Here is a 54067-nt window from a genome sequence, read left to right on the forward strand (position 1 = left end):
AGCATATTCAATATCAAAACTTGTAGCTTCAGTATAAAATCCTCGCCACCATTCCTTTCCTGGCAAATTATATAGTCCTTTTGGAGCATTCCAATGCCATTGAAATTGTACTATCCCTCCCTCATTCCACCATCTTATTGCATTTTCCACCTCATAACTTTTAGCTCCAAATTCAACTCTTGATGGAGAATAGTCCATCATATCAAAACCACAAAGGGCAGGGAATTTACCAGTAGCATCAAATATCCAATAACAATCCATAATTCCAGCCTGCCCAGATAATACATACTTTCCAAATATACTTACAAGATATTCCATTAATTTAACAGCTTCAGGAGAAGGATTAGGAGTAACTAATTTTGGCTCTACTTTCAAAGTTGGAATTTCTCCTTTTCTTATTTCAAAATAATCCAAATAAATCCATCCCCAATTTTTTACTATACTTATAATATTTTTACCCCTTTTTAATGGAACAAATCCAGCAGACACCGTAGTAAAAGTTTTTGATGGATTAAATTTTACATTTGACTGAAAAACATTGTTTATATAAAGAGCATTTTCTTTATATCCAAATGGAGCAGAATACCCTATTATTATCTCATATATACCATCCTCTTCAATATTTACAGTGACGGTGCAAGAATCCCCATCTTTATCAAAGCCATCTACATAGCCTTTTCCTTTATAACCTGAAACCGCATTAGAGACAAAAGTCCCATTAAGAATGCCATCTTCTGCTTGATAAATATTAGAGGAGGAACCAAAGCCCACAGTGATTAAATAGGTAATTACAAGAAGTATTATTAAGTACTTCACTGTTTCAAAAACCTCCTAAATAAAAAAATCTTTTGTATCAGATTGTAGCATAGAAAAATAATATCACTTTATTAATGCTATAACAATATCATTCACATTAGTATGGGTAGGTCCTATTTTTATCAAATCATTAAGCTTCTCGAAGAAATGGTAGGAATCATTATTTAAAAGATAAGATATTGGGTCCATCCCAAAATTTTCTGCCCTTTTTACTGTATTTCCATCTGCAAAAGCTCCTGCAGAATCTGTGGGACCATCTCTTCCATCAGTAGCAAAAGATGCTAAAAGGAGCCCATCTATCCCCTGAATCTCTATAGCAAAGGAGAGTACGAGCTCTTGATTTCGTCCTCCCAAACCATTACCTCTCAAAGTAACAGTTGTTTCCCCACCCAAAATTAAGGCACAAGGTGGTGAAACAGGATTTTTGAAAAATTTTATCTCCTTAACAATCCCAGCAATAACTTTTGCAACTTCCCTTGCCTCTCCCTCTAAAAAACCTGTAAGAAGAAGAGTATTAAGTCCAAGATCTTTTGCTTTTTCCATTGCTTTTTCAAGACAAATTCTATTGGATAAGACTACCTTTGTGAAGTGTCTTTCACTAATAAATTTGGGTGTTTCAGGAATTTCCCCTAGAATTCCTTTATTTATAAGTTCTCTTACCTTTTCTGGAACTTTTTCCCATAAATCATATTTTTTTAAGATGGTAAAAACATCTTTATAAGTAGTAGAATCAGGAACTGTAGGACCAGAAGCAATGCTATCTAATTGATTCCCAAGAACATCAGAAACAACCAAGGTTATTATTGTTCCCTTACACTTTTCTGCAAGCTGACCCCCTTTAATTTTGCTTAAATGCTTCCTCACTGCATTTATTTCCTGAATCCTTGCAGAACAGGACAAAAGAAGTTTTGTTATTTCTATTTTGTCTTGCAGGGTAATCCCTTCCCTTGGAAGAGAAAGAAGAGCAGATCCTCCTCCTGAAAGTAGAAAAATTAATATATCATTTTCCTTTAAACTTTCTACAAAATTAAGGACAACTTGTGCTGATCTTTCACTATTTTCATCAGGTATGGGATGAGAAGAATGTAGTATCTCTATATTTCCCTCAAGCTTACCTTCATATCCATAAGGAACTACTAAATATCCCTTTTTTATCAAATCACCTAAGACTTCCAATGCTCCTTCTGTCATGGGAAAAGAAGCCTTTCCCACAGAAAGGAGGTATATATCTCCTTTTATCTCAAACTCTCTATCTTCTATTTTTACTTTTCTTTCATCTTTATCATAAAAAAGATAATTTTTTACTGCTAACTTAGGGTTAGCAGATTCCAGTGATGATTTAATTATCTCCCAAAGTATCTCTCTCATATTTTTTCAAATACTTTTCTTTTATTTTAGCATATATTTTCAGATATTGACCCTCCAAAAAATTTGTAATAAAATTATACAAAAAGAAAATGAAAAATAAAAACAAATAAATAAAAATGAAAATTAAATCTTGCAAATTGGGGGTGATAGAAAAGTATAAACCCAACATGCTTTCTACATGTTTCGAAAACAATTTTTAGGAGGTGTTTTTCATGAAAAAATTGTTAGTAATTCTTCTCTTAGTAGCACTATTAACCTTAAGTATGGAATCCTTTGCAGCTAAAAAAGGTTTTGTTATAGGTTTAGTATGTAAAACTGCAGGGAATCCATTCTTCGATGCTGTAAATAAAGGAGCTCAAGAGGCAGCTAAAGAATTGGGAGACACAGTAATTTACCAATCTCCAGCTGCATCAAGTGTACAAGGACAAATAGATATTATCAACTCTATGATTGCTCAAAAAGTTAATGCAATTTGCGTATCCGCCAATGATCCTGATGCATTAGTACCTGTATGTAGAAAAGCACAAATAAGGGGAATTCCTGTGGTTACTTTTGATTCTGCTGTAAAACCTGCAGGAAGAAAATTATTTGTCAATCAAGCGGATATGGAACAGATAGGTAGAATTCAAGTTCAACTATTAGCCAAAATGATAAATTATGAAGGAGAAATTGCCATATTAAGTGCAGCAGCAACTATGGCCAACCAAAATACCTGGATACAATGGATGAAAGAAGAATTAAAAGATCCAAAATATAGTAAAATGAAATTAGTCGCAATAGTTTATGGAGATGATTTAAGAGAAAAAAGTTATAACGAAGCCATGGGATTATTTAAGTCGTATCCAAATTTGAAAGGAATTATTGCTCCAACCACTGTAGGTATAGCAGCTGCAGCAAGAGCCATTGAAGATGCGGGACTTTCTGGCAAGGTCCAATTAACAGGTCTTGGACTTCCCAGTGAAATGGCAGAATACATTAAAAGAGGTACATGTAAAGCAATGGCTCTTTGGAATCCTATTGATTTAGGATACGCAACAATTTATGCTACTCATAGACTCCTGGCAAGAGAAATTAAAGGAAACGTCGGAGAGAAAGTAAATCTTGGTAGATTAGGTGATAGAACTATAGTCGATGAAGGAAATGGTGGGAAAATGATTATTCTTGGACCTCCATTTGTATTTGATGCATCTAATATTGATTACTGGTCAAAAGTATACTAAATCCAACATAAAAGGGGAGGAAATATCCTCCCCTTTTTTATTTTAAGGGGGTAGAAGATGGATAAATATATCTTAGAACTTCAACATATTTCAAAAAGTTTCACAGGAACAAAAGCTGTCTTAGATAGTGTAGACTTTAATTTAATTAAAGGAGAAATCCATGCTCTTGTTGGAGAAAATGGAGCTGGTAAGTCAACCTTAATTAAAATAATAAGTGGAATATTACAACCTGATACTGGCAGGATAATATTGGAGGGTAAAGAGGTTAAATTTAGAAATGCCTTAGAAGCTCAATTACATGGAATTGCAGCTGTTTACCAAGAACCAGCAGTATTTCCCAATTTAAGTATTGCGGAGAATTTATTTGCCGGACATTACAAAACCTTAACATTTTCTAAAAGCATAAATTGGAAAGAAATGTATAATTCAGCTCAAAGTTTACTTAATTCGTTAGGTTTAGAGGTAGACCCTAAAACTCTGGTAAAAAACCTAAGCATTGCGGAGAGACAAATTGTTGAAATAGCGAGAGTTCTTTCCATAAATCCTAAAGTTTTAATCTTGGATGAACCAACATCCGCTTTAACATTAGAAGAAACAAAAAGATTATTTAATATTCTCAAAAAGTTAAAAAATGAAGGAACTTCTATAATATTCATATCTCACCGTTTAGAAGAAGTTTTTGAAATTGCGGACAGAGTTACTGTTTTAAGAGATGGGAAATATATAGGAACAAGAGATGTAAGCAAAACAAATATGGATGAGCTTATACAAATGATGGTAGGAAGAACTTTGAAAGATATGTATCCAAAAGAAATAATTAAAAAAGGAGAGGTACTATTAAGAGTTGAAGGGCTAAGTAGAGAAGGAGAATTCTATGATGTATCTTTTGAGCTTCATAAAGGAGAGGTCCTTGGTATAGCTGGTTTGATTGGAGCTGGAAGAACAGAGCTTGCTCAAACAATTTTTGGGATTAGGAAAAAGGACAAAGGTAAAATATATTTAGATGGTAAAGAAGTAGAAATTAATAATCCTCAATCTGCTATTAAACATGGTATTGTTTATGTTCCAGAGGATAGACATCAATATGGATTGATACTCCCAATGGATATTGCCTGTAACATTACTTTACCAATATTGCGAGATTTAGTAAGTAAGGGCTTTATAGATAGAAAAAAAGAAGAGGAATTAGCTAAAAGGTATTATGAACTTTTGGATATAAGAGCTCAAGGCTTATGGCAAAAAGTAATGAATCTTTCTGGAGGTAATCAGCAAAAAGTTGTACTTGCAAAGTGGCTTTCCACATCTCCTAAGATTCTATTATTAGACGAACCAACAAGAGGAATTGATGTTGGAGCTAAAGTTGCCATATATCAATTTATCAATAGATTGGCTCGGGAAGGATATGGAATCATTCTGATATCATCAGAACTTTCTGAAGTTTTAGGCATGAGTGATACTATTTTAGTAATGCATGAGGGAAGAATAGTTGGGAAATTTAATAGAGAAGAAGCAACTCAGGAGAAAATCTTATCTTTAGCTCTTGGTAGGGGAGTTTTTATAAATAACTAAGATAAGAAAGGATGGCGAAAAATGGCTAAAAGTTCAGTATTAAACAAAAGTAAAAATGTTTACAGAGATATTGAGAAGATAAGAGAATGGGGAATATTAATACCTATAATACTTTTTGCCTTCATAGTAGCTTTAAGAAACCCATATTTCTTAACTGCTGAGAACATCCAATATATTTTCTTAGATGCCTCCATTTTAACTATAGTAGCAATTGGAGAAATGATGGTCATTCTTACTGGAGGGATTGATCTATCAGTAGGCTCCACTTTAGCCTTAATCGGCATGATTATTGCAATGTTTTACAAAAATAACTTTAATTTTCCTGCTATCTTAGCCCCCTTCATGGGAATAGGACTTGGTATTATTTGTGGTGCCATTAATGGGCTATTAGTGAGTAAAGGGAAATTTTTACCTATCATTGCTACTCTATCAACTATGTATATTTATAGAGGCTTAGTTTACATTATAAGTGGAGGTAAATGGGTAAATGCCCATGAAATGCCAGAAGGATTTAAATTATTAACCCGAACCAACATATTAGGTATTCCAAGTTTAATCATTTTTGCAGGTATAATATTTATAATATTTTATTACTTTTTAAATCATAGGACCACTGGAAGGGAAATATACGCTGTAGGAGATAATCCTAACTCTGCTATTTTTGTTGGTATCAATAAAGACAAAATTCTATTTTTGGTCTATGTTATTTCAGGAGCAATGGCTGGTTTAGGAGGAGTTTTGTATACTTCAAGATTTGCCTCAGCAGAAAGTAGTGCTGCTATGGGCTTTGAGCTTTCCGCAATTTCTGCAGTAGTCATTGGTGGAGTTAAAACAACTGGTGGATCAGGAAGAATAACAGGGGTTCTATTAGGAGCCTTCTTACTCACAATGATAATAAATGGGCTTAATGTTATGAAAATATCTCCTTTTTATAAACTCGCATTTCAGGGTGTCATGTTTTTAACTGCAGTTATAATTGATTCTCTTATTGCAGAAAGAACTCAAAAGGAGTATAGGAGGAAAAAAAGATGAAAATAAAATTTTCTTGGGAGATCCTACTTATAATATTAATACTCATTGTTTTTATAACAAGTAGCCTTGTATCACCTTACTTTTTAGATGTAGTAAATCTTTTAGATACAACCACTAATTTTATGGAAAAAGGGATAATTGCCCTTGCAATGACTTACATAATAATAAGTGGTAATATAGACATTTCTGTGGCATCTAATATGGGAATGGCTTCTGCTTTTATGGGAGTATTTTATAGAATGGGGATAAACATTTGGCTTAGTTCTTTCTTTGCATTAGTAATTGCTACATTAGGTGGCTTTTTTAATGGTTATTTAATTACAAGATTTAAATTACCTGCTATCGCAGTAACCTTAGGAACTTATGGTTTATATAGGGGTATAGCTTATGTATTACTAAAGGATACTGCAGTAGGGATAAATGAAGAAAGTTTCCTATATATAGGACAAGGTTATATTGGTAATACTCCAATTCCTTTCTCATTAGTTTTATTTCTCATACTTGCTCTAATATTTGGAATTATTTTGCATAAAACAAATTTTGGAAGATATATATATGCTATGGGAAATAATGAACAGACCTGTAGATTTTCAGGAATACCTGTGGATAGAATAAAGAAAATATTATTTACTATCTCTGGCTTTATGTCAGGACTTTCCGCAATTTTACTATCTTCAAGATTAAGTAGCATTAGACCTGATATTGGTGTAGGTTTAGAGCTTGAGGTAATCGCCACTGTAGTTTTAGGAGGAGTAAGTATATTGGGTGGTACAGGAAATATGATAGGAGTTATTCTTGCATTATTTTTAGTAGGATATGCTACTTTTAGTATGAATCTTGTAAACATACCAAGCCAGGTTATTACCATAATTATGGGACTTCTTCTCATAACCACTGTATTGTTAACTCAAATCTTTCAATTTAGAGAAAGAAAAACATGATTGAAAAAGGAGGGTTTAGAAATGATAGAAAAGGAAATTGGAGCAAATGTGTGGCTTATACCTGATGCATATCTTCCTTTAATTGGAGATCCAAATCTTCCAAGCCATGAGTCTACCTGCATACTAAATGTAAATAAAAAACCTGCAAAAGTAAAATTTACTTTCTATTTTGAAAACAAAGACCCTATAGAATCAAAGGAAATTATCGTTCCTCCTGAAAGAACCTGGCATGTTAGATTAGATAAATCTGAAGAAATATTAGGTGTAAGGTTAGAAAGAGACGTACCTTTTGCAATAAAAGTGGAGAGTGATGTAAAAATAGTAGTTCAACATTCAAGATTAGATACCAGACAACCGAATTTAGCATACATGAGTAGTATGGCATGGACTCAAATTGACCATTGACAAAAGGGAATTTCATGTTAATATTAATCTAAAAATGAAAATATAAAATGAATATAAATGAAAATAATTGAAAAAGAGGGGAGTTTTTGATATGCTTGCAGAAGAAAGAAGGACAAGAATCTTAGAGTTAATTGAAAAAGAAAGAGGTGTCAAAGTTTCTGAGCTTGTTAAATTATTCAATGTCACAGGAGCAACTATAAGAAGAGACTTAGAAGCCTTGGAAAAAGAGGGACTGTTAAAAAGAACCCATGGGGGTGCTGTGCTTCCACAAAGTTTCTCCTTTGAGCCTTTATATGCAACAAAAAAGAGACAGAATTTAAAAGAGAAAATGGCAATTGGTGCTAAAGCAGCAGAATTAATAAACGATGGAGAAACTGTTTTTATTGAAACAGGAAGCACAACCCTACAGATAGCAAAAAACATCAAAAATAGGCATGATTTAACAGTGATAACAAATTCTATAGATGTCGCAAGAGAGCTTCTTAATGCAAGAGGGGTAGAAGTAATATTAACAGGAGGGAATTTAAGAAAAGAGACAATTGCATTAGTTGGTCCATTGGCGGAGAGAGTATTAAGAGAATTTAGAGTAGATAAAGCCTTCTTAGGTATAAGTGGAATAGTTCCTGGAAAAGGAATGAGCACTGCCAGCATAGTAGAGGCAGAAATAAAAAGACTTATCATTGAAATGGCAAGAGAAGTAATTGGTGTGGCAGATTATAGCAAGTTTGGGAAAGAGTGCTTTGCCTTTGTAGCACCTACAAAAGTCTTACATAAAATAGTAGTCGATGATAAAGTTCCTCATAAATTTATTAATGAATTGAAAGAGGAGGGAATTGAGGTATTAATTGCTTCCCCAAATGATGTTAAATAAAGGAGGAGAAATAAATGCCAAAGGAAATAAGTATTTTTCCAGAGTTTGAACCTGGATTTATTGAGGTTGGGGGAAAAGTCCCAAAGTTTCAATATAATAAAAGTTTAAAAGAAGAGTTAAAAGAGGGGAATATTACAAAAGAAGAAAGTATTGATCTATTGAAATGTATGCTTCTTATTAGAAATTTTGAAGAAATGATTTATGAGCTAAGAATAAATAAAGGTAAATATGGTCCTATAAGATACCTTTATATTGGAGCCTCACATCTTTCAATTGGACAAGAGGCTGTTCCTACAGGAGGAATCTCAGTAATTACTAAGGATGATTTTATAACAAGTACCCATAGAGGACATGGAGATGCTTTAGCTAAAAGTTACTTTGGACTCAAGCAGATGAATAGTGAAGAATTAAAGGAGTTTATAAAAAACAATAAAGAAGTAGCTGATTTTTTAGGTTTTAACGTGGAAGGAAAAAGCAAAGAGGAACTTTTTGAGTATGCTTTAAATATTGCGCTTTTTAGGGCAATTGCAGAAATTTTTGGGAAAGAATGGGGATTTTGCAGAGGAAGAGGAGGCTCCATGCATATAGCAGACTTCAGTCTGGGACATTTAGGGGCAAATGCAATTGTTGGTGGAAGTATGGGAATTGCAGTGGGGTCTGCAATGGCTTCCAGGTTTATGGAGGATGGAAAGGTTACTTTATGTTTTGTGGGAGATGGGGCAATGAATACAGGTATTTCCCATGAGGCAATGAATATGGCTTCTATGGCACAATTCACTAATGGACTTATGAGCAAAAAATTTGGTGTACCAGTAATTTTTATGGTTATGAATAATCAATATGGAGAATCTGGTCAACAAAGAGGAGAAGTCACAGGTATTGATTATATAGCAGAAAGAGGATTTGCCTATAACAAAAAGGGAATGCACGCAGAAGTTGTAAACGGGATGAATGTTTTAGCGGTAAGAGATGCAGTAAAAAGAGCAGTTAATTTGGCAAGAAATGGGGAAGGACCAATTCTTTTAGAATTCTGGGGCTATAGATTTATGGGACATTCATTAAGTGATACTTTAGATAAACCTGATAATGCCACATATAGAAGCTATGATGAGCTTCAAGCCTGGAGAAAATTTGATCCTATTGAATTATATATTAAAGAATTAGTAGAGGCTGAAGTATTAAGTTTGGAAGAAATAGACAATCTAAAAAGGGAGTTTAGATTGAGAAATGAGAATATGGCTATTAAAGCAATAGAATCCCCAAACCCTGATCCCAAAGATATGACTCTATACGTTTTTAAAGAAAATGGTATAAGTAGCGATGTTCCTGAGAAATTTAGAAATGTTCAGGTAATTAAAGAGCCAGCTTTTAAAGATAGAGACGAAAATGTCGAAATTAATTATAGGGAAGCAATTATTGAAGCATTATATCAAGAAATGAAAAGAGACAAAAGAGTTATATTATGGGGAGAGGACATCGCTGATTATGGTGGATCTTTTGGAGAAACCAAGGGACTTCTTGAGATCTTTGGGAGAGATAGAATTTTTAATACCGCAATTTCTGAGGCTGCAATAGTTGGAGCAGGGATTGGGGCAGCCATGAGAGGTTTAAGACCAGTTGTAGAGATTATGTATATAGACTTTATACTAATTGCTATGGACCAAGTGGCAAATCAGGCAGCAAAGATGAGGTATATGTCTGGAGGACAAGCGGAAATTCCATTAACTATTATAACTACCATAGGTGGAGGAAAAGGATACGCAGGTCAACATTCCCAAAGCATAGAATCTATTCTTACCCATTTTCCTGGTTTAAAAGTTGTCGCACCTTCTGATGCTTACGATGCAAAAGGTCTTTTAATTTCAGCCATTAGAGATGATAATCCTGTAATTTATATAGAACATCAAAATTTATTGCAAGATCCTTTACTTTCATCCCTATCAAAAAGAAAAGTACCAAAAGAAGAATATTTAGTTCCTATTGGAAAGGCGGACATAAAAAGAAGAGCTAAAAACTATGATAAAAGTATAACTATTGTATCATGGTCCGCTATGCTGTATGCAGTCTTAAAAGCTGCTAGTGATCTTGAAAAAGAAGGAATAGAAGTAGAAGTAATAGATTTAAGAAGTCTATATCCTTTGGATGTAGAAACCATCATAAATTCTGTTAAAAAAACTGGAAAATTAGCTGTGGTAACCCAAGGAGTATCTTTTACATCCTTATCTTCTGAAATAGTAACACAAGTTGTGGAAAAAGCAGGAAGCTATTTGAAAAAACCCCCTCTCAGAATTTCAGCCCCTTATTGTCCACCACCAGCATCCCCTATATTAGAAAAAGCCTTCCTACCAAGTGACAAAACTATCATAGAAGAAGTAAAGAAATTGTTTTAAGGGGAGGTAACAATGGTTAAAAAGTTTGTTTTACCGAAAGTAAGTGAAGTGATGGAGGTTGGTACTATAACTTCTTGGTTGAAAAAAGAAGGAGATTATGTAAAAAGAGGTGAACCTCTTTTAGAGATAGAGGTAGAAAAAGCAGTTATAGAGTTAGAAAGTGAAGAAGAAGGATATTTAAAGAAAATACTTGTTAAGGAAGGAGAAACTGTACCTATAGGAACTGTTTTAGCCTACATAACAGATACTTTGGAAGAGGAAATCGAGTTAACAGAAGAGAAAAAGGAAGAAAAAGCAGAGGAAAAGAAAGAAACAAAATCTATTCCATTATCCACTATGAGAAAAACAATTGCTGAAAGACTCTCTAAGAGCAAACAAACTATTCCACATTTTTACGCCATTGTGGATGTAGATGTCACAGAACTTTATAATTTCAAATCCTCTTTAGAAAATATTAAATATGATGACCTAATAATTAAGGCGACAGCCTTGGCTTTAAAGGATTTTCCTCTTTTAAATTCCCGATGGAAGGAAAATGAGATAGAACTTTTGGATAATATAAATGTTGGTTTTGCAGTATCCTTAGGAGATGAAGGGCTTATCGTCCCTGTTATAAAAGATGCTGATAAGAAGTCCTTAAGTGAGATTGCAAAGGAAAGAAATTCATTAATTGAAAAGGCAAAATCTGGGAAACTAAGTCTTGAGGATATATCCAATGGTAGTATCACTATTAACAATGTAGGGGTTTTTGGAGTCTCTGCAATTCTTGCCATAATTAATCCTCCTGAAACTGCCATATTAACCTGCGGTACCATTCAAGATAAACCTGTAGTAATAAATGGAGAAATAAAGATTAGGAAAATAATGCAAGTTACCATCTCCGCAGACCATAGAGTTATAGATGGAGCCTATGGTTCAAGATTTCTTATGAAGGTAAAAGAAATTTTAGAAAACCCAGGTATTTTAAATTCATAGGAGGAAAAAATATATGTCTGTTGAGACTATTGCGTTAAGAATGTATGGGAAAATGGATTTAAGATTAGAAAAATTTGATCTCCCAGAAATTACTGATGAAGAGATATTAGCAGAAATAATTTCTGATACCAGTTGTCCCTCCACATACAAAGAGATAACTCAAGGACCTGAACATCCTCGTGTTCCTAAGGATATTGATAAGAATCCAGTAATAGTTGGACATGAGATGGCAGGAAGAATCCTCAAAGTAGGTAAAAAATGGAAAGATAAATATCAAGAGGGACAAATGTTTACCATTCAACCCGCTTTGCTATACGAAAAAGGACCTGTAGGCGTACTTAGTGCTCCAGGCTACTCTTATAAATTTTTAGGTGGACTTGCCACAAAGGTTATTCTTCCCAATGAAGTAATGGAACAAAACTGTCTATTAATTTATGAAGGAGATTCCTTCTTCAAAGGTTCCTTAGTAGAACCAATATCGTGCATTGTGGGAGCTGTTAATGCCCAATATCATACCCAAGAAAGAAACTATGAGCATATTATGGGGATAAAGAGGGGCGGGAAATTAGCCCTTCTTGGAGGGGCAGGACCAATGGGACTTGGGTTCTTAGATTACTTTATTAATGGACCTCAAAATCCAAGTTTACTTGTTATTACTGATATTGATGACTCTAAGTTAGAAAGGGCAAAAAGAGCTTATCCCGTAGAAAAAGCAAAGACTAAGGGTATCGATTTGAGATTTGTTAATCCTCTCAAAGATGATTCCTATAAAAACATCCAATACGACGATATTTTTGTTTTATACCCCAGTAGCAAATTGGTTGAAGAGGCAGATTCATTACTTGCCAGAGACGGCTGTCTAAACTTCTTTGCAGGTCCTACAGACCACAATTTTACTGCATGTATCAACTTTTTCAAAATTCACTATGAAAAACATCATATAGTGGCAACATCTGGAGGAAATGCTGATGATATGTGGTTTGCTTTAGATTTAGTTTCAAAAGGAGTTCTAAATCCGGCCCCTATGATTACCCATGTTGGCGGAATAAACTCTGCAAGAGATGTATTACTAAACTTTCCAAAGCTTCCTGGTGGGAAAAAATTAATCTATACACACCTTAATTTTCCTCTCTCTGATATTGACGATTTTGAAAGATTAAGCTATGAAGGTCCAGAACAATTAAGAGAGATATATAAAGATTTGCATGAGATTGTAAAGAGAAATGGAGGCTGGTGGTGTGCAGAGGCAGAAAAATACTTGTTAAGCCATAAAGAATTAGAGATCAAATTATGAAAATTGGATTACAATTTGGAGCAGGAAATATTGGTAGAGGATTTATTGGAGATCTTCTCCATAGATCAGGATATAAAATAGTTTTTGTAGATTCTAATAAAGAGTTAGTAAATATGCTAAGAGAAAGGGGAAATTATCCCTTAAAACTTTTTGATGTAGATGGGAGTTCAAAAGACTTAATTATTGATAATATATTATCATTTACCCTGGAAGATGAGGAAGAGATAAGTAATTACATATCAAAAGCAGATTTAATTTTTACGGCTGTAGGAGTAAAAAATTTGCCTGCCATTGCCCACTATATCTCTATGGGACTTAAAAAAAGATTTAAAGAAAATAGAGACTATTTAAACATATTCTTATGTGAAAATTTAAGTTCAGCTCCTGAAATACTTAAAAATAAGGTTTTGGAGTATCTAAATAACGATGAGAAGAAATACGTAGAAGATAAAGTAGGATTTGTAGGAACAACCATAGGAAGAATGGTAGCAGGCTCAGGTAAAAGATATGGATTTGAGGATCCTCTTCTTATTGTAGCAGAATCTTATGATGTAATTCCCTTCTCATTAAAGGACATAAAGGGAAAAATCCCTAATATTTATGGATTAAAACCATCAAAAGATTTTGACTTCGAAATAAAAAAGAAGTTATTTATTCATAACTTAGGACATGCAGTCATAGCCTACTTTGGCTACCTTAAAAATTATACTTATATCCATGAAGCAATAAAAGATGTAGATATCAAAAATATTTATGACCAGGCAATAAAAGAGGTAACATTAGCCATATTTAGTAAATATAAAGGTTTAGATAGAGAAGAGTTTGAAAATTACATAAGTAACTTAGAAGAGAGGTTCAAAAATCCCTTATTAATGGACCCTATATCCAGAGTAGGAAGAGATCCTATAAGAAAATTAGGTCCGGAAGATAGAATCATTGGTTCTGCTAAATTTTGCTTAAGCCAAGGAATATTCCCAGAAAATATTGCGTTAACTTGTTCTGCAGTTTTACTTTATGATTATCCTCAAGATGAAGAAGCTAATAATCTACAAAGGTTAATTAAGGAAAACGGAGTTGAATGGGTTTTGGTTAATATTTGCAAGCTTTCTTTAGATGAAGAATTTACGAAAAAGGTATTATATTATTACAAAAAAATTAAGAGGATATCTATATAGGAGGTTGAAAATATGGAATGCCAAGTTTTAAAAGATAGAGTAGCCATAGTTACTGGAGCTGCTCAAGGCTTAGGAGAGGCATTAGCTTATAGATTGGCAAAAGAAGGTTGTTCAGTTACTGTAGCAGATATAAAGATAGATAAGGCCAAAGAGGTTGCAGAAAGAATAACTAAAGAATATGGAAGACCTGCTATTGCTATAAAAACAGATGTTACAAATGAGGATGAAGTAAAAAACATGGTAGAAAAAACTGTAGAAAATTTTGGAAAGTTAGATATTATGATAGCAAATGCAGGTATATTAATTGCCCACGACATAACAGAGTTTCCCTTAGAAGACTGGAAAAAGGTTATTGATGTAAATCTAACAGGTTATTTCCTATGTGCTCGTGAGGCGGCAAAGGTAATGGTTAAACAAAGATCAGGTGTAATTATTCAGATTAATTCAAAATCAGGTAAAAAAGGAAGCTTTAGAAATTGTGCCTACTCTGCTTCTAAATTTGGTGGTATTGGTCTTACTCAAAGTATTGCATTAGATCTTGCCCCCTATGGAGTTAGAGTTGTAGCGGTATGCCCTGGAGACCTCTTAGATTCTCCCCTTTGGAGAGATAGCCTATACGATCAATATGCAAAAAGGTTAGGAATTAGCAAAGAAGAGGTTAGAGAAAGATACCTAAAACAGATTCCTTTAGGAAGACCGTGCACATACGACGATGTGGCCAACTTAGTAGTATTTTTAGCAAGTGATTATGCATCATATATTACAGGAGATGCAGTTAATGTAACGGGTGGAGTAGAAATGAGGTGAAGCCATGCCAAAAAGAAAACTAATATTAGATATTGGAATAAATGGCGCCTTTTTAACAAGAAGATGGGAAGAGCCTGAAAATTTTATGAGGCTAACCAAGGAATTAGGCTATGATTATCATGAATTTTGTAGTGATGTATTAGATCCTTTTTTTAGTGGCGATAAAGAATACCAAATAGAAACTGCAAACAAGATAAAAGAATACTCAGAAAAATACAAGGTTAATATATGGGATTATTATACTGGTATGGCAACTCATCGCTTTCATGGTCTATCCCATAGCGATGAGAGAGTAAGAAAAAGAATGAGAGAATGGATTATTAATGCTATGGATATTGCAAAAGCTATGGGTGCTAAGTATATTGGGGGACATTGGGATGCCATTTCAGTAGAGGTTTTAGAAGACAAAGAAAAAACTCAAAAGGCCATTGAAAATATCTACAAGGAGTTTAAAGAGCTTTCAAAAATAGTAAAAGAAAAGGGTTTATTAGGCATCTCTAACGAACAGATGTATATTCCCAGTGAAAAACCATGGACTATTAGAGAGGCGGAAGAATTTTTACAAGAAGTAAATAAGGATAAAATAGGAGCACCTGTTTACATTACAATAGATGTGGGACATCAGGCAGGAATGCACTATGGTCTTAATGGAGAAGATTTATACTACACAGAATGGTTAAAAAGATTTGCCCCCTTTTCCCCTATGATACACCTTCAACAAACCACAAAAGACTCAAGTAGTCATTGGCCATTTACAGAAAAATATAATAAAATAGGACATGTAAAAATAGAGGAGATACTTGAGAGTATAAAATGGGCTTATGAACATTTAAAAGAAAATAGTCTAACAAAGGTTCTTGAACCAGTAGATAAGATCATTCTAATGGTAGAAGTTATACCTTCTTCTATTAAAACCGAGAGAGAGCTTCTAAAAGAGCTTAAAGAAACGGCAGAATATTTAAGAAGATATATACCTACAGGAGGTTTAATATATGAATTTGAAGAGTAGAGATATAGCAAGAAAAGAGCTTGTTGAAATAGGGAAGAAAATAGCAGAAAAAGGATTAGTCGTTGGTCCAGGAGGAAATACAAGTGTTAGAATTGAAAATGTAGTTTACATGAAAGCAAGCGGAATTGCTTTTGAATCGGCGAAAGAAGAAGATTATATAGGTGTAGAATTAGAAACAGCAAAGGTTATAGATGGAAGCTTAAAACCAACTTCAGAAATGTGGCTACATTTAGAATGTTATAAGGTAAGAAACGACGTTTTTGCTGTAGTCCATACTCATCCTCCCTTTTCTATAGCATATGCCTTCCAAGGAGAACCCCTAAAACCCTTTACCCCAGATATGGTAGCATTGATTGGCTCTGAGATACCAGTAATTGAGTATGTAGTTCCTGGAAGTAAAGAATTTGCAGAAAAAGTCGGTGCAATAATTAAAAATCACAATGGAGTGTTAGTTAAAAATCACGGTTTAGTTACAGTAGGAAGTAATTTAACCGAGGCTTACTATAGAACTCTATTGATTGAAGAAAGTATAAAGGCTGTTATTTTTGCTAAATTATTAGGTAATATGAGATTCTTTACTGAGGAGCAGATAAAAGAGATAGATAATCTGGAAGTGGAAAAATATAGAAGAAAACTTTTGAAAGGAGAGATTTAATATGAAAAGAAGTGAATATGAAAGAGCGAAAAATAGGGCTATCGAGTATTTTCAAAGGGCAGGCATAGTAATCACAGAAGAGGAAAAAGAGAAAATTGAAGTTGCAGATTTTGGATTAGGTAGGTTGGAAGAATTCGGGCTTGAGCTCTTAGTATATGTGAATACTGATAGGGTTTGTGCAAAAGAATTGGTACTATTTCCAAGACAAATATGTCCTGAACATAGACATCCCCCAGTAGGAAAAGATTTAGGAAAAGAAGAAACCTTCAGATGTAGATGGGGAAAAGTTTACCTATATGTACCGGGAGAGCCTACCAAAAATCCAAAAGCTAAAGTCCCCGAAGACAAAAAGAAGTATTTTACTGTTTGGCATGAAATTGAACTAAATCCAGGAGAGCAATACACTCTTCCCCCTAATACTCTACATTGGTTTCAAGCAGGAGATGAGGGTGCAATTGTATCAGAATTTTCTACCCATAGCACCGATGAGTACGATATATTCACAGATCCTGAGATTAAAAGGATTCCTATAATAGAAGATTAGTCTGGAACAATACTACAATCTATGATATAATTCACTAAGCTATGGATTTATATCTTTATAATACTTTAACAAGAAAAAAGGAAATATTTAAGCCTATACATCCTGATAGGGTAGGAATGTATACTTGTGGTCCTACTGTATATAACTTTGCCCACATTGGCAACCTAAGGACATATATATTTGAAGATATTCTTAAAAGAGTGCTATTATACAATGGATATAAAGTTTTACATGTAATGAATATTACTGATGTAGGACATTTAACATCTGATGCAGACGAGGGTGAAGACAAAATAGAATTATCTGCTAAAAAAGAGAGAAAAAATGCCTGGCAAATTGCAGAATTTTATACAGAAGCCTTTAAAAGAGATATCAAAAAGCTTAACATTTTAGAGCCAGATATTTGGTGTAAAGCCACAGAACATATAGATGATTTTATAGCTTTAATTAAAATCTTAGAAGAAAAAGGATATACTTATAGAACTTCCGATGGTATTTATTTTGACACATCAAAACTTCCTGATTATGGTAAATTAGCTGGTCAAAACTTAGACGAAATACTTCCAGGTGCAAGAGTGGAAGTAAATCCTGAAAAGAAAAATCCTTGGGACTTTGCCCTCTGGAAGTTTTCCCCCAAAGATGTAAAAAGACAAATGGAGTGGGACTCACCTTGGGGTATTGGTTTTCCTGGTTGGCATATTGAATGTTCCGCCATGTCTACAAAATACTTAGGTCAGCCCTTCGATATTCATTGTGGCGGTGTAGATCATATTGCCATTCATCATACCAATGAAATAGCTCAATCAGAAGCGGCATACGGAAAGCCTATGGCAAATTATTGGTTACACGGAGAATTTCTAATAATGGGAGAAAAAAGAATGGGAAAATCTGAGGGGAACTTTATTACTTTATCTGATTTGGAAGAAAGGGGTTATAACCCATTAGCATACAGATACTTTTGTCTCACTGCCCATTACAGATCTCCTTTAAAATTTACATGGCAGGCAATAGATTCTGCCCAAAGAGCATTAAATAGGATGTATGAGAATATTAAGAAGTATCCAGCTACAAATGTGGAGTATCATAAAGAATATGAAGAAAGATTTCATATGGCTATAAATGATGATTTAGATATGCCGAAAGCATTAGCTATTGCCTGGGAATTAATAAGAGATGAATCGGTAGCTCCAGAAGTCAAAAGAGCCACTCTAATTCAGTTTGATAAGGTCTTTGGTCTATCCTTAGATAACCCTCCTGAGATTAAAATAGATGTGCCAGATGAGATTTGGAATTTACTCGAAGAAAGAGAGAAAGCAAGAAAAGAGAAAAATTACCAATTAGCTGACGAAATAAGAGATGAAATAAAAAGGAAAGGATATATTATTGAGGATACTCCTCAAGGTCCAAGAATCAAAAAAGCCCCTACCATCTAAAAATGAGCTCAAAAGTATTTGTTTTACCAATAGAAGAGTACGATAAGAGCCTTATTAAAGAGAAATTAAACGTAGCAATTGAAAGCTTTAACCTCAATTTCAAAAATAAAAAGGTCCTTCTTAAACCCAATTTATTGATGCCTGCTCCTCCAAATAGAGCTATTACAACACACCCAATTATAATAGAATCTATTGTAGAAACTCTAATTGATAAAGGGGCAAAAGAATTACTAATTGGGGATAGTCCGGGAAATAATAGATCTACAGTACAGGGACTTTATGAAATAACTGGAATGAAAAAGGTTGCAGAAAAAACTGGAGCAAGGCTTGTAAACTTTTCTACCGAAGGAGTTATTGAATTCACTACAAAGAACAATGTCAAAATTCCAGTAACTAAAATAGTGAAAGAAGTAGATTATATAATAAACTTACCTAAATTAAAAACCCACCAGTTAACATTAATGACATGCGCTATAAAGAATATATTTGGAACTATTCCTGGATTTAACAAAACCAAAATGCACACCACTTTTCCCAACGCAAAGGACTTTTCAGAACTTTTGGTAGACCTTTTCAACTTTGTAAAGCCTGCATTAAACATAGTGGATGCAATTATAGGAATGGAAGGCGATGGTCCCTCTGCAGGAGAACCTAAAAAATTTGGAAAAATTATAGTAGGAGATGATCCTGTAGCTGTTGATACTGTCGCAGGCTGGATTTTGGGCTATAAACCCCAAGATGTTAAGACCACAGTATTAGCAAAAGAAAAGGGATTGGGAAATTACGAGTTTGATAAAATAGAACTTATTGGAGCAACATGGGAAGAAATTTATGGAAGAAATGTAAAAAGGGGTAAAAATTACTATGGAATTACCTTAAAACTTCCTTCTTTTCCAACAAAACTCATTGCTCCTCTCATAGAAAAAATATTAAAAGTATCCCCTGTTATAAATGACGAGAAATGTATAAAGTGTAAAATATGTATGGAAAGTTGTCCCCAAAAAGCTATTTACTTGGAAAACGGCAAGATGAAAATAAATTATAAAGAATGTATATCCTGTTTTTGTTGCCATGAACTTTGTCCCCAACAAGCAATAGACTTAAAAAGACTTTTCCTATAATTAACTATTTGGAGGTGATTTTATGAAGAATGAATATATGGGTGAAATGGAGAAATCGTTTTACGGCTTTACAAAGGAAGGCATTCCAATAGATCAATATATTCTTGTAAACTCAAATGGTCTAATGATGAAAGTGATAACATATGGTGGGGCTATCACAGAGTTGTGGGTACCTGATAAAAATGGCAATTTTCAGGATATTGTTTTAGGCTTTGACACCTTAGGAGAATATGAAAGTCCTGATAATCCATTCTTTGGTTCTATAATTGGAAGATATGGAAATAGAATAGCTTATGGGAGTTTTTATATAGACGGTATAAAGTACCAACTTGCCATAAATGATAGAGGGAAACATCATCTTCATGGAGGAGTCAAGGGCTTCCATAGGGTAGTTTTTAAAGCAGTTCCTATAAAAACTCCTTATGGTCCATCCCTTAGACTAAGATATCTAAGTCATGATGGAGAAGAAGGATATCCTGGAAACTTGGAGGTTACAGTCACCTACACATTAACAAAAAGCAACGAACTAAGAATAGATTACCTTGCAACTACAGATAAACCCACTATCATTAACTTAACTAATCATTCCTACTTTAATCTGAGCGGGGATGCTACCAGAGATATTTTGGATCATGAGTTATGGATTGATGCAGATAATTTTACAGAAGTGGACGAATATTTAATCCCTACAGGAAAAATCTTACCTGTAAAAGATACCCCCTTAGACTTTACAAAACCCAAAAAGATAAGAGAAGGGCTACCTCAAGGATATGATCACAACTTTGTATTAAACAAGAAAAATGGAGAGATGAAGTTAGTAGCAACCTTAAAAGAAAAAACATCAGGACGAATTATGGAGGTATACACAACTGAACCAGGATTACAACTATATACGGGTAATTATTTAAATATAAGAGGAAAAGCAGGAAAATTTTACAGTAAACATTATGGTCTATGTTTAGAAACCCAACACTTTCCAGACTCTCCTAATCATGAAAACTTTCCATCTACCATACTAAGGCCAGGAGAAACCTACATATCCACTACTATTTATAAATTTTCCATAGAAGATTAACAAATTATGAGGAAGACTTCTGAGATTCTTGTTTTAAATGGGAAATTTCTTCCTCAAGCTCCTTAATCCTTTTTTGCTGTCGATTTATTAGGGATCTATTCTTAAAGTATGTAGGGATATAAGTTAATAAAGTTAGAAGAAAACCTAAGGAGAAAGAGATTAAAATAATTAGAGATACTGGAGCAGAATATTGCCAAGGTCCAAAGTATATAGTAATACTTTGATTATTTTGTATGGAAAATATAACAGCAAAAAGAACCCCAATCAAAAATACTACCAAAAACCTACTCATATCAAACCTCCTCCTTATATTTATTTGGAACAGACTGCTGTAGACTCTCTTATAATAAGCTTAGTAGGAAGCTTAATATGTTGAACAGGCATATCTGGATTTTTCAATCTCTCAATTAGAATTTCACAAGCCTTTACTCCCATTTCATAAAAAGGTTGTGCCACTGTAGTTAGAGGAGGATTAGTCAATTCTGCCAAAGTATTATCAAAGCCTATGATAGAAACATCATCAGGTATTTTGTATCCTCTTCTTAAAAGGGCTTTCATGGTTTGTATAGCCATAAAATCACTAAATGTGAAAATTGCAGTAGGAGGATCCTCTAAACTCATCAATTCTTCTACTGCTTGATCCTCATCAACCTTATCGAAGAAAATCTTAACTAATCTTTCATCAAACTTTATATTTGCCTCTTCCAAGGCTTTTTTATATCCTTCATATCTTTCTTTAACTATTATACTATTAGGGTTTATGGTAATGTGAGCAATTCTTTTATGCCCTAATTCAATCAAATATTTTACAGCATTGTAGCTTCCTTCAATATTATCTACATAAACCACATCATGGTCTGAAAGTCGTGGATGTTCCAATATTACTAATGGAAGTTTCTTCCTCTTTGCAACCTTACTTACCTCTTCATTAGAAAGAGCAGCAGTAATTATTCCATCCACTCTTCTTTCCAACATAATGTTAAGATATTTCATTTCCCTTAAAGACTTTCCATCAGTATTACATAAAATTAGAGCATAACCATTATGTCTTGCAACATCTTCTACCCCTCGGGCCATGAGAGGAAAAACAGGGTTTACAATATCTAATACAAAAAAGGCAATTACCTCAGTCTTCTGCTTTGCAAGACTTCTGGCAACGGCATTAGGTTGATAATCAAGAATTTTAACTGCTTCTAATACCCTTCTTCTCGTTTCCTCGCTTATTTTTATTCCAGGAGTATTATTCAAAACAAAGGAAACTGTAGAGCGAGAAACACCCGCTAATTTTGCTACATCCCAGCTTGTTGGAGTTTTCTTTTTTTTCAAAATACCTCCTCCTTCTTAAGACAAACCTAAGGTCCCCTGAGGGACCATCAGGGGACCTTTATTCTTTTACTGCTCCACGTGTAAGTCCCGAAACTATTAAATTTTGTAGAGCCAAAAATACAATTACTATGGGAAGCCCTCCAACTATAGATGCAGCTGCAAAATCTCCCCACCTTACATCATACATACCAGCAACAAAGTTTCTAAGACCAACTGCAAAGGTATATTTTGCAGGATCTTTTAAGAGAATGTTTGCTAAAATAAAATCTGAGTATGTTCCAATAAAAGTTGTTATAGCTACTACTGCCAATATGGGGCGTGCAAGAGGAAGAACTATTTTATAATAAGTTTGGAATCTTGTTGCACCATCAATTAATGCAGATTCCTCCAAAGAGTCAGGAATGGTATCAAAGTATCCCTTAATAAGCCAGATATTGTATGGGATTCCACCACCTAAATACACCATTACAAGTCCCGATAAGGTATTAAGCCCCAAAAAAGGTATATATTTTCCAACATGGTAAAGCAAAAGATATACTGCTACCATTCCCATTATTGCAGGAAACATCTGCAAAATCAGCAAAGTCATAAGACTATAATTCTTTCCCCAAAATCTAAATCTGGAAAAGGCGTAGGCTGCTAAAGAGACAAAAAACACATTCAGAATAGATGTGGACGTAGATACAATAACAGAATTTTTTATCCATGTAAAAAAGCCAATTTCTGTTAATCTCTGATAATGATAAAGAGTGGGTTGTTCAGGAATAAGTCTCTGCCCCACTAATCCTCCCCCTGCTCTAAAAGAGGCAGAAATAGTCCACGCCACAGGGAAAAAAGTAAAAACCAAGAATATCCAGATAATTATATGTTTTGGAAACTGTTTTATAAAACTTTGATTTTTCATTCAAATCTCACCTCTCGCTTTAACATACCGGAGATCCAAAAGTTAAACACGCTTATAGTAGCTATTATTAAGAATACGATGATTGATATAGTAGCTGCTAAGCCATAATCTTGCCCTCTTCCTCCTTCAAAGGCAAGCTTATAAGTATAAGATATAAGAATATCTGTAGTCCCTGCTACTGTAGAAACATCTGCCATGGGTGGTCTTCCTGCAGTTAAAAGGTATATTACATTAAAATTATTGAAGTTAAAGGAGAAAGAACCTACAAGCAGAGGACCAATAGCAGTTAACAATAGAGGAAGAGTTATATTCCAAAATTGCTGTCGAGGAGTTGCCCCATCAACTTTTGATGCCTCATAAAGCTCGTCAGGAATACTCTGTAATGCTCCAAGACATACAGTCATCATGTATGGAAATCCAAGCCAAAGATTAACAATAAACAAAGCTACCCTTGCCCAAAAAGTATCTAAAAACCAAGGAATTTTTACTCCAATTATACTATTTAATATTCTATTGACTACTCCTACTTCCTGATTTAGTAGACCTACCCATATTAAAAGGGAGATAAAAGCGGGAATAGCCCAAGGAACTATTAGAAGAGTTCTATAAAGGCTCTTGAATCTTAAATTTTTATCACTCATAAGTAAGGCAAGACCTAACCCTACAGCAAAATTAAGAAGAGTAGTTACTCCTGCCCAAATTACAGTCCAAGAAAATACTCTAAAGAAGGGTTTTGATACCCTTTCATCCTTAATAAGTCTTTTGAAGTTCTCCCATCCAACATCTTCTACAAATCCAGGAAGAAGTTCCTCACCATTTGATCTTACAAAAAATCCATTTTTAGCAACCAATTTCTCATTATTCATGTAATCATACAATGCATCTTCTTCAGGTATATATTTATACCTCTGTCGAAGGGTAGAAAAGTGTAAGAGATCACTCATCTTAAGAACTATACCATTTTCCAAATGATACTCTAATTTTTGGACTTCAGAGAGTTTGGAAAATTTCTTATCAGAAGGAATTTTAGTGAATCCATCAATCTCATTAGGGAAATTTTTAACTCCCAAAGAAATTAACTTATTATCCTTTACTATGTATACGTTTTCTTCTTCATCTTGGAATAGAAGTTTTATCTCTCCTTTTTTGTTTACATACACTTCATAAATATAATTTTTTGAATCTGCAGGGGTAAAAGTTTCTTTTTCCAACTGTTCTACTACTTGTTCTTTTGTCAGGATATGACCTGTTCCATAATTTGTAAAAGCAATTCTGATAGTATATATTATTGGATAAATCATGAATATAACCATTAACATGAAAGCAGGAACAATATATTTCCATGCATTGAATTTAGGATGAATAATTAGGAAAACAAAAAACAAAGTTATTAGAAATGTAACAAGTCCAAAGATAAAGCCAGCTATAGAAGAAAGGATATAGCTAAAAAATATTCCAACCCCTGCTATCAGAGAAGCATATAAAAAAACAAAAATATTTCTCCATAGATAACGCATAATTTACTCCTCCTGGTGAGAGAAGGGGGGATATAATCCCCCCTTTATATTTTTATTTCTTTGCTTTAGCAATAGCATCCTTTATTTGGGCTACTGCATCTTTAAGAGCCACATCTGGAGCCTTTTTCCCTGTAGTGATAAGAGTTAAAGCATCACCCATAAAGCTCCACACAGGTCCCATTTCTGGTATATTTGGCATGGGAATACCATCAGCAGCGCTGGCACCAAAGGCTTTAATATCTGGATTTGAGGAAACTACTTTATAAGCATCTTTTCTTGCTAATATTCTTGGGTCCTTTTCAAAAATCTTCAACTCTAACTCCTTTGTAGCCAAAACCTCTACTGCAAATGTCTTTACAATTGCAAGATTTGGAGTGCGGGCATTAATCATAAATCCCTGAACACCTACAAAAGGTCTCATAGGTTTTCCATCAATTTTTGGTAATTTTGCTACTCCGTAATTAATTTTAGCCCTCTTGATATTATCTATCTCCCATGGACCATTAATCATCATTCCTAATTTTCCTTCTGAGAACAAGCTTGTAGTAGTTTGATAATCTACTCCTTGCTTAAGAATCCCTTCTTTAAAGAGATTTACTAACTTCTCTACTCCCTTTATTGCTCCTTCATTTGCTAAACCAATATCTGTTGGATCCAAACCTGATGGTGTCTCTTTAAATACATACCCACCAAGAGCAGAGAAGAAAGGAAAACTGAAATAGAAATTGTTATAATCATATAAAAATCCATATTGATTTCCTTTAGTTAATCTTTTTGCAATACTTACCAATGCTTCGTAAGTAGTAGGTGGATTTGGAACTAAGTCTTTATTATAAATTAAAGCAACAGCTTCCATAGAATATGGAATTCCGTATAATTTCCCTTTATAAGACATTGCTTGAAGAGTAACTGGTGTGAACTGATCAAGAACATTTTTAGGTAAAAAGTCAATAGGTAGTAATAATCCATTAGCAACCAATTCTCCTACCCAGTCATGAGCTCCAACTATTATATCTGGTGCTTCCCCTGTAGGTGCTGCTGTAATAAACTTTGGTTTAATATCTCCAAAACCAACCTCACTTACTTCCACAGGAATGCCATACTTTTCTGTAAAACCTTTCACAAATTCTCTAATTTGATTTACTTGTGCCTCAGATGTCCAAATAGTAATTTTACCAGGAACCGCTGCAGGAGTTAATGAAAAAACAACTAATAAAGCAAACACTAACAAAACAAGAAATCTTTTCATTTTAAACCCTCCTTTAGATTTATTTTTCTCAAAAGGTTCAGGTTCATAAATATATTTTTAAAATTTCTCACCTCCATTTCCATTTAATTAACTCGCGTTAATTACACGATAAGTTTACCATTTTTCATTAATTAGTGTCAATAAAAATTTATTTTATCTAAATAAATTTCTTGAAATAGGCATCGGTAATATATCTTTTCATCATTCTATGGGTATTAAAATAGGATGCTATATTCCCTATGGAATTCTTCATTATCTGTATCCATTGGTCTGGATTTTTGTAATACATAGGTATTATAATGTACTCCAACTTGTTATATAAATCATCTATCTCTTCTTGAATGTGATTCTCAATACTTCTCTCTTCACTTGGAGATGGTCCTATTGACCATCCTGTTACCCCTTCTATGTGCCCCTCTATCCACCATCCATCAAGTACACTGAAGTTTATCACTCCATTGTGAGCTGCTTTCATTCCACTTGTCCCAGACGCCTCTAAGGGTCTTTGAGGGGTATTTAACCATACATCTACACCAGCTACTATCTTCTTAGCCATATCTAAATTGTAATCCTGCAAGTATACTATCTTTATTTCGTCTTTTAATTCTTTCATGTATCCATATATCTCTTTTATTAATCTCTTCCCCTCCTCATCCTTTGGATGAGCTTTCCCTGCATATACTATCTGTATCGGTCCTTTTCTCTTTACCTTCTTTAATCTATTTATGTCAGTAAATAATAAGTGTGGTCTTTTATAGGCTGTAGCTCTCCTTGCAAACCCTAATGTAAGTACATTCTCCTCAAACTTTACACCTGTCTGATCGTATATGTATGAGATTAAATCCCTCTTCGCCTGCATGTGCGCTTCCCATATCTTTTCATTTGGTATTACCTCTACCCTCGCTAATAACTCTGGCTCAGTTGCCCAACCTGGTATGTATTCGTCGTATAGCTTCCTAAATCCTGCTGAGGTCCATGTGAATGAGTGAACTCCGTTCGTTATGGCATGTATCACCCTACCTGGGAACATTTGGGAGGATACTTCTTGATGCCTCTTCGCTACCCCATTTACATATCCTGATAGGTTTAGGGCAAGTAGTGTCATATTTAATTCTTTCTCTCCTCCAAACTTTTGTAAAAGCTCAAAGGAGATATAGTCGCCTAATATTTTTTTGACTAATTCGTATGGAAATCTGTCATGCCCTGCCTCTACTGGTGTGTGAGTAGTGAATACACAAAGATCTTTTACCACCTCTACTCTCTCTTCCAAAGGTCTTCCGTTTGTCTTATTCAGTAGCTCCAATGTGAGTAGGGCTGAATGCCCTTCATTTATGTGATATTTTCTTATAGTTAATCCTAATGCCTCTAAAACTCTTACCCCTCCTATTCCTAATACTATCTCTTGTTTTAGTCTGTAACTTGCATCTCCCCCATATAGATAGTCGGTTATTGTCCTGTCTTCTAAACTATTTTCTTGTAGGTTCGTATCTAAAAAGATAACTGGAACAATTGAGCCTGTATACGACTTCCAATAATATACCCATGGTTTGATATATACATCTCTTCCTTCTATCTTCACTGATACCTGAATGGGCAAGGAAGTTAAATATTGCTCTGGATTCCATTCATATGGTAGTTCCTTTTGAGTGCCATCTTCCTCTATAATTTGTTTAAAGTATCCCTTCCTGCTTATCAATGTGACTGCTACAAAGGGTATATTTAGGTCCGCTGCAGTCCTTACTGTGTCTCCTGCAAGCACTCCTAATCCCCCACTGTATGTGGGTATCTCTGATATTAATGCTATCTCCATTGAAAAATATGCTATTACTTGTTCCTTCTTTAAAATCTCCCAAATATCCATATAAACCTCCTATGCACTAAAATATAAAAACTCCTTTAATAATATAGCAACTTTTTCCAAAATGCAAATTTGTATAATAAGCATGAGAAAAACAAATTACTTACTTCTCTTAATATTAACACATGTTAGTATCATTTGAAATTTTATAGCTATTATGATAAACTTATTATTTGATGTGATCAACGGCGACCAACATTCATTTTCCCAAGAAGATAGTGAATGTTGGTCTTTTTTATAACGGGTGGAAAGGAGAGAGGGAAAATGGTGAAGGAGGAGATAGAATATTTTATAGTACCAAAAGAAGTTGAGGAAATTCTGCATTCTTGTAAAAGTATCTTTATACCTGAAAAAAGGGAAGAGTTTTTTGATCTCGCTACTGGTTGGAAAGACAACCTTTATTATGAGGTTAAATATTTTGTTCCAGGTAAAGGAGAAGTAGTTGAAGCAACGGTTACCCGTTGTAAGAACGGTATAGTAGTAAACTATCCAGATGTTTATATGAGAAGAAGAGACCCTGATAGCATGGTTATAGGAGATGAGGGAGATACTGATAAGCCAACCTTTAAAGAGAGATTTGGGGAAGATTTTGATGTATTACGCCAGAAAACCTTTGACTGGTTAAAAGAACAGGACTTAATAGTAATGCCTTTTATGGCAGGAGGGGAAGATTTAGGCTATGAAGCACTCTTGATATCCCCATTAAATGCAGCATTTTTTGCTGGTGGACTTGCTGATATCCAAGGTTTTATACCAAGAAGTAAGCTAAGGCCAGGTTTTAAACCAATAGCTATAATTTACCTTGCACCCCCCTTTAGACATACCCATTTTGATGGTAAACAGATTGTTGTTCATAATAGAATAAACGGTCTCCATGAGATTTTCTCTTATAATTTATATCCAGGACCCAGTGCTAAAAAGGGTGTATATGGTTTTCTCATTACCATAGGAGAGATCGAAGGTTGGGTCAGTGCCCATGCTTCTACAGTAAAGATAATTACTCCTTACGATAATGTTCTTGTCATAATGCATGAAGGAGCAAGTGGTGGTGGAAAAAGTGAAATGACCCAACAAATGCACAGAGAAAAAGACAATAGAGTCCTATTAGGAACAAATATTGTTACAGGAGAAAAATATTATATTGAGATACAGGAATCTTGTGAAATCCACCCAGTAACAGATGATATTGCCCTTTGCCATCCTAAATTACAAACGGGAAGAGGTAAAATGGTAGTAAAGGATGCAGAACAAGGATGGTTCGTAAGATTGGATAATATAACACAATATGGAACAGACCCACAGTTAGAGAGGCTCTGTATTCATCCACCGGAGCCTTTGATCTTTCTAAATTTAGAGGCACATCCAGGCGCAACTGCATTGATATGGGAACACATCATGGACGAGCCTGGAAAACCATGTCCAAATCCAAGGGTCATCATTCCTCGTAGATTCATATCAAACATTGTAAACGAGCCTGTAGAAGTAGATGTAAGAAGCTTTGGATTAAGAACTCCGCCATGTACAAAAGAGAAACCTTCTTATGGAATAGTTGGGCTATTCCATGTTCTTCCTCCTGCCTTAGCTTGGCTATGGAGGCTTGTAAGTCCACGAGGTTATGCAAATCCCAGCATAACTGATACTGACGCTATGAGTAGTGAAGGGGTAGGCTCATACTGGCCCTTTGCTACAGGGAAAATGGTAAAACAAGCAAATTTACTACTTGAGCAAATATTAGAATATAGAAATACCCAATACATACTTGTTCCCAATCAACATATAGGTGCTTATAAGGTTGGATTCATGCCTCAATGGATAGTTAGGGAATATTTGGCAAAAAGAGGAAGTGCAAGACTTAGACCAGAACAGTTAAAGCCTGCTCGTTGTGCTCTTCTTGGCTTTGCCCTGGAAGTTGTAAAGGTTGAAGGACATTACATTCCAAAAGCCTTTTTACAAGTTGATCAACAACCTGAAGTAGGGATAGAAGCATATGACAAAGGGGCAGAGATACTAAAGAACTTCTTTAAAAACGAGCTTAAAAAATTCATCTCTTTGGATCTTGATCCTCTTGGTAAGCAAATAATCGAGTGTTGTTTAGATGATGGTACATTAGAAGATTACATAAATTTGATACCACCAAGAAGATGAGAGAAGAAATAAAGGTTATAGAAAAAATTGTTAAAGAAGCTGGAAAGATTCTTCTTAATTATTTCTACGAAGAAAAAGAGGTGAGATTCAAAAGTACATCTAATCCAGTAACAAAAATAGATAAACTATCGGAGGAAAAATTAATTGAAGGGTTAGAGAAATACTTTCCAGGATACACAATTTTAACAGAAGAATCAGGATTCATCGATAAAGGTTCTGATTATAAGTGGATTATAGATCCTTTAGATGGGACAATAAATTATATTCATAATTTCCCCTTTTTCTCTATAAGCATTGCCTTAATAAAGAAGGATGAAATAATTTTAGGTGTAGTATATGATCCTTTAAGAGATGAATTCTTTTCTGCTTATAGGAAAGAAGGAGCCCATCTAAATTTTGAAAAAATTTATGTGTCTTCAGTAGACAAAATAAGTAATGCTTTACTTGCTTTTGGACTTCCATATCACCTCACCTTAGATGACGAAAATTTTCAGCCATTTATAGATTTTTCAAAAAGATGCCAAAGTATAAGAAGAGCAGGATCTTCTGCCTTAGAACTTGCATATATAGCCTCTGGAAGGTTGGATGGATATTGGTGTAAAGAGCTAAATTTATGGGATATTGCAGGCGGAATAATTCTTGTAGAGGAAGCAGGGGGAAAAGTTACTGACTATCAAGGAAAGAAAATAATTCAGGAAAAGACAAGTATCATAGCAACAAATGGTTTAATACATGAGGAAGTTAGGAATATAATAAATAGGGTGCGCCTGTAGCTCAATGGACAGAGCATCAGCCTCCGGAGCTGAGGATAGAGGTTCAAATCCTCTCAGGCGCACCAAACCTTACAAAGATTAATAGACAGTAAATTTCACTCTTACAACAAACTTTTCATTGGGGCTTAGATAAACATTATACAAATGAATAAGAGAGCTTCCTTGGTATACCCTTTCAAAACCTTCCTCTGAAAGAGAAACCGTCTCCACTGGATATCTATACCAAAGGGTCTTTCTATCTAAACTACAGTCCAAATTTAATATGGGAGTCTTTATTTGCCAAAAATCTATTTCCTTTTCTCCTACCGTCCTCAACAAATACTTTTCTCCATCCACTTGGAAGTAGTAATCCTCATGTTCTCCTGCTAAAAAGTTTAATACTATCTCCCATGCAAATACAAATTCTCTACTCTGAGAAGCATTATTTTCTAAAGAATAAAATACTTCCAAGTCCTTTTTATTGTTATCAACTATAAAGCTCTTAACTAATTTTATTCCATCCTTTTCTCCACTAAAAGTTAAAACTGCATAATCTTTATTTTTATCAATATTCCATGTAAAAGGTACATCCAGGGATGTAAATAAAGGCTTCTCCTTCCCATGCCAAAAAGAAATAATAGAAGGTACAGTATCGAAAAAGTATTCTTTGAAGGAAATTCTCCTATGACTATCGTAAAAGAGTAGATTTTCTAAACCTTCTTCCTTCACTGCCCAACGCTCATGAATCGTCTTTCCTTTACCCTCTTCATCTTTTATATGGAATAACTTATCATGATATGCTTCTTTCCTTCTTGTAAGTGTATCGGTCAAATTAAAAGAGGCAGGTTTGTAATCCCACTCTAAAACCCCTCCCCCTAAATTAGGAGCAAAATACAAATTAAAATATTTTGATTCCAAAATTATCTCTTCCCTTCCATCACAATCAAAATCAATATTTTTAATAGAAATCTCATCAGAATCTATAAAACTTTCCGCTTTAATAATATGGGAGTAAATGGCAGATCTTAGATGAGGAAGATAAAGCCCACCAAAGATTCCATGCCAATAAGCATCATTAGCTTGAGCCATCAAAATTTCTTCTATTGCCAATTCTCTTTTCTCATTATCTTCTATATTCTTAATCTTATTTCTTACATATAACATCCTTTTATGCATGTGATTTGATTCATCATACTTTGATAAAAAGTTCCTGAAAAATCCTCCCCTGATAAAGGGAGAATACTTATCCCACTTGCCTTGCTCTTTAACCTCATTTGTTAGTTCTTCCAATACTTTTTGAGCTTCTGGGAATAAAACCCATTCCATCATCTCCCTGTAAGAGGCGGTAGGAAGATAAATCCTTCCAAGAGGGGGAAACTTATTTATATAATCTCCATAATGGACAAGACCTATTTCTTTTGAATTTTCCTTCAAAGCCTGCCAAAAATTATCCAGCCATCGATCCTCATAGACTGTTTTATATGTATCGGGCCAAAGCCCAAATTTCTCCCCATCATCAAAATAAATAGCCAATTTATCTTCACTTGTAGAGGTAGCGTTTTTTATATAATTTATAATCTCATCGGGATAGTGAAAGGGTATAAGATATCTGAGCTTCATATTAATGGGGAAAACTTTTAATGTGTATCCTTGCTCCTCCATTATATAATAACCAAACAAATTCTCAGGGAACAAACCTGTGGATAGAAAATGGGCATCATCCAATACTATATATTCTATTTCTGCCATAGACAAATATTTAACTAAATGAGGCTCCCATACCCTTTCCGCCATCCAAAGACCTCTCGGTTTTTGACCAAACTTATTCCAAATATATTTATTCATTTTATTTATTTGGAGAATCTTATCCTCATTGGGAATAATTGACAAAATGGGCTCATAAAAACCTCCAGATAAGAACTCAATCTGTCCCCTATTTGCAAGAGTTTTTAAAGAGGAAATATATTCTGGATGGTTCTTTTCAAGCCAAAGGAACAAATAACCTGAAAAATGCATACTGAAAATAAAATCGGGATTGTTAATAAAAAAGTCAATTAAGGGTTTATAACATAAGTTATAAGCTCGTTCCATTACAAAATCAAAATTTCCTACAGGTTGATGATTATGTAGTCCAATGGCAAAATAAGCCTTTTTACTCATTGATAACTTACTACCTCCTTCTAAAAATCCTGTAATCTATATAAGGGAATAAAGAATCTTTTTCCTCTAAACTTTTCAATATAGAAAATTCTTCGACTTTAGGCTCTTTAATTTTTAAAAGCCCTAAAAGCTTATTAAAATGATCAAGATGTTGATAGAATCTATTATATCCATAATCTCTTGCTTGTCCAGTAGTTATTAGAAAAGGCCAGTCACTACTTTCTAAGAGAAGTTTCTCTCTTGCCATCTGCTTTAAAACTTTCTCCTCCCATAAAGAATTTGCATCTATCATGGCTATTTCTTCCATTTTCTCCTCTACCTCATATATTTTTTCCCACAATCCTTCCGTATCTTTATTTAACCAAACCTCGTGCTTTCCTCCTCTACCCCAAGAAGATTCTGGTATATTTATCTTCTCCTTAGGAGAGTATAATTCTAAATATTTGCTTGGAGAAATACTTTTTACAATTTTGCTCTCGTTTATAAGCTCAAATACCTTCTCCAAGAAAATGATCCCTTCAAACCACCAATGCCCAAAAAGTTCCGTATCATACATTGCAGTTATTATACCTTCATTTTCCTTTCCTTCTTCCTCCAATAAACCAACAAAATGTTTTGCATGTTCTAAGGCTCTATTTCTTGCCACCTCGGGCTCGTAAAGCTCCTTTTTACCTAAATCTATACTCTTTGATACAATTCTCCAATACTGTATGCCTGACTTTTCTGCCTTCTTATGGAACTCTCTATAGACCCCATCCCCAGGATATCCCCATTCTGCAGACCAAACTTGCATACTTGTTCTTTCATGCCTACCAAACACTACCACATTACTATCTGCTACATAATATGGTTTTAGTATGGATCTTCCAATATCAACCTTCTTAAAGTCAGGATAGCTCAGTGCTTCTCCCCCTAAAATAGAGTGTGTATCTACGAAGAAATATTTCAAACCTAATTCCTCAAGGAACTTCTCTAATCCAGGTTTGTATGCACACTCTGGTAACCAAATACCTTTAGGTTCTGTCTTAAAATGTCTTTTGTAAGCTTCCTTTCCAGTAAAAATCTGTGCATAAATTGATGAAGGTCTTCTTAATAGTGGCAGATAAGCATGGGTGGCAGAACTTGTAATTATCTCTAAGTTGCCCTCTCTTTGTAAGTCTCCCCAAAATTTTAATAAATTCCTGGAGAATTTTTCCCTAAAGTTTTTTAATATGTTTTTATAAAATTCTATGTAGAATCTTGATAAATCCGCTTCTTTTCTTCCCTCTTTCTTAAAATTTTCATAATCTTCTTCTGCTAATAATATCCTCTCCTCAATATACTTTTCTGTTTCATATATCATGTAAGGATCATATAATTGCTCTGCAAGTACAGGCGTAACCCCCAATGTAATATGAAAATCAACTCCTTTGTTTTTAAGGTTATAAAATACCATTGAGAGAGGAATATAAGTCTCTAACATTGCTTCAAAAAACCATTCTTCTCCAAAGGGCCATCTTCCAGCTTTCTTAACATATGGCAGATGAGAGTGAAGAACTAAATTAAAATACATGTTTACCATTGGATTCCCTCCAAAAGAAATTTTTGATATATAAACAGAAGAAGGGGGCTTTTCTTCCCCCTTCTTCTAATTTGATTTTTCCTTAATCTTCTCATTCAATTTTAGATTATAGCCATCTGAGTTACTGGATCAAAGAGATGCATCTTTCTTAAATCAAACATTACTCTTACTCTTTCTCCCATCCTTGCTTTTGTTTCGGAGCCCACTCTTGCCACTACACTCACAGGTCCCTCTACAAGATAAAGGTAAACTTCTGTTCCCATTGGCTCCAAAACTTCTATTCTCATTTCTGCAACGTCCTCTAATATAATATCCTCAGTCTTTATAAGATTAACATCATAAATATGCTCGGGTCTAACCCCAAGAATTACTTTCTTTCCTAAATAACTCTTGGCTTTATCTGCCACAAAACTTTGCATATCTTGTGGAATTCCAAGCTTTATACTTCCTAAATTCAGGAATTTTGCATTGCTATCCAATTCTGCATCTATAAAATTCATAGGAGGACTACCAATAAAACCTGCTACAAATACATTGTTGGGCTTCTCATATACTGTTAGAGGATCGTCTACCTGTTGTACAACTCCATCCTTCATCACCACAATTCTATCTCCCATGGTCATTGCTTCGGTTTGGTCGTGGGTTACGTATATTGTGGTAACTCCAAGGCTTCTTTGTAATTTTTTCAATTCTGCCCTCATTTGCACTCTCAATTTTGCGTCTAAGTTAGAAAGAGGCTCATCCATTAAGAAGACTTTTGGCTCTCTTACAATAGCACGACCAAGAGCTACTCTTTGTCTCTGACCACCAGAGAGCTCTTTTGGCTTTCTCTTAAGAAGGTTTTCGATTCCTAACATCTCTGCTGCAGCTTTAACTCTTCTATCAATCTCGTCTTTTGGGAACTTTCTAAGCTTTAAGCCAAAAGCCATATTGTCGTAAACTGTCATATGGGGATAGAGAGCGTAATTTTGGAATACCATTGCAATATCGCGATCCTTTGGGGGGACATCATTGACCAATCTTCCGCCAATATAAATTTTACCTTCAGTAACCTCTTCTAAGCCTGCAATCATTCTAAGAGTTGTGGTCTTCCCACAACCAGATGGACCAACAAGAACAATAAACTCTTTATCTTGGATATCAAGATTTACATTATTGACTGCAACTACATCTCCAAACTTTTTAGTTACACCTTCAAGTTTTACATCCGCCATCTTTCAGACCTCCTTATTTTATCTGGACTTTTATAATAAAACAGAAAAGTAGTATAATGCGAGACACCAATTAGTTGGAACTTATCACCTCCAAGCATAGGTATATTGAAGCATGGGGTAAATGCGAGTATTCCGGAAATGGTGCGCCCGAAGGGACTCGAACCCCCGACACGCGGTTTAGGAAACCGCTGCTCTGTCCTACTGAGCTACGGGCGCTTAAGAAGTGAAAAACCTTTTTAAGATCTATGTGAATTATTTTTAGTTTCAAATTCTGTAATTATTACCCAAAATTTAATTTTCTTATTTATGGTGCGGACGGGTGGAATCGAACCACCGACGCAGGGATTTTCAGTCCCTCGCTCTACCGACTGAGCTACGTCCGCATCCTTTAAAAAAATTATAACAAATGAAAACTCTTATATCAAGTATTTTAATCTTTTTTTACTGGAATAATTAATTTTTGACCTACATAAAGCTTATTTGGGTCCTTCAAATTATTAATTCTTGCCAATTCTCTCCAATTAATAGAAAATTTTTGACCGATTCCTATAATTGTATCTCCAACTTTTACTTCATATACAATTTGTGTGTAAGTTTCAGATTCACTCTTTTGTTTTACTGTCTCCGTTTGTGTAATTTCCTGTTTCGGCTTTTCAGGAGGCGGACTAATTTCTGTTTTCTTTTCAGGAACTATACTTTCTTCTCTCTTCACAACTACATTAGGAACCTTTTCAATAGAAAAAAGCTGTGTTGCAAGGAAAAAAACAATTAAGAAACTAAAAATATAAATTATAAGTTCCCTAAAAAATCTTTTCATAAATTTTCTCTCCCAGATGTTTGATTAAAGGAATTATGGAGACAATTAAAATTAATATGAAATCATTAATACTAAGAGAACTAAGGTTAAAAAATTTTTTCCCAGCCTCAGTATAGAGGATTAACACTTGTAAGGCGAAGGAAAAAACAAAGGCGGAAACCAAATACATATTACTAAAAAGTCCTTTAATTGACTTTGCTCTCCTTATAGATAAAGCTAAAGCCTGGAACAATTGAGAAAAAACTAATGTGGAAAAGGCAACTGTTCTTGCAAAATTGATATCACCTGTCCTTAATCCCCAATAGAAGATAAGTAAAGAGCCAAATCCCATGATTAATCCATCAATTATAATTCTTCTCCATAGTCTTCCTGTAAGAATTCCCTCATTTATAGGACGAGGTTTTCTTTTCATTAAATCTTCTTCTGCAGGCTCCATTCCCAACGCTAATGCAGGGAAACCATCAGTAATAAGGTTTATCCATAAGAGTTCCAAAGGGGTTAGAGGTAAAGGAAATCTCAATAAGACACTTACCGCCACAACAAAAACCTCACTAATATTACAAGAAAATAAATAGTAAGTTACTTTCCTAATGTTGTCAAAGATCCTTCTACCTTCCTCAACTGCCTTTACGATTGTAGCAAAACTATCATCAAGCAAAACTAAATCTGATGCTTCTCTTGCTACCTCGGTTCCTCTATTTCCCATGCTTACTCCTATATCCGCAGTCTTTAAAGCTGGAGCATCATTTACCCCATCTCCAGTCATTGCCACAATTTCTCCTTTTTCCTTCAATCTTTTAACAATTTCCATTTTATGTTCAGGAAGTACTCGAGAAAATAATGCTACGTTATCCCAATCAATCCTATCAAATATATTCTTTTCTTTTAAATCCTCCCCTTGATATGCCTTCCTATTCTCTATATCTATACCTAAATCTTTAGCTATCTTCCTTGCAGTCCATAGATAATCTCCCGTAACGATTATAGGCTTAATTCCAGCTTGAGAACAAAGTTCAATTGCTTCTTTTACTTCTTCCCTTAATGGATCTAAGAAGGCAATAAACCCTAAGAATATTAAATCTTCTTCAATATTATTAACATCCAAAGTATCAAGAATCCTTTTTGCTACTGCTAAAACCCTAAGTCCATCTTTTGCTAAATTTATTTGAATCTCTGTCAATTTTTTTCGCAAATCTTCATCAATTGGCATTATTTCATTTCTTATTTTAATATACTTGCTCTTTTCTAATATACCCTCAGGAGCTCCTTTTAAAGCTACAATATACTTACTATCTTTGTTATCCTTATAAATTATGCATACTCTTTTTCTTTTAGAATCAAAGGGAATCTCCTGAATTCTTTCTTTACCATCTAAAGCTTGAGATAATATACCTAAGGACTCCGCAGTTCTATAAATTGCAATATCCAAAGGATCCCCTAAATATTCCTTCTCTTTCCTTCTTACACTACTACTAAGCACACTGATTTCTAAAATATCAAAGATATCATTAATGCTCTCTGAAAATTCCTTTTTATTATAGGATTTATCAATAGTACTTATCTTGACAAGCTCCATTTTATTTTCTGTCAAAGTACCTGTTTTATCAGTACATATAACAGTAGTAGCCCCAAGAGCCTCTACAGCAGAGAGCCTTCTAACTACAGCTTTTCTTCTTGCCATCTCCTGAACTCCTATGGCAAGAAGTATGGTAATAACAGTTGGTAATCCTTCTGGGATAGCAGCAACTGCCAAACTTACAGAGGTCATAAACATTTCAAGCAAATTTCTTCCTTGTACAATACCAATTATTAAAAGTATAAAAACTAAGGATAATATTAAAAGAGATATCTGTTTTCCCAACCTTTCCAGTTCTCGCTGAAGAGGAGTAGGTTCCTCTTTCATTTCTGATAAAAGCTTAGCTATCCTTCCAAGAGCTGTGTTTTCACCAGTCCCAACAACAATTCCTAATCCTTTTCCCGCTATTATATAAGTTCCTTTAAAGCCCATATTGTACTGTTCTCCTAAATCTAAATCTTCACTTCCCACAAAACTTGCATCTTTTCTCACTGCAATAGATTCTCCTGTAAGAATAGATTCATCTATTTGGATGTTATTTGTCTCTATAAATCTTATATCTGCAGGGATTTTCTCCCCTTCCTCCAAAATCACTATATCTCCTGGTACTAAATCTTCCAACAAGACTTCCTCTATCTTTCCCTCTCTAATTACTTTCACACTTGGATTAGTAAGAGCTTTAATGCTTGATAAGGTTTTTTCAGCCTTAAATTCTTGTATCGAACCTAATAAAGCATTGATTATAACTATGACAAAAATGGCTATAGCATCTTTAACTTCGCCTAATAGAAGAGAAATAAAAGTTGCAACAAGAAGAATTATTGTAAGGAATTCTTTAAACTGACTTAGAAAAACCTTTAAAAAAGTAGCAGGAGGCTTCTCAGGAAGAGTATTCTTCCCATATAAACTTTGTCTTCTTGCAACTTCTTCTTTGGAAAGTCCCTTTTCAATATCAGTATTTAACTCTTCTGCCACTTCCTCAATGGAAAGAGTATGCCAACTTTTCATATGAGTTCTATAACCCCCAATTTTTCTAAAGCATCGAGCAATTCAAATCGCATTTCCCTTTCTATTCTCCACCTTTCTCCAGCCTTCGTTTTTATAACTACTAAAACCTCATATTTTCCGCCACCGTATCCTGTAATACCTAAAACCTTTGGATCCTCGAGAATTTTATCATCTCTTTCTCTTAATTTTTGAGAAATTTCTTTAACTAATTCTAATCCTTTCTTTGGAGGAAGTTTTGCTGGTATTATCAACTTTATAACTGCATTATTATAATCCGCCCCATAGTTTCTAATGGTGTTTATTTGCCCATTAGGTATCACATATAAAGTTCCATCAAAAGATCTCAACTTAGTAGACCTTATACTTATATCCTCAACGGTCCCCTCTATCCCACCAATCTCTACAAAATCTCCAACATTAATAGCTCTTTCTAAGAGTAAGAAGAAGCCAGATACAAAATCTTTTATAAGATTTTGAGCCCCAAAGGCTACAGCAAAACTTGCAATCCCCAAGCTTGCTAAAATAGTCTTTGCATCAAGACCAAAAAAGTTAAGAATGATGAAAATAACAGAAATTATAAAAGAATATCTTAATAAGTTCTGTAAGAGTCTATAGAAGGTGAGAATGCTTCTTCTATGACTTTCTGGAAGATCTTTACTCAGTGCTAATTTTAAAGACCTATTTATTAAATAGTTAAGAAATTTAAATAATAAATAGGCAATAAAAATATAAAGTAATGAATACATAAACTTTGTAAACAAGCCATCAAAACTATGAATCCATGAAAAAATATTTACGCCACTCTTCATTTTCCTCTAACTCCAAATATTTCATTAATCTAAAATAGGGAATATACTTTGGAGGCTTAGGCTCCCTCAAAAGCTTCATTTTTGCCTCCTCCAAGGTTTTATCTCCTTTTTTCTTATTACATTCCTTACAAGCACAAACTAAATTCTCCCAAACCGATTTTCCGCCTAATCTTTTTGGTATAACATGATCAATAGTCATTTCCCCACCTTTTTTCCCACAATACTGACATGTATAATTATCCCTTATAAATATTCCCTTTCTTGATAGTTTCAATTCTAATCTTGGTCTTCTCACAAAATAAAGGAGCCTAATCACAGAAGGAATCACAAAATAAGTAGACGGAGAAACAATAATTCCACTATTTTGCTCCACAACCTCCGCTTTTTTCTGTATAATAAGGGATATAGCCCTCTTCACAGTACATACATCCAAGGGCTCATAATTGCTATTTAAAACCAAGACTTTGCTCTCTAAGGTCTTCATATTTTAAAATTATACCATACTAATAGGCTCCTCTTCCAAGAATCACCGCTGGAATTGTCTTAAGAATAATTTCTAAATCCAAAGCTAAAGACCAATTTTGGATATAGTATAAATCTAACTGCACCCTTCTTGCATAATCTAAATCGCTCCTTCCACTTACCTGCCAAAGTCCTGTAAGTCCTGGTTTAACTCTCAAAATCTCATCTGCAAAATTTCCATATTTCTCCAACTCTTTCCTCGTAACAGGTCTTGGTCCTACAACACTCAACTCTCCCTTAAGAATATTGAATAATTGTGGAATTTCATCCAAACTCCATTTTCTTAAAAATCTTCCTATTTTTGTTACCCTTGGATCGTTCTTCAGCTTGAAATTCTTCTCAAATTCCATCTTTAGTTGAGGATATTGCTCTAAAATCTTGTCTGCATCCTTATACATGGTTCTAAACTTCCAAATATATATATCTCTCCCATATCTTCCTACTCTCTTATGTTTGTAAATAATAGGTCCCTCAGAGTCTAACTTTATTAAAAGGGCAATAACAATCATAAGAGGAGAAAAGAGTACAAGACCCAGAGTAGCTATAAAAATATCCATAATCTCCTTAATATATCCTTGCCAACCCTCAAGCCGAGAAGTCTTTATTCTTACTATTGGTATTCCGCTAATTTCATCAAAAACAATGTTTGAGCCAAAAAGAAGGTAAAGCTCTGGAACTATTTTTATAATTATTCCCTTTTTACGAGATATATCCAAAAGCTCCAATATCTCCTCACTTTTTACCGATTGAGTTATAACTATCTCATCCAAATCAGGAGATTTATCCAAGTAATCCCTTAGTCCAGACAAATCTGGCAAAGCTTTTACTACCTTATAGCCTATCCACGAATTTTTATTCCAAAAATCTAAAAGAATATTTGATATTTCATTTTCTCCTATAACTGCAACCTTGTTTAAATTTTTATCAAGCTTAAAAATTCCCCATCTCAAGATAAATATAAAAATTCTATTTATAAAAAGGAGAAATAGAGAGGAAAAGCCAGTTAGAATAAATATGAGACGGGAAAAAGAAAAATCTCTATAAAAGAAGGAGAGAAAAGAAAGAATAAATATAGAAAAGGATGAAGAGATAAATACAGGCTTAAATGTAAGATAATGTTTATACTCGTAAGCTCTATTTACGAATAGTAGAAAAATGGTTAATAAAGCGAAGATAAAGGTTAGATAAAAATAATATGGAAAAAATTCTGGAAAATCTCTTTCTGGTAAATAGAGCTGGGGAATTTTTGTAAGAAAATTGAATCTAATATAATAGGCAAAAGGGACAGAAAGTAGTAGACTTATAAAGTCTAATATTATCAGGAGAAGTAGCCAAAATGTCTCTTTTCTTTCTCTTTCCATAATAAAAACTTGCTTTATTTTCTCTTTTGGATTATAAAAAGAAATAATGAATATGTCAAAACTTGGGAGGAGAGTATGAGGAGATTTTACTTCTTCTTATTAATTATAGGTTTTTTAGTGAGCGTAAGCTTTGCAAGTGAGTGGGGAATTTTAGAATTAAGTACAGAAGTCTATTCAGGCTTAAGTGAATCTTTACAGAAATATAGCTTTCTACTTGAAAGGTGGTGGGACGATTCCTTAGGTTTCAGCCTTTATTTAGGAAAAGACGAATATTTCAAGTATAGAATTGGGATTCAAACTCCATATCTTAGAGGAATCTATGGCTACTTTTATCCTAACTTGAATTTTTATACCAAAAATTTAGAATTTAAGGGAGGCTTTTTAGGACTTTATATTCAAAGTGATGAAATATATTTACTATCTGGAGAAGACTTGGAAAATTACGAAAAGATAACAACTTTGGGATGGCAAAGAGCTATAAGTCAGTATAATATAGGGAATTTTTCTATATCCTCCTATTCAGGGAACTATCTATTTGATATAAATCTCCTCCATAAAATCAATATTTTTGGAAATTTACCCTTAGGAACAACTTCTGTATCAGAAGAAATTTCCATCCTTATGAAAAGAAACCAGCTTTATTTAAGTGGAGCTTTAAAAGGAGAGTTAGGTGTAGGTAATCTGTACTTTATGGCTTACTTAGGCTCAAACCACAAGGAGAACTTAGATCTAACAGATATATATCCTGGAGAGTTTGGAGGGGAAGCATATATTAGGTTTCCATTAACCTTAGAAGCAAACACCAGTTTCTCCTTAGGATATTTCCATAATTTTGAGAATGGTATAGGAAGGATTAAAGCAGGAACCTCTTTAGAATGGAAACTCTCGGATTTTATAAACTTAGAAATTCTTTCTAATTTAGAATATTTCTTGTCTAAGAATTACAACTTTACTCAAAAAGTACAGATAAACTTTCCAACTCTTGAAGGAGCATTGGTAGGAAGTATTTATTGGCAATACTATACTAATAGAGAATTAACAGGAAACTTGTTGGATGAGAGCCAGACCATTGGCCTAAAAATTTCATATCAGTATTAATGGAGGTATAAGCCATGAGAAAAATTAGTTTAATTCTATTTATCCTTATCTTTTTAATTAGTCCCATCTTAGCCCAGGTATCTGGAGAGAATATATTAAAGGATATGCAAGCAAAATGGTCCTCTGCAAAGGACTTGCAAATGAAATTTTCTATAACCATTTATTCTTACTCCTCTAAGGGTGAGGCTATATCCCAAAAAATGACCATGGAAATGTACTATATTTCTTCTCCACAAGTAGTAAGAATAAACTTTCTTGAACCTGCTCTCTTTGCAGGACAGATCATACTAATAGATAATGAAAAGAAATTGGTTAGAATATATATGCCATCCACAAAACAAATATTAGAAAGTGATCTAACCCAAACAGGAACAATGACCTCTTCAATTTTAAACATACCTGGAGTAAGTGGGAAAGAAAGTGATTTTTCCTTTGATGTCTCCGAGGTGGTAGAAAAAAATCAGAAATTGTATAAAATTGTTGGGAAACCTAATACTCCTGAGTTAAAAACGCAAATGTCCTACTTTGAGCTTTATATTACAAAGGATGAAATGAAACCAGTAAGATTAAAGATTTATGATATTGAGCAAAAATTATATATGGAAATGGTTTGGCTGGATATTAAAATAAACCAAAACTTACAAGTAAGCAAATTAAGAACTCTACCTCAAGGAAAAGTTGTAAAACAAAAAGAACTTCAACAGGTAACTCCTATTCCTTTCTTTAGTCCAACAAAATAGGGAGGAACTCCTCCCTATTTTCCTATATTATCTAAGGCTACAGCAAGTGCCCCATAAAGTCCTATATCCTCTCCTAATTTTGATTTAACTATCTCCACTTTTTCTACTGGCACAAGCTTTACTCTATCTCTTACTACCCTTTTTACTACTTCTAAAACCTCTTCCCCCGCATTAGTTATACCCCCTCCTAATACTACTCTTTCAGGGCTTAAAATGGTTATTATATTAGCAACTCCTATTCCTAAATATTCCAAGGATGAGAACCAAATTCTTTCCGCAACTTTGTCCCCTTTAAGATATGCCTCTCTTACCAATTTTGCAGATATTTTCTCTCTTTTACTAAGCTCTTTTAGTATGGTATCCTCTCCAGCTAAAATAGCAGACTCCGCTCTTTTTGCAATGGCGGTACCTGATGCAAGAGCTTCTAAGCATCCCCTATTCCCACAATTACAAAGGGGACCATCAGGAAGAATCGTCTGATGCCCGACCTCCCCTGCACTATCCCTTTGTCCATGCAAAATCTTTCCATCAATAATTATTCCTCCTCCTATTCCTGTGCTTACAGTAATATAAACCATATTTCTTACACCTTTTCCAGCACCAAAATAATACTCTCCTAATCCTGCCGCATTTGCATCATTATCTAAGAATACTGGGAGATTAAGAGCATTCTCTAAATCTTTTTTTAAGGGCACAGCATCCCAACCTGGAAGGTTTGGTGGAGAATAAATAATTCCCTCCTTACTATCTAAGGGTCCTGCACATCCAACACCAATAGCAATAACTTTCTCCTCTTCAAGCATTTTTAAGCTACTAACAATTTCCTCAAGAATCTTTTTATATCCTCTTTCAGGCTGAGTACTAAACACTATTTTTCTCTCCAAAGTACCATCCTTACTAAATCTTCCAACCGCAATCTTAGTTCCCCCAATATCCAAAGCTAAGATCTTCTCCATTTCAAATCCTCCACCCTAACTCCTTCTAAATTAAGTAATTTCCTTTTAAAATCAATACCTAAGCTGAAGTCACCTAATTCCCCATTACTTTTTATTACCCGATGGCAGGGAACTACAATTAAAAAGGGGTTTTTAGCCATCGCCTGTCCAACCGCCCTTGCTTTCTTTATATCCCCCAATTTTTCTGCTAATCCCTTATAGGATATAACATTACCATAGGGTATTTCTCTTGCAACCTCGTAAACTTTTTTGTAGAAATAGGGAACTTGAGAATAATCCAATGGAATATTAGAAAAATCTACTCTTTCTCCTTCAAAATAGGATTTAAAAAGATTAAAATAGGGGAATTTTTCATAACCATCTATATAATCCTCTTGCCAAAAGATTTTCTTAACAACCCTATCCTCATAAAAAACCACCAAATAACCATTATAAATCGGTAATATGCCCGTCATACTAAGATACTCCTCTCAGAAAAAAGAATCTTCTTTAAAAATTGACCTGTATAAGACCTTGGATTCTGGGCAACTTCCTCTGGAGTTCCCTCCGCCACTATTTCTCCTCCCCTTTCGCCCCCTTCTGGACCTAAATCTATTATATAATCCGCAGTTTTAATAACTTCCAAGTTATGTTCAATCACAAGAACAGTATTACCTAAATCTACCAATCGATGAAGAAGATCCACAAGCTTTTCTACATCTGCGAAATGAAGTCCTGTAGTTGGCTCGTCTAAGATATAAAAGGTTCTCCCTGTACTCTTCTTGGAAAGCTCAGCAGCAAGCTTAATTCTTTGAGCCTCTCCTCCAGAAAGAGTTGTAGCAGGCTGTCCCAACTTTATATATCCTAATCCAACATCATATAGAGTTTGAAGCTTTCTCTTTATAGAAGGTATCTTATCAAAAAACTCCAAAGCATACTCCACACTCATATCAAGAACATCCGCTATATTTTTCCCTTTATAAGTAATTTCTAAGGTTTCACTATTATATCTCTTACCTTTACAAACCTCACAAGGTATATAAACATCTGGAAGGAAATGCATCTCTACCTTTATAACACCTTCTCCATGACAATTTTCACATCTTCCCCCTTTAACATTAAAGCTAAATCTTCCAGGTTTATAACCCCTCATCTTGGATTCAGGTAATTCTGCAAAAAGTTCTCTTATATCTGTAAAAACCCCGATATATGTAGCAGGATTAGAACGTGGAGTTCTTCCAATTGGAGATTGATCAATTATTATAACCTTATCTATATACTCAGTTCCTTTTATTTCTTCATAATACTTACCCCTTATCTTTTTTCCATATATAGCCTTCTGCAATGCAGGATATATAACCTCCTCTACCAAGGTGCTCTTACCAGATCCTGAAACACCAGTAAGACATACAAAGGTACCCAATGGAATTCTTACATCTATATTTTTTAGATTTCTTGCATGGGCGGATTTTATCTCCAACCACCTACCATTACCTTTTCTTCTAACCTTAGGTATCTTAATCATCTTATCTCCTCTTAAATACTGGGCAGTTATAGAAGTTGGGTGTTTTAAGACCTCCTCTAATGTTCCAGCTACTACAACCTCACCACCATGCTCTCCTGCTCCAGGTCCCATATCTACTATAAAATCTGCAGATCTTATAACCTCTTCATCATGCTCCACTACTAATATTGTATTCCCAAGATCCCTTAAATTCTTTAAAGTATCAATCAATCTCTTATTATCCCTTGGATGCAATCCAATACTTGGCTCATCCAAAACATAAATTACTCCTACAAGACCAGACCCAATCTGTGTTGCTAATCTCACTCTTTGGGATTCTCCACCTGACAATGTATCTGCGGATCTATCTAAAGTAAGGTAATCTAAACCTACCTCAATGAGAAAGTTTAGTCTTTGAATGATCTCTTTTAATATGGGCTCTGCAATATATCTTTCTTTCTCTGTAAGACTTAGGTTTAGAAGGAAATCTTTAAGTTCTAAAACTGTTAAACTGCTTATCTCAGCAATATTTTTTCCTCCTACGGTTACAGCCAAGGCTTCTTTTCTTAATCTTTTTCCTCCACATTCACTACAAGGAGAAAAAACCATAAATTTTTCAAAGTAGTCCTTTATCTCTTCCGAATCTGTCTCCTGATATCTCTTCATAAATATGTTAATTAATCCTTCAAAATGTCTATACCCCTCTATCTCCCAATCAGGATATTCCACATAAATAGCGTATGGAACACCATACAAGAGAGCATTTATCTGTTTTTCACTAAAAAACTTCAAAGGTACATCTAAGGAAAAACCCAATTTCTTACCTAAATTACTGAGAAGAATTTTATAATAAGGGCTTATATCTTTTCCCCAAGGAACAATTGCCCCCTCATTTATAGACTTTTCCAAATCAAGAATTAGATCAGGATCAAACTCCTTTTTTCCTCCAAGACCACTACAGGCAGGACATGCTCCATAGGGGCTGTTAAAAGAGAAGAATCTTGGAGATATTTCTCCAAAGGTAAATCCACAGATGGGACATGCAAAATTCTCACTAAATAGATGCTCCTTTATCCCTTCCTCTCCTATTTCCTCGATTAAAACTAATCCTTCACTCAACTTTAAAGATAATTCAATATCTTCAAATAACCTACTCTTTATATCGGGTTTTATTATTAATCTATCAATAACTACAGAAATATCATGCTTTTTATTTTTATCCAGTTCAATTTCATCATCTAAAGAATACATTTCGCCATCAATTTTTACTCTTAAAAATCCCTGTTTTCTTAGATTTTCTAATAACTTTTTATATTCTCCCTTCCTTCCTCTAACCACTGGTGACAATACTTGGATTCTTGTTCCTTCTGGAAATTCCAATATTCTGTTTGTTATTTGTTCTACTGATTGGGCGGATATTTCTATACCACAATTTGGACAATGAGGTTTTCCAATATTAGCATATAAAAGTCTAAAATAATCGTAAATCTCAGTTACTGTACCTACGGTAGAACGAGGATTTTTAATAACAGTTTTTTGATCAATAGAGATAGCAGGAGAAAGTCCTTCTATAAAATCTACATCTGGCTTATTTAATTGTCCTAAAAACTGCCTTGCATAGGTAGAAAGGGATTCTACATATCTTCTTTGTCCTTCAGCATAAATGGTATCAAAAGCCAAAGAAGATTTTCCAGATCCACTAATTCCTGTAAATACTACAAGCTTATTCCTTGGAATGTCCAAATTTATATTTTTAAGATTATGTTCCCTTGCCCCTCTAATCCTTATGAACTTTTCGCTCATATCCTACTCTTCTTTTTAATTATATCCTTTAATTCTTTAATTTGGTCTCTTAATTGAATAGCTCTTTCAAAATCAAGATTGGCAGAGGCTTCATACATAGCCTTTTCCAGCTCCTTAATCATCTCTTCTATCTCCTCTACCTCTAATTCCTGGGAAATTGTTTTATAATCCACTTTGTTCTCCATAACTGCCTCTGCAAATTGAAAAACTTCCTTCAAAGACTTCTTTATAGTTCTTGGCACTATTCCATGCTTATTATTATATTCCATCTGGATTCTCCTTCTTCTTTCCGTTTCTGCAATCGCTCTTGCCATTGAATCAGTAATCTCATCTGCATACATAATAACCTTTCCATTAACATTTCTTGCTGCTCTTCCCATAATCTGTATTAGAGATCTCTCAGATCTTAAGAATCCTTCCCTATCTGCATCTAAGATGGCTACTAAAGAAACCTCAGGAAGGTCCAATCCCTCCCTTAGTAAATTTATACCAACAAGAACATCAAATTTCCCTGCCCTTAAATCTTGAAGAATACCTGTTCTTTCCAGGGTTTCTATCTCGGAGTGTAAATAAGTTACCTTCATTCCCAAATCAGATAGATACTCCGCCAAATCTTCCGCTGTCCTTTTAGTTAGTGTAGTAACTAAAACCCTCTCTCCTCTCCCCACCACTTCTTTTATTTGAGATATAAGATGATCAATCTGTCCCTTCGTTGGATGAACTTCAATCTCAGGATCCAAAAGTCCTGTTGGTCTTATAAGCTGTTCTACCACCTGTTCTGAAACACTATATTCGAAGTCTGCAGGAGTCGCAGACACAAATATCACTTGATTTACTCTTTCTAAAAACTCCTCAAAAGTTAAGGGTCTGTTATCATAGGCAGAAGGAAGGCGAAATCCATATTCTACGAGATTATATTTTCTTGATCTGTCCCCATTATACATAGCCCTTAGTTGAGGAATAGTAAGGTGTGATTCATCAATAAATATAAGAAAATCATCGGGGAAATAGTCTAATAATGTGTAAGGAGGCTCACCTGGCTGTCTACCATCAAAATGTCGAGAATAATTTTCAACCCCTTTGCAGTATCCTGTCTCCTGTATAAGCTCCAAATCATAAAGGGTACGAGATTCTAATCTTTTAGCCTCTGTAACTTTCCCCTGAGATATCAATTCTGCAACTCTCTCTTGTAACTCTCTCTTTATAGATTCTATTGCCCTCTCTATCTTTTCTTCAGGAGCAATGTAGTGGGTTGCTGGATATATCCAAACTTCATTATAGTCAACAATTCTTTTACCACTTATAGGGTCTATCTCAGAAATTCTCTCCACATAGTCTCCAAAAAACTCAACCCTAATAGCCGTTTCAGAACCAATGGGAAATACTTCAACAATATCTCCTCTTACCCTAAATTTTCCTCTTGCAAATTCATAATCATTCCTCTGATACTGCAGTTTTACCAACTTCCTTAAAAGCTTTTCCCTGGGAAACTCCTCCCCTAATTTTATCCTAAAGACCATTTTCTCATAATCTTCTGGAGAACCTAATCCATATATACAAGATACACTTGCAACCACAATTACATCTCTTCTACTAAGAAGAGCACTTGTTGCACTATGTCTTAATCTATCAATTCTATCATTTATATCCGCATCCTTTTCAATATAAGTATCCGTTTGAGGGATATAAGCTTCTGGCTGATAATAATCATAGTAGCTAACAAAATATTCCACTGCGTTATAAGGGAAAAAATCTCTAAATTCGCTATAGAGTTGAGCAGCTAAGGTTTTATTAGGGGCTATAACCAGAGTAGGTTTTTGGACATTTGCAATAACATTAGCCATAGTAAAGGTCTTACCAGACCCTGTAACTCCTACTAAGGTCTGAAATTTTAGCCCCTTTTTAACTCCTTCAGTCAATTTCTCTATAGCTTGAGGTTGATCCCCACAAGGCTTGAACTCAGATACTAATATAAATCCTGACATACCAATATTATATCTTAAAATTTTTTCTGAGTTAAATTACTAATGCTTCTGAAAAGAGATTCTTCAAAGGGTGGAAGATCATCCATTCCATAAAGACTTAAAACAAAATTGCTTAAAACCGAATAAAGAGGTCTTGGAGCTGGAGTTTTAAAGGTCTCTGGATTTAGAGGAATAACCTTAGCCTTTGGGATATTTAAAATCTCACACACTTTACAGGCAAAATCATACCTTGTTATGATTCCTTTATTTACAATGTGATAAGTACCATATAGGTTTTTATCAGTAAGCTCTTTTACCTTTCTAACTAAATCTCCTGCATAAGTACAAGAGGCAAAATGATAATTACTCAAATACAAATCTTTTCCTTCCTTCAAAGAGTTATATATTTGGGTTAAAGCATTATTTCCTAATTCACCAAAAACATAAGAGGTTCGTATAATAAAATGCTTTTTGCAAAAATCCTTAACAAATCTTTCTCCTTCCAGCTTTGTTTTTCCATAGACATTTATAGGTTTTGGTTCATCAAACTCTGTATAAGGGGATCTTTTTTCTCCCGAAAAAACATAATCAGTACTTGTATAAACTAATGGAATATCTAAAATACCACATGCTATTGCCACATGTTTTGTTCCAAGAGCATTGACCTTCCAAGCCTCTTCAGGTTTTTCCTCACATAGATCAGGAGAGCGAATAGCTGCAGGATGAATCACTAAATCAGGCTTTAAACCTATTATTCTCTCAATAGTTTCTATATCTTCCAAATTCATATCCTTATGGGTAATGGGAATTAACTCCTCATCCCTATAAGCATTAACAAAGTATTGTCCTAAAAAGCCACTGGACCCAGTTATTAAGACTCTCATAAGATAGCCTCCCTCTCCTTAAGAGAGTTATAAAAAATAGCAAAAGAGATAATAATCATTCCAAAGGCTTGCAGAAGAGATATACTCTCTTTTAAGAAGATATATGCAAAGATTGTAGCAAAAACATTTTCCCCTAAAATCATTAATGCTACAGAGCTTGGAGGTAAAATTCTAATTGCATAATTTGCAGAAGAATGACCAATTAATTGAGGAATTAAAGCAAGCAAAAGAATAAAAAAGTAGGTCTTAAGTGGATAGTTAAAAAGAGGATAAGAAGAAAAAAGGTTTATGATAAAAAGAAAAATGGAAGCTGTTGAATAAACCAATGTAATATAGGTTATAAAGGAAACTTTATTAGAAACTTTATTTCCAATGTAAAGGTAAACAGCCATACAAAAACCACCTATAATAGCCAACAATTCTCCCTTGCCCAAGGCTAAGTTTATATCATTATTGGTTATAAGTATCATCCCAATAATTACAAAAAATAAGGAGAGAAAATAGTGAGCTGGTGGTTTCTTTTTATCAATGATTAAAGAAAGAAGAACAATAAATATGGGATTTGTGTTCACTAAAACTACCGCATTCGCCACAGATGTAAGAAGTACAGAGGATATCCATGTATAGAAGTGAATTCCCAAGGATATACCCGAAATTATCATTAATGGAATAGCGTCCCATTTAAACTCTATCTTCTTCCCATAGATTAAGCCAAGAATTAGAGAAGATATTATTAATCTATAAACGGCAATAATTAAGGGAGGAGCCTGTGCAAGTCTTATAAAGATAGAGGCAGTTGCCATAGCTATAATTCCTATAAAGAGGAAAAGATAAGCTCTCTCCCTCATAAGAAAGATTTATTCCTCAAGCTCTTTAACAACTATAGGATAAGATAGCACCAAATCCTCATCTAAATATACCTTTACTTCATAGATACCTGGTTTAGTAAATTCAATATTTTGGAGTTCATCATAAAGAGCAATTATACTTTCAGGTGCAGTCTCTATATCCTGAGGTTCTGATTTATAAATTATATTTTTATCTGGATCCAATAACTCTATATGCTGTTTATAAACACCATCTCCCGAGTACCATGTATTTGATATTATGAAGTAATCCACCTTTCCTGGAAACTGATCAAAACCAAAATACTCAAATATTCCTGATATTGCCTGAAGACCATACTCATCATCATAAACTTTTAAGGCTGGTGTAGAAAGAATCAAAAGAGGTTTGTTATCCTCTACTGCATAGTCTAAATAATTCTCCTTAAGGATTACAAAAAGTGGTATCCTTTGATATTTTTCTTCATCTAAATATGCTTCAATCCAATAGATGCCAGGATCTTTAAAAACTATGTTTTCAAAGTTATGAGAGAAAGAGTAGGTATTGTTGTCCTCAACAAAGCTTAAATCCCTCTCATCTACACCTAAAACATTATTTTCTTCATCTACAACCTGTATTCTTACTTTATGATCTCCTACTCCTGACCAACGAGAATAAACCATAAAAGTATCGGTACTGGGAAATTCGTCAAAGGAAGTAATACTGAAAAGACCGTCCACCATCGTTAAACCATACTCATCCTCTCCAATATCAACAGCAGGAACTAATCCCAATAATTTCACATTCTTTGTTTGAGCAAAGCTTAAGGAAACAATTAAAAAAACAAAAAGAAACAGAAAAATTAAAAATTTTCTCATACCCTTATACCTCTTTCTTTAAATTTGTTTTTGATATATTATAGACTTTAAAGAGTAAAAAAGGAAATAGTATTTCTTTTAGAGGGAGGGTAAAATGATAAATATAGAAATTAGAGGAGCAATAAAGATTCAAGAAGAAAATCCCATTCAGGCAAAAGATCTACTCACAAAATATAAAGAACTCTTCAATGAGCTACTAAATGGTGATCATCCTGTTGCCATTAGAGTAAATGGAAAGATTGAGGATCTAAACTATCTCATACAGGAAGATGTCAGATTAGACTTTTTAGGTGTTAGAAACAATTTTGGAAGAAGAGTCTTAGAGAGAAGTTATATTTTCCTATTAAATCTTGCCTGTGAATTAGACTTTCCAGAGCATAAAGTAATTGTGGAACACTCTTATCACAAGAGTCTCTATGGAAGATTTAAAAATTATGTTCCAAAGACTAAGGATTTAGAGATTATAGAAAATAAGATGAGAGAATTGGCAGAAAAAGATATTCCCATTGAAAAGATTGAGGTCTCAAGGGAAGAAGCCCTTAAAATTTTCGAAGAAAGAAAAGAAGATGATAAAATAAGATTATTGAAGTATATACCCTTTTCCAAAATACAGCTTTATAAAATTGATAACCACTATGAATACTCCTATTTACCTTTGGTTCCCTCTACAGGATATTTAAAAGTCTTTTCCTTAAAACTATACCAGCCAGGTTTCATTTTAATACTCCCTGAAGAGGATTTAAGCAGACTCAGTGAGTTTAAGGAAATTGTTAAACTCTTCCAAGCTTTCTATGAATACAAAAATTGGCTTGAAATATTAGGATTAGTTGATACTGCTTCATTAAATGAAAGTATTGAAAAGGGAGAAATATCAGATGTTATAAAAGTGGCTGAAGCATTACACGAAAAGAAAATTGCACAGATTGCGGATGAAATATGTTCAAAATTACCTGATTTAAAATTAGTTTTGATTGCAGGACCGTCCTCTGCTGGTAAAACAACTTTTAGTAAAAGGCTCCAAATTCAGTTAAAGGTAAATGGAATAAAACCCATTGTTATTGAAATGGATGATTACTTCTTACCACCTGAGTATATTGAGAGGGATGAATTTGGCAATTACGATTTTGATAGTCCTAAAGCTTTAGATATTCCACTCTTGAATAGAGATCTGAATATTCTGATGAATGGAGGAGAAGTAGAGCTCCCCAAGTATAATTTTCATAAGAAGAGAAGAGAAAAGTCAGGAAGAATAGTAAAATTAGAGGATAGAAGTATAATAGTAATGGAGGGAATTCATGGATTAAATCCTGAAATCACAAGAGATGTTCCAGGTTATATGAAATATCATATTTTTGTAAGTGCTTTAACCCACTTAAACCTTGATAACCAAAATAGAGTACCCACAACCGATGCCAGACTAATGAGAAGAATAGTAAGAGACAGTATTTTTAGAGGATACGGTGTGTTAGATTCTATAAGACAGTGGCCATCAGTAAGAAAGGCAGAAGATTTGTATATTTTCCCAACTCAGGAAAGAGCGGATGTAATGTTTAATTCCGCTTTAGTTTATGAATTCTCTGTTTTGAGAAACTTTGCAGAACCCATGTTAAAAGCTGTTCCCCCATATTATCCCGAATATCCTGAGGCAAAAAGGATATTAGATATTCTTTCTCATTTTCTACCTCTATCCCCTACAGAGGTGCCAATGACCTCCATTCTCAGAGAGTTTATAGGAGGTAGCTCCTTTACTTATTAAAATACCCCCTTGTAAATTTTTCTATATTGATGTATAATTCCTAACCAAAATTAAAGGCTGTGAACGGGAATAGTAGCTACCGAAGCAGGATCCAGAGAGGCTGGGGAAAGGTGCGAGCCAGCTATCCTGCAGGTAGTGAATGGGCCCGGGAGCTGTGGACCGAAAAAAGAGCTTTGCTCTTTGAGTAGGCTCCACCGGAAG

The 54067-nt window shown here is 34.3% G+C and carries 46 protein-coding genes and 3 tRNA genes; 23 read left to right on the forward strand and 26 right to left on the reverse strand.

The window, feature by feature from the left end; genetic code table 11:
* The 3 genes from CBR30_07480 to CBR30_07490 all read right to left on the reverse strand — a co-directional run.
* On the reverse strand, positions 1-816 hold an 816-nt coding region (locus tag CBR30_07480; protein PMQ01095.1), incomplete at its 3' end, for a beta-mannanase.
* A gap of 63 nt (positions 817-879) precedes the next feature.
* Complete coding sequence (locus CBR30_07485; GenBank protein PMQ01096.1) at positions 880-2184, reverse strand: glycerate kinase; 1305 nt, start codon at positions 2182-2184, stop codon at positions 880-882.
* Entirely contained in the window at positions 2156-2353 is a 198-nt protein-coding gene (locus tag CBR30_07490; GenBank protein PMQ01097.1) for a hypothetical protein, read from the reverse strand. Before CBR30_07490 ends, CBR30_07485 begins: the two co-directional genes overlap by 29 nt.
* Before the next feature lie 43 nt (positions 2354-2396).
* Between CBR30_07490 and rhaS the strand changes: the two genes are divergently transcribed.
* The 17 genes from rhaS to CBR30_07575 all read left to right on the forward strand — a co-directional run bounded on the left by rhaS (position 2397) and on the right by CBR30_07575 (position 20700).
* Entirely contained in the window at positions 2397-3404 is a 1008-nt protein-coding gene (gene rhaS, locus CBR30_07495; protein PMQ01098.1) for a rhamnose ABC transporter substrate-binding protein, read from the forward strand.
* Between the two features lie 57 nt (positions 3405-3461).
* A complete protein-coding gene (locus tag CBR30_07500; GenBank protein PMQ01099.1) occupies positions 3462-4973 on the forward strand; it encodes a D-xylose ABC transporter ATP-binding protein in 1512 nt (503 codons plus the stop codon).
* A gap of 21 nt (positions 4974-4994) precedes the next feature.
* Complete coding sequence (locus CBR30_07505; protein ID PMQ01100.1) at positions 4995-6005, forward strand: branched-chain amino acid ABC transporter permease; 1011 nt, start codon at positions 4995-4997, stop codon at positions 6003-6005.
* A complete protein-coding gene (locus CBR30_07510) occupies positions 6002-6946 on the forward strand; it encodes a branched-chain amino acid ABC transporter permease (protein ID PMQ01101.1) in 945 nt (314 codons plus the stop codon). The genes CBR30_07505 and CBR30_07510 overlap by 4 nt, the downstream gene beginning before the upstream one ends.
* A 24-nt stretch (positions 6947-6970) precedes the next feature.
* Positions 6971-7351 (forward strand): hypothetical protein, encoded by a 381-nt coding sequence (locus CBR30_07515; GenBank protein PMQ01139.1) that lies wholly within the window; start codon positions 6971-6973, stop codon positions 7349-7351.
* 91 nt (positions 7352-7442) lie between these two features.
* On the forward strand, positions 7443-8222 hold the full coding sequence (locus tag CBR30_07520; protein PMQ01102.1) for a DeoR family transcriptional regulator: 780 nt from the start codon (positions 7443-7445) through the stop codon (positions 8220-8222).
* A gap of 14 nt (positions 8223-8236) precedes the next feature.
* Entirely contained in the window at positions 8237-10612 is a 2376-nt protein-coding gene (locus CBR30_07525) for a pyruvate dehydrogenase (protein PMQ01103.1), read from the forward strand.
* 12 nt (positions 10613-10624) lie between these two features.
* Complete coding sequence (locus CBR30_07530) at positions 10625-11587, forward strand: hypothetical protein (protein PMQ01104.1); 963 nt, start codon at positions 10625-10627, stop codon at positions 11585-11587.
* Between the two features lie 13 nt (positions 11588-11600).
* Positions 11601-12881 carry an L-sorbose 1-phosphate reductase gene (locus CBR30_07535; GenBank protein PMQ01105.1) on the forward strand — a complete coding sequence of 427 codons (1281 nt, stop codon included), beginning with the start codon at positions 11601-11603 and terminating at the stop codon, positions 12879-12881.
* Positions 12878-14056 (forward strand): mannitol-1-phosphate 5-dehydrogenase, encoded by a 1179-nt coding sequence (locus tag CBR30_07540; GenBank protein ID PMQ01106.1) that lies wholly within the window; start codon positions 12878-12880, stop codon positions 14054-14056. The genes CBR30_07535 and CBR30_07540 overlap by 4 nt, the downstream gene beginning before the upstream one ends.
* A 12-nt stretch (positions 14057-14068) precedes the next feature.
* Positions 14069-14863 (forward strand): sorbitol-6-phosphate 2-dehydrogenase, encoded by a 795-nt coding sequence (locus tag CBR30_07545; GenBank protein PMQ01107.1) that lies wholly within the window; start codon positions 14069-14071, stop codon positions 14861-14863.
* 4 nt (positions 14864-14867) lie between these two features.
* Positions 14868-15872: an AP endonuclease gene (locus CBR30_07550; GenBank protein PMQ01108.1), complete on the forward strand. Its 1005-nt coding sequence runs from the start codon at positions 14868-14870 to the stop codon at positions 15870-15872.
* Positions 15856-16527 carry an aldolase gene (locus CBR30_07555; GenBank protein PMQ01109.1) on the forward strand — a complete coding sequence of 224 codons (672 nt, stop codon included), beginning with the start codon at positions 15856-15858 and terminating at the stop codon, positions 16525-16527. The genes CBR30_07550 and CBR30_07555 overlap by 17 nt, the downstream gene beginning before the upstream one ends.
* 1 nt (position 16528) lies before the next feature.
* Positions 16529-17071 (forward strand): D-lyxose/D-mannose family sugar isomerase, encoded by a 543-nt coding sequence (locus CBR30_07560; GenBank protein PMQ01110.1) that lies wholly within the window; start codon positions 16529-16531, stop codon positions 17069-17071.
* 41 nt (positions 17072-17112) lie between these two features.
* Complete coding sequence (locus tag CBR30_07565) at positions 17113-18504, forward strand: cysteine--tRNA ligase (protein PMQ01111.1); 1392 nt, start codon at positions 17113-17115, stop codon at positions 18502-18504.
* Between the two features lie 2 nt (positions 18505-18506).
* Entirely contained in the window at positions 18507-19625 is a 1119-nt protein-coding gene (locus CBR30_07570) for a hypothetical protein (GenBank protein PMQ01112.1), read from the forward strand.
* Between the two features lie 22 nt (positions 19626-19647).
* The gene (locus CBR30_07575) at positions 19648-20700 is read left to right on the forward strand and encodes a galactose-1-epimerase (GenBank protein PMQ01113.1); all 1053 of its coding nucleotides are present in this window, start codon (positions 19648-19650) and stop codon (positions 20698-20700) included.
* Positions 20701-20704: 4 nt separating this feature from the next.
* Here CBR30_07575 and CBR30_07580 read toward each other — a convergent pair whose 3' ends face one another.
* The 6 genes from CBR30_07580 to CBR30_07605 all read right to left on the reverse strand — a co-directional run bounded on the left by CBR30_07580 (position 20705) and on the right by CBR30_07605 (position 27557).
* Positions 20705-20992 (reverse strand): hypothetical protein, encoded by a 288-nt coding sequence (locus tag CBR30_07580; GenBank protein ID PMQ01114.1) that lies wholly within the window; start codon positions 20990-20992, stop codon positions 20705-20707.
* A gap of 20 nt (positions 20993-21012) precedes the next feature.
* Positions 21013-22029, reverse strand: a complete 1017-nt coding sequence (locus CBR30_07585) for a LacI family transcriptional regulator (GenBank protein ID PMQ01115.1) — start codon at positions 22027-22029, stop codon at positions 21013-21015.
* A 55-nt stretch (positions 22030-22084) separates the two neighbouring features.
* Positions 22085-22930: a maltose ABC transporter permease gene (locus tag CBR30_07590; GenBank protein PMQ01116.1), complete on the reverse strand. Its 846-nt coding sequence runs from the start codon at positions 22928-22930 to the stop codon at positions 22085-22087.
* Entirely contained in the window at positions 22927-24447 is a 1521-nt protein-coding gene (locus CBR30_07595) for a maltose ABC transporter permease MalF (GenBank protein PMQ01117.1), read from the reverse strand. Before CBR30_07595 ends, CBR30_07590 begins: the two co-directional genes overlap by 4 nt.
* A 52-nt stretch (positions 24448-24499) precedes the next feature.
* Positions 24500-25696, reverse strand: coding sequence for a maltose ABC transporter substrate-binding protein MalE (locus CBR30_07600; protein PMQ01118.1), 1197 nt, complete (start codon positions 25694-25696; stop codon positions 24500-24502).
* Between the two features lie 157 nt (positions 25697-25853).
* Complete coding sequence (locus tag CBR30_07605; GenBank protein PMQ01119.1) at positions 25854-27557, reverse strand: alpha-glucan phosphorylase; 1704 nt, start codon at positions 27555-27557, stop codon at positions 25854-25856.
* A gap of 261 nt (positions 27558-27818) precedes the next feature.
* On the opposite strand from CBR30_07605, the gene CBR30_07610 reads away from it, so the two are divergent.
* The 3 genes from CBR30_07610 to CBR30_07620 all read left to right on the forward strand — a co-directional run bounded on the left by CBR30_07610 (position 27819) and on the right by CBR30_07620 (position 30537).
* Complete coding sequence (locus CBR30_07610) at positions 27819-29699, forward strand: DUF4914 domain-containing protein (protein PMQ01140.1); 1881 nt, start codon at positions 27819-27821, stop codon at positions 29697-29699.
* The gene (locus CBR30_07615) at positions 29696-30472 is read left to right on the forward strand and encodes an inositol monophosphatase (GenBank protein PMQ01120.1); all 777 of its coding nucleotides are present in this window, start codon (positions 29696-29698) and stop codon (positions 30470-30472) included. The genes CBR30_07610 and CBR30_07615 overlap by 4 nt, the downstream gene beginning before the upstream one ends.
* Positions 30463-30537, forward strand: a tRNA-Arg gene (locus tag CBR30_07620). Before CBR30_07615 ends, CBR30_07620 begins: the two co-directional genes overlap by 10 nt.
* A 13-nt stretch (positions 30538-30550) precedes the next feature.
* Here CBR30_07620 and CBR30_07625 read toward each other — a convergent pair.
* The 10 genes from CBR30_07625 to CBR30_07670 all read right to left on the reverse strand — a co-directional run bounded on the left by CBR30_07625 (position 30551) and on the right by CBR30_07670 (position 41479).
* A complete protein-coding gene (locus CBR30_07625; protein ID PMQ01121.1) occupies positions 30551-32611 on the reverse strand; it encodes a 4-alpha-glucanotransferase in 2061 nt (686 codons plus the stop codon).
* Between the two features lie 10 nt (positions 32612-32621).
* Entirely contained in the window at positions 32622-34172 is a 1551-nt protein-coding gene (locus CBR30_07630; GenBank protein ID PMQ01122.1) for a glycoside hydrolase family 57, read from the reverse strand.
* A gap of 101 nt (positions 34173-34273) precedes the next feature.
* On the reverse strand, positions 34274-35386 hold the full coding sequence (locus CBR30_07635) for a glycerol-3-phosphate ABC transporter ATP-binding protein (GenBank protein ID PMQ01123.1): 1113 nt from the start codon (positions 35384-35386) through the stop codon (positions 34274-34276).
* Positions 35387-35525: 139 nt separating this feature from the next.
* Positions 35526-35602: transfer RNA gene (locus CBR30_07640), tRNA-Arg, on the reverse strand.
* A gap of 91 nt (positions 35603-35693) precedes the next feature.
* A tRNA-Phe gene (locus CBR30_07645) sits at positions 35694-35769 on the reverse strand.
* A gap of 47 nt (positions 35770-35816) precedes the next feature.
* Positions 35817-36203, reverse strand: a complete 387-nt coding sequence (locus CBR30_07650) for a peptidoglycan-binding protein LysM (GenBank protein PMQ01124.1) — start codon at positions 36201-36203, stop codon at positions 35817-35819.
* The gene (locus tag CBR30_07655) at positions 36187-38787 is read right to left on the reverse strand and encodes a calcium-translocating P-type ATPase, PMCA-type (GenBank protein ID PMQ01125.1); all 2601 of its coding nucleotides are present in this window, start codon (positions 38785-38787) and stop codon (positions 36187-36189) included. The genes CBR30_07650 and CBR30_07655 overlap by 17 nt, the downstream gene beginning before the upstream one ends.
* Entirely contained in the window at positions 38784-39596 is an 813-nt protein-coding gene (locus CBR30_07660; protein ID PMQ01126.1) for a hypothetical protein, read from the reverse strand. Before CBR30_07660 ends, CBR30_07655 begins: the two co-directional genes overlap by 4 nt.
* A complete protein-coding gene (locus CBR30_07665) occupies positions 39559-40080 on the reverse strand; it encodes an HNH endonuclease (GenBank protein PMQ01127.1) in 522 nt (173 codons plus the stop codon). The genes CBR30_07660 and CBR30_07665 overlap by 38 nt, the downstream gene beginning before the upstream one ends.
* A 19-nt stretch (positions 40081-40099) precedes the next feature.
* On the reverse strand, positions 40100-41479 hold the full coding sequence (locus CBR30_07670) for a UDP-phosphate galactose phosphotransferase (protein PMQ01128.1): 1380 nt from the start codon (positions 41477-41479) through the stop codon (positions 40100-40102).
* 75 nt (positions 41480-41554) lie between these two features.
* Between CBR30_07670 and CBR30_07675 the strand changes: the two genes are divergently transcribed.
* Positions 41555-42577 (forward strand): hypothetical protein, encoded by a 1023-nt coding sequence (locus CBR30_07675; protein ID PMQ01129.1) that lies wholly within the window; start codon positions 41555-41557, stop codon positions 42575-42577.
* 14 nt (positions 42578-42591) lie between these two features.
* Complete coding sequence (locus tag CBR30_07680) at positions 42592-43317, forward strand: hypothetical protein (protein ID PMQ01130.1); 726 nt, start codon at positions 42592-42594, stop codon at positions 43315-43317.
* 14 nt (positions 43318-43331) lie between these two features.
* On the opposite strand, the gene CBR30_07685 is transcribed toward CBR30_07680, so the two are convergent.
* From CBR30_07685 to CBR30_07715, 7 genes are read right to left on the reverse strand one after another with little or no spacing between them, the layout of a single operon-like run.
* Positions 43332-44273, reverse strand: a complete 942-nt coding sequence (locus tag CBR30_07685; GenBank protein ID PMQ01131.1) for a glucokinase — start codon at positions 44271-44273, stop codon at positions 43332-43334.
* Positions 44258-44728 carry a cysteine methyltransferase gene (locus tag CBR30_07690; GenBank protein ID PMQ01132.1) on the reverse strand — a complete coding sequence of 157 codons (471 nt, stop codon included), beginning with the start codon at positions 44726-44728 and terminating at the stop codon, positions 44258-44260. The genes CBR30_07685 and CBR30_07690 overlap by 16 nt, the downstream gene beginning before the upstream one ends.
* Complete coding sequence (locus CBR30_07695; GenBank protein PMQ01133.1) at positions 44725-47559, reverse strand: excinuclease ABC subunit A; 2835 nt, start codon at positions 47557-47559, stop codon at positions 44725-44727. Before CBR30_07695 ends, CBR30_07690 begins: the two co-directional genes overlap by 4 nt.
* The gene (locus CBR30_07700; GenBank protein ID PMQ01134.1) at positions 47556-49544 is read right to left on the reverse strand and encodes an excinuclease ABC subunit B; all 1989 of its coding nucleotides are present in this window, start codon (positions 49542-49544) and stop codon (positions 47556-47558) included. The genes CBR30_07695 and CBR30_07700 overlap by 4 nt, the downstream gene beginning before the upstream one ends.
* A gap of 14 nt (positions 49545-49558) precedes the next feature.
* Positions 49559-50407: a dTDP-4-dehydrorhamnose reductase gene (gene rfbD, locus CBR30_07705; GenBank protein ID PMQ01135.1), complete on the reverse strand. Its 849-nt coding sequence runs from the start codon at positions 50405-50407 to the stop codon at positions 49559-49561.
* Positions 50404-51255, reverse strand: coding sequence for an EamA family transporter (locus tag CBR30_07710; protein PMQ01136.1), 852 nt, complete (start codon positions 51253-51255; stop codon positions 50404-50406). The genes rfbD and CBR30_07710 overlap by 4 nt, the downstream gene beginning before the upstream one ends.
* A 9-nt stretch (positions 51256-51264) precedes the next feature.
* Entirely contained in the window at positions 51265-52110 is an 846-nt protein-coding gene (locus CBR30_07715) for a hypothetical protein (protein PMQ01137.1), read from the reverse strand.
* Between the two features lie 94 nt (positions 52111-52204).
* On the opposite strand from CBR30_07715, the gene CBR30_07720 reads away from it, so the two are divergent.
* Complete coding sequence (locus tag CBR30_07720; protein ID PMQ01138.1) at positions 52205-53866, forward strand: nucleoside kinase; 1662 nt, start codon at positions 52205-52207, stop codon at positions 53864-53866.
* Positions 53867-54067: the final 201 nt, after the last annotated feature.

The sequence above is a fragment of the Dictyoglomus sp. NZ13-RE01 genome (assembly GCA_002878375.1).
Taxonomy (GTDB): Bacteria; Dictyoglomota; Dictyoglomia; order Dictyoglomales; family Dictyoglomaceae; genus NZ13-RE01.

Excerpts from the sequence above, each read along its gene's own strand:
- CBR30_07485 (PMQ01096.1), bottom strand. The coding sequence starts at position 2,184 with ATGAGAGAGATACTTTGGGAGATAATTAAATCATCACTGGAATCTGCT.
- CBR30_07490 (PMQ01097.1), bottom strand. The coding sequence starts at position 2,353 with ATGTTGGGTTTATACTTTTCTATCACCCCCAATTTGCAAGATTTAATT.
- rhaS (PMQ01098.1), top strand. The coding sequence starts at position 2,397 with ATGAAAAAATTGTTAGTAATTCTTCTCTTAGTAGCACTATTAACCTTA.
- CBR30_07500 (PMQ01099.1), top strand. The coding sequence starts at position 3,462 with ATGGATAAATATATCTTAGAACTTCAACATATTTCAAAAAGTTTCACA.
- CBR30_07505 (PMQ01100.1), top strand. The coding sequence starts at position 4,995 with ATGGCTAAAAGTTCAGTATTAAACAAAAGTAAAAATGTTTACAGAGAT.
- CBR30_07510 (PMQ01101.1), top strand. The coding sequence starts at position 6,002 with ATGAAAATAAAATTTTCTTGGGAGATCCTACTTATAATATTAATACTC.
- CBR30_07520 (PMQ01102.1), top strand. The coding sequence starts at position 7,443 with ATGCTTGCAGAAGAAAGAAGGACAAGAATCTTAGAGTTAATTGAAAAA.
- CBR30_07525 (PMQ01103.1), top strand. The coding sequence starts at position 8,237 with ATGCCAAAGGAAATAAGTATTTTTCCAGAGTTTGAACCTGGATTTATT.
- CBR30_07530 (PMQ01104.1), top strand. The coding sequence starts at position 10,625 with ATGGTTAAAAAGTTTGTTTTACCGAAAGTAAGTGAAGTGATGGAGGTT.
- CBR30_07535 (PMQ01105.1), top strand. The coding sequence starts at position 11,601 with ATGTCTGTTGAGACTATTGCGTTAAGAATGTATGGGAAAATGGATTTA.
- CBR30_07540 (PMQ01106.1), top strand. The coding sequence starts at position 12,878 with ATGAAAATTGGATTACAATTTGGAGCAGGAAATATTGGTAGAGGATTT.
- CBR30_07545 (PMQ01107.1), top strand. The coding sequence starts at position 14,069 with ATGGAATGCCAAGTTTTAAAAGATAGAGTAGCCATAGTTACTGGAGCT.
- CBR30_07550 (PMQ01108.1), top strand. The coding sequence starts at position 14,868 with ATGCCAAAAAGAAAACTAATATTAGATATTGGAATAAATGGCGCCTTT.
- CBR30_07555 (PMQ01109.1), top strand. The coding sequence starts at position 15,856 with ATGAATTTGAAGAGTAGAGATATAGCAAGAAAAGAGCTTGTTGAAATA.
- CBR30_07560 (PMQ01110.1), top strand. The coding sequence starts at position 16,529 with ATGAAAAGAAGTGAATATGAAAGAGCGAAAAATAGGGCTATCGAGTAT.
- CBR30_07565 (PMQ01111.1), top strand. The coding sequence starts at position 17,113 with ATGGATTTATATCTTTATAATACTTTAACAAGAAAAAAGGAAATATTT.
- CBR30_07570 (PMQ01112.1), top strand. The coding sequence starts at position 18,507 with ATGAGCTCAAAAGTATTTGTTTTACCAATAGAAGAGTACGATAAGAGC.
- CBR30_07575 (PMQ01113.1), top strand. The coding sequence starts at position 19,648 with ATGAAGAATGAATATATGGGTGAAATGGAGAAATCGTTTTACGGCTTT.
- CBR30_07580 (PMQ01114.1), bottom strand. The coding sequence starts at position 20,992 with ATGAGTAGGTTTTTGGTAGTATTTTTGATTGGGGTTCTTTTTGCTGTT.
- CBR30_07590 (PMQ01116.1), bottom strand. The coding sequence starts at position 22,930 with ATGAAAAATCAAAGTTTTATAAAACAGTTTCCAAAACATATAATTATC.
- CBR30_07595 (PMQ01117.1), bottom strand. The coding sequence starts at position 24,447 with ATGCGTTATCTATGGAGAAATATTTTTGTTTTTTTATATGCTTCTCTG.
- CBR30_07600 (PMQ01118.1), bottom strand. The coding sequence starts at position 25,696 with ATGAAAAGATTTCTTGTTTTGTTAGTGTTTGCTTTATTAGTTGTTTTT.
- CBR30_07605 (PMQ01119.1), bottom strand. The coding sequence starts at position 27,557 with ATGGATATTTGGGAGATTTTAAAGAAGGAACAAGTAATAGCATATTTT.
- CBR30_07610 (PMQ01140.1), top strand. The coding sequence starts at position 27,819 with ATGGTGAAGGAGGAGATAGAATATTTTATAGTACCAAAAGAAGTTGAG.
- CBR30_07615 (PMQ01120.1), top strand. The coding sequence starts at position 29,696 with ATGAGAGAAGAAATAAAGGTTATAGAAAAAATTGTTAAAGAAGCTGGA.
- CBR30_07625 (PMQ01121.1), bottom strand. The coding sequence starts at position 32,611 with ATGAGTAAAAAGGCTTATTTTGCCATTGGACTACATAATCATCAACCT.
- CBR30_07630 (PMQ01122.1), bottom strand. The coding sequence starts at position 34,172 with ATGGTAAACATGTATTTTAATTTAGTTCTTCACTCTCATCTGCCATAT.
- CBR30_07635 (PMQ01123.1), bottom strand. The coding sequence starts at position 35,386 with ATGGCGGATGTAAAACTTGAAGGTGTAACTAAAAAGTTTGGAGATGTA.
- CBR30_07650 (PMQ01124.1), bottom strand. The coding sequence starts at position 36,203 with ATGAAAAGATTTTTTAGGGAACTTATAATTTATATTTTTAGTTTCTTA.
- CBR30_07655 (PMQ01125.1), bottom strand. The coding sequence starts at position 38,787 with ATGAAAAGTTGGCATACTCTTTCCATTGAGGAAGTGGCAGAAGAGTTA.
- CBR30_07660 (PMQ01126.1), bottom strand. The coding sequence starts at position 39,596 with ATGAAGAGTGGCGTAAATATTTTTTCATGGATTCATAGTTTTGATGGC.
- CBR30_07665 (PMQ01127.1), bottom strand. The coding sequence starts at position 40,080 with ATGAAGACCTTAGAGAGCAAAGTCTTGGTTTTAAATAGCAATTATGAG.
- CBR30_07670 (PMQ01128.1), bottom strand. The coding sequence starts at position 41,479 with ATGGAAAGAGAAAGAAAAGAGACATTTTGGCTACTTCTCCTGATAATA.
- CBR30_07675 (PMQ01129.1), top strand. The coding sequence starts at position 41,555 with ATGAGGAGATTTTACTTCTTCTTATTAATTATAGGTTTTTTAGTGAGC.
- CBR30_07680 (PMQ01130.1), top strand. The coding sequence starts at position 42,592 with ATGAGAAAAATTAGTTTAATTCTATTTATCCTTATCTTTTTAATTAGT.
- CBR30_07685 (PMQ01131.1), bottom strand. The coding sequence starts at position 44,273 with ATGGAGAAGATCTTAGCTTTGGATATTGGGGGAACTAAGATTGCGGTT.
- CBR30_07690 (PMQ01132.1), bottom strand. The coding sequence starts at position 44,728 with ATGACGGGCATATTACCGATTTATAATGGTTATTTGGTGGTTTTTTAT.
- CBR30_07695 (PMQ01133.1), bottom strand. The coding sequence starts at position 47,559 with ATGAGCGAAAAGTTCATAAGGATTAGAGGGGCAAGGGAACATAATCTT.
- CBR30_07700 (PMQ01134.1), bottom strand. The coding sequence starts at position 49,544 with ATGTCAGGATTTATATTAGTATCTGAGTTCAAGCCTTGTGGGGATCAA.
- rfbD (PMQ01135.1), bottom strand. The coding sequence starts at position 50,407 with ATGAGAGTCTTAATAACTGGGTCCAGTGGCTTTTTAGGACAATACTTT.
- CBR30_07710 (PMQ01136.1), bottom strand. The coding sequence starts at position 51,255 with ATGAGGGAGAGAGCTTATCTTTTCCTCTTTATAGGAATTATAGCTATG.
- CBR30_07715 (PMQ01137.1), bottom strand. The coding sequence starts at position 52,110 with ATGAGAAAATTTTTAATTTTTCTGTTTCTTTTTGTTTTTTTAATTGTT.
- CBR30_07720 (PMQ01138.1), top strand. The coding sequence starts at position 52,205 with ATGATAAATATAGAAATTAGAGGAGCAATAAAGATTCAAGAAGAAAAT.